Genomic DNA, 57,671 nt, shown 5'->3' on the forward strand with positions numbered 1-57,671 from the left:
AATATTCCGAAAACAAAGTCTCTTGAGAGGCTTATTTTGTCATGCGTAAATTTATAGAAGAGATACAAAAAGCTAACAGAGGTGAGCATTTCTTATCTCACCTACTGTTAGCTTGATGGCTATGGGGGAACTCCCCCTCTACAACTCCCGAATCATTTCTAATCTCTCTCTGTCTCGGTATGTTTCATATATAACTTTTCCATTTTTAGCATTCATAGATAGAACTAATACATCTTTTTGGTTGTTTTCCAATTCGATATACCAAATATCCATACCTATTTCATTCTCTGACATTGGGATAAATTTAATAGAGTTAACCATTGTATATTCTTCTGGCGCAACTTCTAGTGCATGTTCTATCGCTTCTTCCTCTTTCATTGGTTGATTAATCCATAGCCCTACAATTAGTATAATCGTTAATACGAGAACAAAAATCCAGGGTCCTCTATTGCTCGTTTCTTTTTCCATGCTTTACTCCTCAATTAATACTGTTATTTTGTATATTTTAACATAAGTAAAGGAGGTATGTCCCCAATGTGAATGTTATCACTTTGGAACACCCTCCCGCGTAAAATGTTATAATCCTCCCGCACGCTTAATCGATTCTGCAATCCCTGTTTTTCCTAATTCAAGCGCAAACATGTACGGACTTAAATTGTGATTACTAGTCAGATTTGGATTTGCACCATTTTCTAACAGTAAGTTAACCATTTCCTTATCACCAGACAGAATAGATGTATATAGCGGCGTTGTTTGATCTTCTTGAATTAAATTAGGATTGGTACCATAGGATAAAAATAACTGTACGACCTCTACATTACCTGTATAGGTCGCCAACATGAAACAAGTATTCGTTTTATCGCACATTATATTTGGGTTTAATCCATCTTGGAAAAGTGTTTCTAGCTGAGTTACATTATTGGTAAAGATATACTCTCGAAGTTTACTTACATTACTATCATCTAGGTGAGTTGTTTCGATAGTCTTAGAGGTAGAGTTACTTATGTGGTGAAATGCCGATGCTGAAGTAGAATTTGCCGCAATATGATTGGTAGTTTGTAAGATCGATTGAATACTCCAATACAAACCAATTATTAATAGGATTAAAATTGGTATGATTAATAAGTAAACTCCAATTTTGCTCGAATTTTGTTGGGATAGATTACCTTTTAAATATCCACGCTTCCTTTTTTGGTTACTAGTTTGGTAATTCCAATAAGAGGCTGGATAATCAATCTCTACAATTTGAAGTCCTGGATAATACCGTTCAAATTTTTTAATAGCCTTGACTTTAGAATCTGCATCAACAGTAATAATTCGTTTCATCCCATTTCGCTTAGCAATCATCTTAAACTGCAAAACACTCACCTCCGCTTTAATTCACTAATAAGAATATATAGTTCTTTATAAAGAACGTTAATAGTAAAAAAAGAGACAACTATATCTTGTCTCTTTTAGTATACAATAAGTAAGAAAATAAAGCACGGAGAATATTTTGTCGTAAGGTATAGGGTTAAACTTGAGAGGAAAGCTTTGTTCCAGCCTATGCCCTACTATACTAAATCAAATCGTTTCTCTAGTTCATACTGAATTTCCATTATCCAATCAACAGGCATGTCTGAAAACAGGTGATTCGTCGGAATAGTACGTTGACCATTCAACGCCTCTATGACATCACATCGTATATCAATCCCCTCATCAAGCCAAACATATTGTGTATCCGCATGAATAATATCTTCAATTCCAGCTTCTTTTAACAATGTTCGTACATGATGGAGGGTAACACGCAACGAATTTTGAGCGCTACTTGTACTTGCATTTGGCCAAAGCGCCTCATAAATTACATCCTTGGTTGTGCGTCCATAATAACCTAGATAAGCCATTAATTCTTTAGCTTTACGCTGATTCCATTTCCCTTGAATAACACGCTCATTAACTCGCATTTCAAATACAGTTAGGAAATCAATTCTAACTAGTAATTCTTTTTCCTGTAATTCTTGACGTAATAAAGATAGATAAGGAAAATCAGGCATTACTTTCTTTTCTCTTTTTTGATAACGATGATTTTGAATGAACTCTTCAATAATAATAGCTGTTTCTTTCGGTTGATCGATATGAACCATATTTGATGCACCAACTATTATTTTCGAACGTACATCTGGTAAATAATTTGCACTTAACGTATTAATCTCTACAGGATAATTCACATCAAATTCACCATTTAACAATAAGGTTGGTACTTTAATTTTCTTTAATTTCTCCAATGAAATTGCACGAGCATGAAGCATAAAAATATCCATATATAAATCCATATCAATTTTCTCAAAAGACGACTTTACTAATTCATGTTTATCCGGATTATCTGTTTCCAATATTTGTGGAATCATCCACTCCCCCAATTCTCTTCCGGTCATCCCTTTAATTTTTTCCATACGAAATTTAATACCCTCTTCTGCTACTTTCTGCGGGTAATAAAAAGGGGTAGATAATACTGTGAAAGAATGAGGATTGATGAACTCACGACTGATTAATTCTACAGCTAATTGGGAACCGATTCCATGAGTAACTAAATGAAAATTAGTAATCTTCTCTTGCTCGATTAAAGTTATAAAATCATTAATTAATGCTTGCCAATTTTCTTCATCATTAGCATAAAAGCATCCCTTTGAAAGTCCATGCCACCTAATATCATAGGATACAAGTTTAAAATTTTGAAAGTACGGTAGAACATAATTAAATTCAGAATGATCTAATCCAACACCATGCAGAAATATTATAGTCTCAGATGCAGATTGATTCTGAACTTTATAGTGAATGGATGAATCTTCAAGGTCAATTGTTGCCATAGTTCCTCCTGATGTGTAATGATTTTGTAATGCATTCTCTGGTATCATTGTATAATTCAACATTATTCTTTTCAACTAATATCAATTAGTATGAGGAAGTTTGATTTTTTGACAAATAACACCTTAATACCAGGATGGCTGTTTATTATCATATTGAGTATAGGGAGTGGAATTCTTATCCCACTTCTATTACAATTTAACTTTTGGTCTCTAATAACTGGTTTTCTAATATTTATTGGAGGAGTTATGATTTTACTATCTGTCTCTTATAAACTTTTTAAAAAGAAACGAAGGTAATGCAATCAGCAATACCTTCGTTAAGAATGATACTATATCTCCTTCAAATAATAATCCTTCATGATAAATAACCTACTAATTCTTCGATGGAATGTACGACAAGATCAGGAATACAATCTTCAGAGATGGGAACCATTTCCCCTTGTTGCTCTTTTACCCATTTTTCCTTACAAAATTGATGAAACTTTTCATTTTGGTTCCTCTTCTCGATTGGAATCTCCTTTAGGTAGCTTGGTAGATTACGGTTAATAAATATAGAGAGAACACCAGATTGTTTAGCCATAACAATATCATGATCAAGTCTATCTCCAACATGACCAACAATCCTTCCACTACTTTCTAACGAATGTAATATGTTAGGATGTGGCTTAGCAAAACCTACTTTTTCTGGTGTAATTATTTCTACAAAAACATGTTCTAACCCCAGTGCCTCCATAACTGGAAATTGATATTTATAATAGCCATTGGTGACAACTGCCAGTGAATATCCTTTTCGAATTAATTGTTGTAGGTGTTCTACTATATTTTCTTCAAGAGTATATACTTTTGGTGCAATCGCATGTTTTTGCACAAGCTTTTGTACATTAATCGTTATTGGTAACTGTAATTGAACAATAATTTCATTCAATATATCGTCCCAATCATATGCTTCCACAGTTTGATTGTTTCGCATTCGTTCATGATGTTTTTCCAAGATAAGTTGCATTATATCTTTTTTATCATGTAGGTGATCATTAATCGTTTCAACTATTTCTGGAAAAACCCAGCCAATAAAGGGATTTTGCATTAACGTTCCATCTAAATCAAAAGTTATCCATTTCTTCATTATTACATTCTCCCTCTTTTCCACCATTTCTGCTTACTATTTAAGCTTTCACTAAAAAATTACAATGTTTTTTTATTAGACAAGCTCTTGAAGCATATGATAGCTAATAACTTTATACATAAAAGATATCCACTAATAATTAGTTATATTAGTGCAATCGTTCAACGGAGGGATTTTACGTGAAAAGTCTGCAAACGGATAATATTATCCGAATACAAAGAACAGTGTATAGCGAGGAGGAGTTGCTTGAAATTGAAAAAATGCGGCTCGTGGAGGTGCTAGAATCATTGGTATGGAATCAGTCCATGGAAAAATCATGTCGGTTCAGCTTGAATTAGATACTAGCAAACGTCAATTTTAGAATAATATCGACATCATTAAACAGTTGTCTTAATAAAAACTACATAACTGGATTATTTCCCCGGAAATCTTCGACAAATATTTTAAAATGAAAAAGGTAAACTCAATCTATCTAGTATCCCATTTTTGTGGTTTCGCTAGTAATAGATATGAGTTTACCTTTCTTATTAAAACTTAGAATTGTGGTATTCCATTCGGGTTTGCAATTTCATTTTATACTCTAGATCTATACAATCTTTACTAATCGTAGAATAATAGGAGTACATAAATTTATGTAACCACTTCAACTCTATTCCCCCATTTCGAATAAATGTATCTATCGTACGGAGGTAAATTCATTTCGGTAGCTGGCTGGCATAGTATGAAACGTTAGCCCCTTTAGCTTTGCGTCTTCACTTTTCAGTGAATTTGCCCTTTCGTACGAAAAATATAGAAAAATTTACTATCATCCAATGTATCTCATGTTAGCTAATTATTGTCAAGTGTCGAAATACCTATTTATACATTTACCTAATATTTATTATGTTTAAATAATATCGTTTATAACTGGAATTTTAGCCCAATAAGTGATAAGTTTCTATTAGACTTTTACTTACAAAAGGAGTTCCTAATTTTGGCATTTAAATCTACGCTTTTATTCTTGGAATCTACTCTAATAGCAGTTAGTGGTGGTTTTCTTTTCTACTTATTACATACGCCTTTACCATGGGTGCTCGGTCCTCTAACCTTCGTTATTCTGTGGCAGGGTTTTACAAAAAGAAAATTATTTATCCCAGATTTCGTCCGTAATTTAGGTTTTATTATCCTTGGCGTATATTTTGGGCTTTACTTTACACTTGATACATTTAAAGCTGTCTTACCATTTATTATTCCTTATATCATTATCACTAGTCTATTCATTTTCGTTTGTATAATGCTTGGAGTGCTCGTTACACGATGGATAAAGATAGATAAAATCACAAGCGTACTTTCCTGTATTCCAGGCGGTTTACCGGAAATGGCGGCAACGAGTGATTCTTTACGAGGAAAAACTGCTTTAGTAGTAATCTATCAAACAATCCGATTAGTGACAGTTTTATTTACTATTCCGACACTGATGTTTTTCTTTTGGGGAAATACTAATGTGGGCGTTCTTCAACAGGAATCAATAGAAGTGGTACAAGTGCCAGCTATTCATTATTTGATATATATCATTCCAGTCTTGGCAGCCTTATACTTACGAGATAAAATTCCAGCAGGGATTATTATTGGTGCGCTTGGTGTAACTGCCTTACTAAATATTAGCCCACTGGAATTAGCATCTATCCCTCCAATCTTAATGAGTGCAGGGCAAATAGCTGTCGGTGCAAGTATCGGTAAAAATATACTCTTTCAAGATTTGAAAATTGGCGGGAAATATTCCGTTATTTATTTCCTTCTATCATTGACGATAATTGCTATTTCCATTAGCTTCGGAATTGTACTTGGTGCAAGTACTTCTTTAGATGTAAAGACCGCAATTCTTGGTATGGCTCCTGGAGGCTTTTTCGAAATGGTATTGACGGCATATAACATTGGGGCAGATCCCGCAATTGTTAGTTCCTTGCAGCTTGTACGAATATTAATTATCGTCTTAGTTGTCCCGATAACGGTAAAGAAAGTATTTGGGAAAACAGCTCTTAGTAATTCAACTGTTTTAAGGAGTTAATATAGTAATAAAGAGGTTGGATATAACTATTCCTCGCAGGTTAAAATCAACTTTAAAGTTAGTGCTTCTAACCCGCCCCGGAAATATGGTGATTGTTTTTAACTTACTACCTTTAATAAAGTTATGTTCCAACCTCTGTTGGTACTATTCCATCACTAAAGAAATAAACATTTTCCCGATCTCGATCATTGCACGTTCGTCTACATTGAACTTTGGATGATGGTGGGGATAGATTGCATTTATTTCTTCATTTCTCCCCCCTACTGTGAAATAAACCCCTGAAATTTCTTTTTGATAAAATGCAAAGTCTTCACTTCCCATCATCGGAATTCCAGTTATGACGTTTTCACTACCGACTAAATTGTTGGCTACTTCTACAACATGCTTTGTTTCTATAGGGTCATTATACATAGACGGACAATCTTTAATATATTCGAAATCTACTGTTGCACCATTGGCCGTACATGTTGCACGAGTTACATTTTCCAATGCTTCTTCAATAATCGTACGAGCTTCTTCATCAAATGTACGACGGTCCCTTTGATTACAGCACTATCCGGAATTACATTGTTAGCTTCTCCACTAACAAATGACCCTACTGTTACTGCTGCCGCTTGTAATGGATCAACTCTGCGACTAACAATTTGTTGTAGATTCACTACTAATTGACTACCTGTTACAAGGGGATCAACAGTTAGATGTGGCTGAGAACCATGACCTCCTTTTCCATGAATCACGATATTAAAGTCATCTTGTGCAGAGGAAGCATATCCTTCCTTTATACCAACTTTACCAAGTTCATCTGTAGACCATACATGAGCACCATAAATTACATCAACACCATCAAGACAACCATCTTCAATCATTGGCTTCGCTCCACCTGGTGTAGCTTCTTCAGCAAACTGATGAATAAACTTTATTGTACCGGGAATCTCTTCTCTCACTTCACTTAGTACTTTTGCAACACCTAATAGTGTAGCTGTATGAATATCATGACCACAAGCATGCATCACACCTGGTACTTGTGATTTATATGGGACATCTGTTTCTTCATGAATTGGTAATGCATCAAAGTCTGCTCGTAATGCAATCGTTCTTCCAGGCTTTCCACCAATTAATGTACCTACTACACCACGTCCTCCTACTCCAGTTTGAACCTCTATGCCTAAATTATTTAGGTATTCAGCAATTTTATTAGGAGTACGTACTTCTTCATGGGACAATTCAGGATACATATGTAAATCCCTACGAATCTCGACTAATTCCGGAAATATTTCTTGTAATCTAGTAAATAAATTTTCAATCATATAAATGCCTCCCGTTTCTTTTAGGGTGATGAGAATGGGACATAACTCAATTAGAGACTGTAAATTACGAACAATAAACACTTTAGCCCCGGAAATATACGGAGACTCCTGTGGGAGGAAAGGCATCGGTGAGACCCCGCAAGAGCGATAGCTCTGAGGAGGCTCACCAGCCGCCCACGGAAAGCGCAGTATATTTCCGGGGCGGGTTAGATGCGCTAACTTTAATGTTCGGTTTTATTCCTTTAAGAAATAGTTATGTCCCAGCCTCGTCACCAGATAATTTACCAAATAAATAAGTGTGCTATCATAATGAACACAGCACCTAATGCATATTGAATAAGAATAAGTGGCAGTGCCCATTTCACCCATTTTATCCAAGGGATTTTTGCGAGAGCAAGAGACGCCATAAGGACACCAGCTGTTGGTGTTAATATATTCGAAATTCCATCACCATATTGGAAAGCGAGAACTGCCGTTTGTCGACTAACACCAACCAAATCGCCAAGTGGTGCTAAAATCGGCATACTGATTGCTGCTTGACCACTTCCAGATGGGACAATAAAGTTTAATAGACTTTGCACACCGTACATTCCCATTGCAGAAAGGTATGTAGGAAGTTCTGCTACTAAGCTAGAAACATAGAAAAGTATTGTATCAATTGTATTCGAATCTTGTAAGATTACCAAAATACCGTAAGCAAATCCAACAATAAGTGCTCCCATAACCATTTCCTCACAACCTTTAACAAAGGCTTGAGCAATTTGGTTCATTCGCATTTTGGCAATGAATCCAACAATGATTCCCATGATAAGGAATAGAGATGCAATTTCTGTGACATACCATCCTTCTAGAATAACTCCTAATGCAAGTCCAATTACTGTAAGCGCAAGAACAATTAGAATTGCTACTTGTCTTTTTGATAATGTTTGTTGCTTTGCGATACTCGTTTCTCGTTTCAAATCTTCTTCATACATTAAGCTTAGCTTCGGATTCTTTTTCACTTTTCTCGCGTAATTCATGACATATAGAATGGTAACTCCAACAAAGATAAACCAAAAGACAAACCGTACTCCCATACCTGAGAACGTTGGCAAGCCGGCAATCCCTTGTGCAACTCCAACCGTAAATGGGTTCATAAATGCGGATCCAAACCCTGCATATACACCGGTTAAAATCATTGCTGTTCCAGTAATGGAATCAAAGCCCATTCTAATAGCCAGTGGAATTGCGATTAAAATAAATGGAATAACTTCTTCTGCCATCCCCCAAGTTCCACCAGAAACAGCTAAAAATAGCATGACGACCGGAATAAGTAAAATTTCTTTTCCAGCTAACTTTTTCGTAAGCGAACCAAAAGCAGATTCAATTGTATTTGTCGCTTGTAAAATTCCAAAAGAACCGCCAACAATAAAGATAAAGAATATAATTGGTGCTGCATCTACCATTCCAGTATGTAGTGCATTAAATAAATCTAGCAAACCAGTTGGATTGGATTCAATGGATTCGTATGTACCATCAACAACTAAAGTACGTCCATTGGCATCGGTAACTCGCTCATATTGACCAGCAGGGACAAGATATGTCACAGCAGCTGTTAAAACCATTAGAATAAATAAAATGACAAAACCATGGGGGAATTCAAATTTTTTCTGTTTTTTTACTGAAGTATTACTCATGATGCACATCCTTTTCTTTGATAATATTTAAAGGGTGTGCATGGGAAACGGAATGAATAGAGATGTAGTCATTGGGGAATTTGTAGTAAGGTCAATTTCAGCAAGCGACTTCTTATCGACCTAAACATACAAAAAAGCAATGATAGGAAAATAACCTACCATTGCTTTATACACAATTAACGTTATCCTCCATCCTGATCAGTAGTTCTCCATGCACAAAAAACATTGCATGACAGTGTGCCTCTTATTCAGCAGACACCCCAGCGGATAATAGACTTGACTTCTATTACGCTTCGGCAAATAACCCTTTCAGCAATCCTCATCGATGTCATACTCCGATTGCTTACTCTTCTTATTCGCACCTCTACCTCATCGAATGACAAGGTTCATATGAAATTATCTACTATACTAGCATAAAAAATAATGAACAGACAAGTAAAAAGAATTGGGGGGACAGTCCCCCTTTTAAATCTACAATCTTTTGAATAAGATGTTATTTTCTAAATGGATATGTTGGAATGTATCTTCTTCTAGTTCTGCAAGTCTTGCATAAGTTATACGGTATGCTCCACACGCATCAATCGGTGGGATAAAGTCTCCAGTAATCTTTCGCATTTCTTTTAACATGTTCCCAACACCATCATGGTCATCTTCTAGGCCACCATTAGCAATACGGATTCGCTCTAATAATTCTTCGCTAGGGTTAATCTCGTATTCTTTCATTAATGGAAAGACTTCATTTTCTTCTTTAATCGTATGCTCTTCCATTTCCACCTTGAAGTCATTGTATATACGGTATAATTCTTTTAATTCTGGGTGGGTCCCACCATGTCTAGAATAAACCTTTGTCACAAACTGGCCAAGTGCTGGTAGTTCTTCCATTAAAGGAGCATGATATGTGTGTCTAATATGATCAATAATGTCAGATAAAGATTTTGCATCCCAATCGACAACTTCATGATCTTCCTTGCTCCATTCTTCATAGCTAGCATTTAATTCGTCTAAAACGACTTGAGGTTCCAAGTCCTTCTCTGCAAAGCTTTCTTGTAATGGACGATTTCCCCCACAACAAAAATCAATTCGGTACTTTTTAAATAAATCACTCGATTTTGGGAAAACCTTCACAATATTTGCTGGTGTATGTTCAACAGTAAATTTCACTTAAATCCCTCCAATTGATTACTTACCTTCATTGTATTGGATATAAATGAAACTTACTGTGACAGAAATCACTATCTTACGTTATTGCCCGAGTACCTTTTTCTAGTAAATATATGTAATAGGGCGCAATAGACTCCTATACCGACCAATGCTCCTGCACTATCTAATAAGACATCGGTCACCTGAGGCCCTCGACCTGGAATAAACGCTTGGTGAACTTCATCAGAAATAGCGTACAAAACCGAAATGATGAACGCTGGGATAATACTTTTCTTAACAGTAACTTGAAAACAACGAAATGCATTCATCAGTAATATAGCAAGCATGAAATATACAGAGAAGTGAGCTAGCTTTCTAATAAATAAACCAGTGATGATATCTTCCGCCCCAGGAATGACGACATGCAACATTCCAATTAACATGGCAGTTATCCCATCACTTAATTCACCAGATTGCTCACCCGGCTGATGGGAAAAGAAAAATATTAACGCCATCCAGAAGATAACGATTATGATAGAAAATACTTTTTTCATGTAACAACTTCCTTCCTGTCAATTCTATCATTATAAATTAGTCCGACTCGATTGTTCCACTATTTCTATTTAAATAACCAATTAGCCTCATTACATAGTGACAGTACTTGGATTGCAAAGTATAATAAATTAAGATAATTATCATAATAGAGAAAGTTAGGGAACGTATGAAAGAGAAACTATTATTCCGCTTAGAAGAATTTATTGAAGCACCAATCGAAGTTGTTTTTGATTATTTAGATGATGATGAGAAAATCAAGTATTGGAATGATTATTTCATAGAGAACATCTATGAGAAGGGACAGAAAACAAACGAAGTTGGCGAGAGATTTACGTCGGTTCAACAGTTTGAAAAGAAAGTGGTTAAAGTAGACATTGAATTGCTTGAGTACGAAGCTCCTCACAAGATAGTAATGGTAGGATATTCTAAAGAAGGTCAAGCATACACTCGTTATTATTTAGGTAGTGAAGATAATGGAACACGACTAGTCATGGAATCATCAATTATCCCAAGCAATCTTTATCACTCTATAATAACTACTTTGTTTGGTAGACTTGGAAAGTTTATTTATAAAGATCAAGTGATTAAATTAAAGGACTATTTAGAAGTTAGAGATTGGAGTTAGTATAAGCAGAGAAAATCCCCACTACGATTTACGCGCATAGTGGGGATTATTCATTTACCATCGTTATCTCTAACGTATATCCCATCGTACTAAAGAACTCTTGTAGGACTTTCTTGGCATTGTTCTCAGCTGTTTCATACAAACCTACTTCTATCGCTTCTTCTGCAGCTTGTTTTTGTGCTTCTGCTACAAGGTCATATCCTTCTACCCATTTAACTTCACCTCGGAATAATCCTTCGTCAGAGAAGGTCTGTACATCATCCATATAAATAACTGGTTCTTCGATAATTGTTGCATGTGGTATTGATAATTTGATTACCTTTTGTTGTTCATCCACCTTTATATCTTCTTCGCTCAACGCTTTTAAATCAATCCCAGCAATAACAGTTGCTGGAACGATGACTAAAATTTCTCGTTTTGAGCCAGGAAAATTAAAGGAGATTTCTTTTCCAAATAATTTATTATCCTCTTGTTCAATTACGATTTTTAAATGTGCTTGAGCTGTTGCTAGTGTTGCTAAATCTTGTACTTGCTCCACGTAGCTAGTTGTCTCTTTTTTAAATGTACTTCCAGAGAATGCCCATACACTGCCAGCTACGATTACACCAAGAAGGAGAATAACTAATAATAATTTTACACCCCAAAAACGGAAAAATAATTTAAATAACTTACGAGAAGCACTAGAGCTTTTCACTTTCTTTTGCCCCAATGCTAGAGTAGCTGCACTTTCTGCTTGTCCTTTTTTCATTTCTTGCAGTAGCTGCTCTAATTCTTTTAATGTATCATCTTTTTTCCTCATAACATCACCTTTTAGTTAAGCATAATAAAACATCTAACATATCGTACTATATATCTATCATCTTGTCTCCTAATTCTTTTAAGAAGATAAATAGGGATGAAAAGGACGAACCACACTTCTCGGTTCGTCCTCTGCTTAAAGCTCTCTACTAATTTACTTCTGCCGTAACCGTTTCTGAAGTTACGACTTTTTCTACAGGAGGATTAAACAGTCCTTCCCATTTTGCTATGACAAGAGCAGCTAATGAATTTCCGACAACATTCACTGCCGTACGTCCCATATCTAGAATACGATCAATCCCAGCGATAAAAGCAAGACCTTCTGCTGGTAAGCCAATCGTACTAAATGTTGCTAATAGTACAACGAAGGACACTCCAGGTACTCCTGCCATTCCTTTCGATGTTACCATTAACACAAGCATAAGCGTAATTTGCTGTACAATCGATAATTCAATTCCATACATTTGGGCAATGAAAATAGAAGCAACTGCTTGATAAAGAACTGAACCGTCCAGATTGAACGAATATCCGGTCGGAATAACAAATGTTGCAACATGCTTTGGACTACCTGCTTTTTCCATTTTATCCATAATTCTTGGTAGAACCGTTTCGGAACTTGCCGTAGAAAATGCAAGTAATAATTCTTCTTTAATCATTTTCAATAGTTTAAAGATATTAACTCCAATAAATTTCGCCATTAATCCTAACACAACAATGACGAAGAAAATCATTGTTCCGTATACAGTGATTGTTAATTTACCTAGTGGAACAAGGGAAGCAAAACCATACTTAGAAATCGTTACGCCAATCAATGCAAAGACACCAACCGGTGCATATTTCATAAATAAGTTTGTGACGTAAAACATCGCATTGGCTACACCTTCGAAGACCCGCAGAACAGGTTTACCTTTTTCACCAATGGCAGCAACTCCTAGGCCAAATACGACGGAGAAGAATATAATGGCAAGCATATCCCCTTCTACCATTGCTTGTACTGGATTTGTCGGTACAATGTGCAAGAGCGTATCTGTTATCGACTTACCTTCCTGATCTTCAGATGTTTGTACATAGCCTGAAATATCACTCTGTTCTAGCTTGTCCATATTTAAGCCAGCACCAGGCTGGAATATATTAGCGGATATTAATCCAATTGCGATTGCTACAAGTGTCATAACAATAAAATAAGTGAGTGATTTCGCACCTAATTTACCAACAGACTTTAAATCCCCTACACCAGCAACAGCCACAATAATACTAGATAAAACGATAGGTACAACAATCATTTTAATCAGTCGAATAAATAAATCACCAAATGGTTGTAAAATACTTTGTGCCGTTTCACTTCCGTAGAATACCCCACCAATAATGATTCCTAGAATTAAACCGATAAAAATTTGGCTAGCTAAACTTAATTTAAATTTTTTCATCTATTCACCCTACCTTCTAAGTTGTAAGTTGATCCGTATGTCCATAGGCAAGGAAAAACTATTAAGATACTTCTTATGAGCTGTGTATATTTAAATATCTTCGATTCATGATAAATTAACGACGATGAGGAATTTGAAAGAAAAGTTGTTGGTTATCGTAGCAATACGTTTATCTAGTCTATATACTAGATTGCAAGTTAATATGTGAAGGATAGAACAATCACTAGTTTATTTTACACTACAATATTATTTTTTGTAAATAGTGAACTCTATCACAAGTATGTGTAGAGTAAAGGAGATTACTTTCAAAAGAGGCCCGGAACCAGAAAAAAACTAGCATTTTTTTACACTCATAAAAAAATGAAGCGTAGGTATTGTTCTACGCTTCATCGCATCAATTCCGGTAAAAACGTAACAATTTCTGGGAATATGACAATAAGTATTAAACATAGTACCATCATGGCTAACATCGGGATAACACCTTTAAATATTCGTTGTGTCGGTACATCCTTTGCTACCCCACTGATAATGTATACACTCAATCCCATTGGTGGGGTTAGTAATCCAATATTCATGACTAATATCATGACAACTCCAAACCAGACTCCATCAAAACCGAGCATGGTTATCAACGGATAGACGACAGGTAGTGTTAATACAAAGATTGCAATTCCTTCTAAAAACAATCCTAAGATTAAATATACGAATAAAATAATCACCATAATCCAAATCGCTGGTAAAGCAAGACCCGATACCAACTGAGTGATTTTCACTGGAATCGTACTAAGGGCAAGAAACTTACTAAAAATATCTGCCCCAATGATGATAAAGAAAATGGCTGCGGTTAATCTAGTTGTTTCACTTAGTGATTGTTGAAAATCTTTCCAACTTAATCGCCTCGTAATAATCGTTAATATAAAAGCGCCAAAAGCTCCTACTCCACCCGCTTCTGTCGGTGTAAAATATCCAAAATATATTCCACCAATACTAAGTGCAAATAACAATACAAACGGCCAAACATATGTTAATGATCTTAGTTTGATTGATAATGGTTTTTTTTGAGTTACGGGTGCAATGCCTGGCTTTCTTCGCACTAAAAAATAAATAGCAAGCATAAACAACACCATCTGAAGAATACCAGGAAGAATCCCTGCAATAAGCAGTTTTCCAATTGGTTCCATCGTTAAAATCCCATACAAGACTAGAATAACACTAGGTGGGATTAGGATCCCTAACGTCCCACCTGCTGCAACACTCGACGTAGAAAGGGCATCATCATAGTTATATTTTTTCATTTCCGGAAGAGAGATTCTGGCCATCGTTGCTGTCGTTGCATTGACCGATCCTGAAATAGCTGAAAATAACGCACTTGTACCAATCGTCGTCATTGCAAGACCACCTCGAATATGTCCAATCCACGCATCAACAGCAGTATATAAATCCCTTCCAAAGCCACTATAGGAGAGGAACATCCCCATTAAGATAAATAAAGGTATGACACTTAAACTGTAGGAGCTAGCAGTGGAAAACGGTGTTGTTCCTAATTGTACGAAGGCAGCGTCCCACCCACGGATCCATGCTAATCCAACAGTCCCAACGACAATAAGTGAGACAGCCACTGGAACACGAAGCATAAACAACAACAACAGGGCTATTATCCCAATAACTCCAATCATTTCTGGGCTCATTTCTCACTCACCGCCAATCGGAAATAGGTAATCGCTTTGAAAACGGATGTTAGCATGAATATAAGGAGTGTAAAGGATATAATAAATAAAAATGGATAAACAGGTAGACCTAAATCCGTTGTGGTAGAATTTCGCTCCATCATACGAAGTCCATTTTCAAAAATATGATTAGACATTAAAAGCAATACAACTGTAATGACAATCTCAATACTACCGAAAAGGAACTTTCTAACTCTTTCTGAGAAGTGATCAACTAAAAAATCTATTTTTATATGGTCACCAACTCGATGGGTAATAGCCAATGCTAAAAATACAAGTAGCGCTGAACTAAGTTCCGTCATTTCATAAGTTCCTTTTAACGGACTTTTAAAGAGATTTCTACCAATTACATCGAAAGTAATAATGGCCATCATAAACAAAAGTACTCCATTTGCTAATACTTGTTGAATATCCACTATTTTATTTAATATTTTTTCTGGTTTTGAATATTGCTCAGACATTAGCATGTCACTCCTACCTAATTACCACTTAATTCAACTGCTCGGTCATAAACCTTCTGACCTGGTAACCCTTTGCCTTCCACATTATTAATCCAATTTTCTATCGTTGGATTAATATATTCGCTCCATTCTGCCAATTCTACTTCGGATAATTCATAGATTTCGACACCTTTTTCTTTAGCCTGTTCGACCGCTTCTGCTCCAAATTGATCAAATACTTCTCCGGTCTTCTTTGCCATTCGTTCTCCGGCAAGTTCCATTAATGTCTCTTGATCTTCCTCACTTAAACTATCAAACGCATCCTCATTCATGACAACGAACATCGTCGTAGAATAGAAGTTTCCAACAGTCGCATAATTAATGACTTCATCTAGTCCCCATGTCTTCACCGCTTCCCACGGTGCAATTGTCCCATCGACAACACCTCGCTCTAATGCTTCGAAGTTTTCATTCATTGGCATTGAAACAGGTGTCGCACCTAATGCCTCTAACCACTCACTCGTTTCTGGAGAGGGTGAACGGATTTTCATTCCCTTTAAATCTTCAATACTTTTCACTGGTTTATCCACCGTATAAAGTTGCCCAGGATCCGTTGTGTAAAGCCATAGGGGGACAGTCCCCTCATATTCCGCATCAAATTCTTCAAATTCATTCATCAGTTTCCATAAATTCTCTGAACCAGAAACAGCGTTCTTTGCCATAAACGGAAGTTCCATTACCGATGTTAACGGAAACTCACCAGGTGTGTAACCATGTACACTTAAAGCAAAATCTACTGAACCCGTTGCAGCTGCATCAAACTGTTCATCCGGAGCTGCTAATGATGCACCAGGGTATGTCGTAATTTTAATTCGTCCTTCTGTCTTTTCTTCCAGTTCCGCTGCGAAGGATTTAACTTCCTCCTCCATAAAATGAGTAGGTGGAAAAAAGTGCGAGAAGTCAAATTCATGTACATTAGTATCAGAATTTTCTCCATCACTCTCACTTGAACATGCTGCTAAAAAGATACCTAGACCTACGATAAGAATGAATAACAGCATGCTTTTGTTCCAATAATTCCTTTTCAATGTAATCACTCCTTTTAAAAATTAGCTTAGTGGTAGACGCTTACATAATTATGGTAAAAAATTGCTCTTGTCTATATATAATCTTTTAATTTTTTATTTATGATATAAATGAAAGATTTAATTTATACAAATAGACCTTACTGCATAGGTACAAAGCAGTAAGGTCTATTTCTTATTTATTCCTTCTCATCGAAATCTCCTCATGAATCGTATCAAACATGACTTCAACACCAACACTTGTTGCTTCAAAACTTTTTGCATGCTCTACTTCAATTCCGAGATGACTAGCTTCTTTCGCAGCATCGATATTAGCGCCAAGAAAAATAAATTCCCAACCATGGTTCTCTTGCTGTTTCCGAATCATTTCTTGGATTTTTCCATAACGGTATTCCTTACTGGAATTTTCTAAGCCATCTGTTGTTATAACAAACAATACATTATCCGGCTTTTCATGAGGTCTAGCATTCGTTATGCGGTAGTTTACATCGACAATCGTTTTCCCAATTGCATCCAACAATGCCGTAGAACCACGAACGAAATATTCCTCTTCCGTTAATCGTACTTTTTCAGCCTGTATTCCATCCCATAATAATTCATAGTAATTATCAAACAAAACTGTAGTAACTAATGTCTCTCCCTCTAGCTGACATTGCTTCTTAATTAATGCATTAAAACCCCCTATTGTATCTTTTTCCAACCCAGCCATTGACCCACTTCGATCAAGCAAGAAGATTATTTCTGTTTTCATAACGACCATCCTCCTATTTCATTAGCATGATATAATAATAAAAGATATCTAACATCGAGTGGTCGCCTCTGAAGCGACAATTAGGGGGGAAGTATTTTGGCGAATCCAACATTGATTCAGGAGTTAGAAAATTATATCGAGATTCATTTAAATGAGATTGTCGTTTTGGAGAAAATGGTAAATGAGGCCCATTTAGAAAGTCTTCAAAGTGAAGTAGAGATAGAAGATTTTCTAGATAGCAAATTACAGCCTACTTTTCAGGAATTATTACTAACATACATCGATAAAACTGGAGAACTTGATACGACTATTTATAAAAGTGCTGGAATTGATCGAAGGCATTTTTCAAAAATCCGTTCCAATCCAAGTTACCAACCAACGAAACCAACCGTCATTACACTTGCATTAGCCATAAAACTATCACTAAAAGAAACGGATAAACTACTAAATGCTGCTGGCTTTGCTTTATCTGAAAGTAATAAATTTGATCTAGTCATTCGATTCTGTTTTGAGAAGGAAATTTTTGACCGGTTTAAAGTGAATGAACTACTTGATCATTTTGGGTTGAAGACGTTGGGGTGAGGGGAAGAGAATTGTTGAATTGCCCGTTATATTGGATAATCTGCCAAACTGGGGGTGAATCGCCCGAAATTTAGATTAATCTGCCAAACTGGGGTGGAATCGCCCGTATTTTAGATTAATCTGCCAAACTGGGGGTGAATCGACCGAAATTTAGATTAATCTGCCAAACTGGGGTGGAATCGCCCGTTATTTCGGATAATCTGCCAAACTGGGATTGAATCGACCGTTATTTTGGATAATCTGCCAAACTGGGATCGAATCGCCCGTTATTTCGGATAATCTGCCAAACTGGGATTGAATCGACCGTTATTTTGGAAAATCTGCCAAACTGGGATTGAATCGCCCGTTATTTTGGAAAATCTGCCAAACTGGGATCAAATCGCCCGTTATTTCGGATTAATCTGCCAAACTGGGGTTGAATCGTCCGTATTTTAGGATAATCTGCCAAACTGAAGTTAAATCGCCCGGTACTATAGCAAAGCATAAGTACCGGGGCAATTTACATGCGCTATCTATAATTTAAGTTTAAAAATCATCTGGATTAGATCCAGATCGATCATTTATATTCAAGTCATCAATGCGATTCATTTCTTCTTCTGTCAGTTCAAAATCAAAGATATTTGCATTTTCTTTTATTCGTTGGACATTTGTAGATTTTGGTATAGTAATCACATGATTTTGAATATCCCAGCGAAGGATTACTTGTGCTGGTGACTTGCCATATTTTTTACCAATTTCAACGAGAGTAGGTTCGTCTAATAATCTTCCTCGTTTTAATGGAGACCAAGCTTCTAATTGAATATTATTCTTTTCACAGAAAGCTTTTAATTCTACTTGAGTCAGGTGTGGATGATATTCAACCTGGTTTACAACTGGTTTTATCGTACATGATGCAAGTAATTCTTCTAGATGATGAATATGGAAATTACTAACACCAATTGCGCGGACTCTTCCATCTTGATACAATTTCTCCAGCGCACGATACGTATCAACAAACTTTCCACGGACTGGCCAATGGACAAGATAAAGATCTAAATAATCCAAACCTAGCTTTTCAAGACTCTCCTCAAATGCTTGTAATGTTTCTTCATAGCCTTGCTGCGTGTTCCATACTTTTGATGTAATAAATAATTCCTCACGGGGAATTCCAGATTTTCTTACCGCTTGACCGACACCTTGTTCATTTTGATAAAAGGAAGCTGTGTCAATACTACGATAACCATATTCGATCGCTGTTCTTACTGTTTGAAACACAGAAATACCATCATCTACTTTGTATACCCCTAAACCAAAACCAGGCATTTCAACCCCATTATTTAAGACTACTTTTCCATCCAAACTAGAAATCATTTGCTTACCTCTTTTCCAATTTTTTACAAAAGTCCTTCATATTTTATCATAGTGTATAACTGAGTAACACATCTTTACTCAGTCGGATGAGTTGCATTATAAATACATTGTTCCAATTCTTCTGTATAAGAACTTTTTTGGTCCGCTGACCAATTAAAAACGCTCGCCATATAAGTAATCACTTGTTCTTTATATTGTTGAACCCATTTCATATTAAAGAATAATGCACCAGTACGGCGAATAAAGAAATCAACTGGTTTATATGCTAGTTCATATTCAATGGCATAACGAAGCATCGCAAGAACGGTTCGATCCATCTCCATTGTTTGTTCATTTTGTACATCTTGTTGGTACAATTCAAAGATAATATCGACGTTTGACCCGTATCTTTTTACGAGTTCTGAAGCAACTTCATGATCGATGCCAAGTTTTACACCTTCGGATACTTTTTCTTCTTTAAACTTTTCAAACCCTTGTGACCCGCCCACATCACCACCAGAAATTCGTAAATTCTTTGTTTGTGTATTCGGGAATGAGCGACCATCTTCTTCTTGCAATTGGTTACAGACCAAATCGACAATACTTTCTGCCATTTTCCGATAACCTGTCAACTTGCCTCCAGCAATAGAAATGAAACCAGAATCGGAAACAAAAATTTCATCTTTCCGAGAAATTTCTGATGGGTCTTTTCCTTCTTCATGGATCAGCGGACGTAATCCTGCCCAACTTGATTCCACATCTTCTGGTTTGATATTCACGTTAGGAAACATATAATCGATCGCTCGTAACACATAATCCCTGTCTTCTACTGTCATTTTTGGATTTGCTATATCTCCAGTATACACGGTATCTGTCGTACCAACATATGTTTTACCCTCGCGAGGAATAGCAAAGACCATTCGACCATCAGGCGTATCGAAATAAATCGCTTGTTTCAATGGGAACCTTTTTCCATCAAAGACAAGATGAATTCCTTTCGTCAGATGAAGATACTTACCTTTTTTCGAGTTATCTAGTTCTCGTAAGCTATCTACCCAAGGCCCTGCTGCATTGACGATTTTCTTTGCAAAAAATTGTTCGATCGACCCATCTATTTGGTCCTCTACTTCTATTCCAATTACTTTGTTATTTTCATAAATTAAGTTAGTTACTTTCATATAATTTAATGCTAACGCACCTTTTTCCACCGCTTTTTTCATTACTTCAATCGTTAAACGAGCATCATCTGTTTTATATTCGACATAATAACCTGCACCTTTTAAGCCTTCTGCATTTAGTAACGGCTCTCGTTTGATCGCTTCATCGGGACTAAACATTGTTCTCCGTTCAGTCTTTTTCACACCTGCGAGAAAGTCATAGACACGTAAGCCAATATTAGTCATAAACGGTCCAAATGTACCTCCACTATAAAAAGGTAACATCATCCATTCTGGGGTTGTAACGTGTGGCCCGTTTTCATAGACAATGGCGCGTTCTTTTCCTGTCTCTGCGACAACTTTTATTTCGAATTGTTTTAAATAGCGGAGTCCGCCATGAACAAGTTTTGTTGATCGACTAGATGTTCCTCCAGCAAAATCTTGCATTTCGACTAGTCCAACTTTCATCCCTCTAGTTACTGCATCTAACGCAATACCTGCACCGGTTATGCCACCACCAATGACTAGTAAATCAAGAGACTCTCCCTTCAATTTCTGTTTAATATCCGCTCTTTGCACACTCGAAAACATGAATAAACCACTCCTTATCTCGTTATGTATTCACGACTAGTTCACAAATTGCAGATGAAAAAAGAGACCATAAACACTCTAAAAACATGTAGTGTACAATGGTCTCTCGTAATCTGCGTCCGATATATTTATTTATATTTATTATACTATAAATTTTATATATTTATTATTCATTTTCATTATTTTCCAATAAGCATGTTCGTTCTTTCTTCGACATAAAACAACAAATTTCGGGTGGTGCCTGACACCTGAGAGAGGGGATCTTCTCTTTTTATTTGTTTTTTCTTAATGCTTTCATGATTAGGCTTGCTACGAAGATTAGGATGATCGCTCCAATTAATGCTGGAATAAGATAGTAACCACCCATCTCTGGTCCCCACTCTCCTAATAAAGCAGAACCAATCCACGCACCAATAATACCGGCGATAATATTACCAAAGATACCTCCAGGGATATCCTTACCAACAATTAAGCTCCCAATCCAACCAAGTATTCCACCAACAATTAAACTCCAAATTAAACTCATATGATTTCACTCCTATAAAAGATATTTATAGCTAGTATAGTATTCCACTTTATAGCATTTCTAAACATAAAAACTACCTTATCCTATATAATGACCTGGATAAGGTAGCGCTTTCAAAATAAAACTCTATTGAGTAACTACTACAACGTTACGAGAACGACCATAATAAAAATAATAAAAATATAATTTACAGAGTACAGGAAGTTTTTTCGTGCCCATTGGATATCATCTTTTGTTTTAAATCCACTAATACTTAATAGAAGCCAACCAATATGTAAAAGCGTTGCAATGATGACAAAAAGGATACCAAGTTCATCACGTACAAAGAAAGGTAAAGGAATTAAACAAAGAATGTAAAATAGGAAATGGATTTTCGTTACGGCAAATCCTCGAACAACTGGGAGCATTGCAACCCCAGCAGCTTTATATTCATCATGCTTTCTGATGGCAATCGCATACGTATGAGGCATTTGTACAATAAAAAGGATAAGAAATAAAATAATTGGAACAGGATGAAATACAGAATCAATTGCTGCCCAACCAATGAGAGGTGTAACAGCACCAGAAATGCTTCCAATAATTGTATTAAACGTGTACCTCCGCTTGGACCACATCGTATATAAAATAACGTATGTGAACCAGCCTACAAATGAATACAGTACCGCTTCAAGCGTTGTAAGGAATAACAGTAAAAAACCAGCTATCGTGCTGCAAATTCCAATGATTAAAACCGTTTGTAAAGAAAAGTTCCCCGTCACGGTTGGCCGTTTTTTCGTCCGGTCCATTACCGTATCAATGTCCACATCATACCAATTATTCATCACTAACGCACCAGCCATGACGAACGTACTTCCTAACAATGTGAGTAGAAATAATCCAATGTTAACTACGAACGACTGATTTGTAAAATAAAGTGCTAACCAAAATCCAGAAAAGACAGGTAATACATTAGCAATTAGAACACCAGACTTCACCAATGATTTAAGATCTGCGATAAAAGATTTGCTCTGTTGCCGCGTTACGTTCATCCTGTTGCCTCTTTCCTTCCTGTTAATAGCGGAATTTGTATACTACTACTATAGCAAAAATACTCCAAACACTAAAATGAATATCTTTACGCAAAAAAAACACTAATTACATAGTAGTAATTAGCGCTTTTTATAAATAAAAAATAGGGGGTATTAACTAAGATCTTGAGCAAGTTATATCTTTATTATAAAGTGCGTTTATTAGCTGAACATGAATAGGATGTAAACTTACTGTTAAGTATTTCGTTCTAATTGATTCGTTTTGTTTTTTCTAAATATTAAATAAACAAAATGATATACTTTAATGGAGTAGGAAAATAATATGTGGAGGAATTGCCAATGAAAAAACTAGCAAGGATTGCGGAGTGTCTATTAGGACTAATTTTTCTCGGAGCTGGTTTGAATGGTTACTTTGTTCTTTTTGGATTAGAGCCATTTGCGCCAACAAGTCCTCAAGCAACAGAATTTCTTGGTGATGGGTATTTATTAGTTATGGAAAAAGGCATAGAAATATTAGCTGGCATTCTATTAATTATTCGAAAGTTTGTACCACTAGTTTTAATTGTTCTTGCTAGCTTAATAGTAAATATTGTTGCATTTCATCTCTTTGTTGATTCCGAACTGCTGATACTTGCCCTTTTGCTTCTAGTTTTAGAAGGTTTTTTAGTTTGGTATTACCGGAGCATTTATGTAGGCTTACTTCAAAGTAAACCACAAGGACTGTAAAAGAAAGCCACGTATTGCACCATATTAGAGGCAAGACGTGGCTTTATCTTTAATATAGTCCACCAACAAGAATTGGTGTTAGTATGGACACAATAATGGCACTTAATACCATGGCAACCGTACTTACAGCCCCAGCTTGTTGACTATGTTCCATTGCAGTTGATGTACCAATTGCGTGAGAAGCACTACCTAACCCTACACCTTTGGCAACACTTTTATGAATACGAAATATCCGAAATACGATTGGCCCAAGAACCGCTCCCCCTATCCCAGCTATCATTACAAATACAGCAGCCAGTGGTGGAACACCTCCTAATGATTCGGCAATATTCATTGCAACTGGCGTTGTGACAGACTTTGGTACAAGGGAATAAACAATAAACTCATCGACATTCATCCATTTTGCTAACAAAAGTCCACTTACTACTCCGATTAGTGCGCCAATGAATACACCAGAAAATATGGGAAGGAAGTATTTTTTCAATAGCTTCCTTTGTAAGTAAAGTGGATAGGCTAAGGCTACGACAGAAGGACCGAGCAATTCATTCACCCATTTACCTCCAATCATAAATGTTTCATACGTAATACCAAAAAGTAATAAAATGCTAACTAATACAACCGTAGCGATCAATATTGGAATCGTGAAAGGAGAAGGGAATTTATTATTTAACCATCTTCCTATGAGATAAGCGATAACAATTCCCAAAATACCGATCACACCGATGACGATATTATTCATGTTCCCTCTCCCTCCCTTTCATTAAATACTGGCTCGTAAATCCGGAACTTAATTTTACAAGTATTGTACTTAGTAAAACGATGATAACAAGCAAAATTCCTTTACCATGAAATAAGCTGAAATAATCCATTATCCCAACCGTTACCGGTATAAAAACTAGTGGTAAATGTTTAATTAATTGTTCTGTCCCTTCTTTGATCCAATTTACTTTAACGATACCTGTAAGGAGTAGTAGGAACAGTAACAATAGACCAATTACACTACCAGGGACAAATAAATGGAGCGCTTCCTGAATCCACGTTCCTATTCGAAAGATGATGTATAAAAAAGCAATGTGAATGATTACGACTAATATTCTTATCATGTAATTTCTTCTCCAAGTCATTACGTGGGTATATACAAAACTTAGGCCCACTTTCTATCAGAAAACAAGCTTCCTAATTTGACCATTAAAAAAATTGCAGATCTATAGATTCATAGAACTACAATTGTTTGCACGTCATTTTATAGGAAATCTCCATGAATGCATGTTCTCTAAGGTTGTTTTCACTAACTAATAGTATCAAAATAGTAGGTTTAAAACAATAGGTTCTGAGTTTAGTAATTTCAATTAGGAATAGAAGTGCAAAGGTATGTGGGGTATTGACTCATATACTTTTTATGCTAGTTTCTTTTTGGAATGTTAATGAGGAGCTCCCTCATATACTTTTTAACCTATTTTCTTTTTGAACTGTTGATGAGAGGCACGCTCATATACTTTTAAACAAATTTTATTCGATAATATTAATGAAGGTCCTCGTTAAGGTAGTCAGTAATATGAATTTTTGAAAAGTTTTATTTTTCAGTCTAAGAAACTTTGTTATAATTGTTTTGTAAGAAAAAATTACTACGACAAAAGGAGGAAAGTAAAGCCAGCCTAATAAGTCATAATAGGTGACTTATTATGGAGTGATACATATTTTTTTACAGAAGCACTACTAGATAATTTAGGGTTAAAAGAGAGGAGAACCATTATGCAAACTTGTACAAACTGTGGCCACAATCAAAACACAGGAAAGTTTTGTGAAGAATGTGGTGGATTACTACAAGATCAGCAAACAGCAGCTTCCGCAACATCTGAAGTTCATTCTATGGATGCAAATCATGTAAATACACCAGAAACACAAACGGCTGCGACTACTGTTAATCAAACTCAAACAAATGATACGGTGGAAAAAGTAAAAACAGGATTATCTCAATATTGGAATTATATCGTTCATCATATTAAAAATCCGTCTAATTCATTTCAATCTACCGAGAACAATTTGCTTAATAGTATTGTAACTTTAGTTCTCTATGCTGTTACGTTTTCATTAAGTATTTATCTATTAGCAAATTCTGTTTACAAATCGATTACTAGTTTCTTTTCTGTCAGTGAATCGCTTCCATTCTTTGGAATGAATTTCCGATTTATACTGGGTGCATTTATTATTATTGCGATTACGTTCGGAAGTGCGCTGGCTGTAACGAAACTAGCTAAACATCAAGATAATTTCAAAACACTACTTTCCCAATATGGTGGACTAGTTGTTCCATTTTTAGCATTAAATATTATTGCTTTATTTGGTGGATTAATTGGTTCTGCCACATTAACATTAGTGCCTTTAGTTGCTTCGAATACATTTATGGTTTCCATTGTGCCAGCAATATTTGTTTATGAGAAGTCGAGTCAAGTAGATACAAAAGGGTTGAAAGTGTACCATAGTTTCTTAACCGTACTAATCATTGCAATTATTAGTTATATTATTAGTGATTTTGCATTATCTAATCTATTTGAAGAAATTAGCGAAATAATGTATTACTTATAAAATGAACGAAGGTAGGGTAACTGCGATCGTGATATCGCTCCCCTACCTTTTCATTTATCATTTATTCGACATTCTTCGAGCTTTTTCGGGAGGTGTCAGACACCCATTTTTATCTTACCAAACTGGTGTTAGTGCGCCTTTGTTATCTAATACATTGATGACGTTTTTGGCAGCGAGTGTTGCCATTGCATCTCTTGTTTCGATCGTAGCATTTCCGATATGTGGAGTAAGGACAACATTTTGTAATTGTTTTAAGTCACCAGTAATTTCTGGTTCAAATTCATAAACATCTAATGCTGCTCCTGCTATATCTCCTTCTTTTAGTGCTTCCACAAGATCTGCTTCTTTCACTACTGGTCCTCTTGCTAAATTTAAGAAGAATGCTTCTTTTTTCATCTTAGCAAATACGTCTTTAGTAAATAAGTGATGAGTGTCTTTATTGTAGGCTGTATGTACACTAATAACATCACATGTTTCTACTAGCTCTTCAAACGTTACATATGTAGCATTATATTTTTCTTCAATTGCAGCATCTTTTTGGGAACGTCCAGTATAATATATGTCCATATCAAAAGCTTTTGCTCGTTTTGCTACAGATTGTCCAATATTCCCGAAACCAACAATTCCTAATTTCTTATTCGTTAATTCTCTTCCTAAGAAGAACAATGGTGCCCATCCATTAAATCCTGTTGTACGACATAATGTGTCTCCTTCTGGAATACGTCGTGCAAGGGCTAACATTAAACCAAGGGTAAGTTCTGCAGTAGCTTCTGTTGAAACTCCTGGTGTGTTCGAAACGGGGATGTTTCTTTCTTTTGCGGCTTGAATATCAATATTGTCAAATCCAGCCCCAAAGTTAGCAATCACTTTTAAGTTAGGAGCTGATTCAATCACTTTTCTCGTTACTTTCGTGGAAAGTGGACAGATTAGTGCATCTGCATGACGAACTCCTTCAATAAGCTCATCCTCTGTAATTAACTTCTCACCAGGAAACACATGCACTTCATGCCCAGAAAGAATATCATTACCAATCTTCGGTATTTCCCCAGAAATAAAAATAGTTGCCACATCAATCAAATCCTTTCCTGATAATGGTGTCTGACACCACCCGAATTTTGTCGAATGCATAGCTAAATTATATCATATGTTTACATTAGTTTAATGATTAGGAACACAAACAAAAAGATCGCTTTAGTATTCGAACTAAAGCGATCTCTTTATTTAGTAATTTATTTTCTTCCCGTGCATTTCGTGGTACGTAGGAAGGTCATCCAAAGTACACTCTGACACTCCCCTCCTTTTCAGCAGTTTCTAAGCAATTTTTTATAAACCGAAAGATTTGTTTTTCATCCCAATGTTTAAATTCATCCTCTGATTCACAAGCATTATTTTTATTACTTTGCTTGAACTCTCGCCAACTTTTTCTTATTTCCTCTAATGTATATGTCGTCTCGGTTCCATTTCCACTAACCCCTGCATAATAATCATAAGCATCCAATAAGCCATATAAAATAAGAGCATTATAGTTTCCCATACTAAATCTAGCATAGGCTATTTCTTCCCCACCTCTATTAAATCCTAAAATATCATGTCCCATTTTAGCTCCTCCTCTACTAACTCGGGTTCTTAATACGTCAATTTATACATATAAATGTTTTCTACCTCTATTAACTATTTAGATTTTACGAACTTTTACTTTCCTTTCTCTCTTGTTCTAACTGAATATACTCACCGTATTTTTTCCGTTTATTGTGGTCACTTCCAGGGAAGTAAGCTAATACTTCGTCAAGTACTAGCAACTCATGTCTTATTGGATTTACATAATATTGATAACTACTCCAAGGATAATGTTCAGGCTTATTCACTAGATTCGCTCTTACTGGATTTAAATGAATATAACTACTTACTTGCAGCATGCCACTACCAGGTTCAATTATCTCTCCATAAAATCTATTTTCAAATACATGTCCAGTTAGATCATATTTTTTGTTATAGTAGTCAGCATAGCGCTTGTTAATTAATGCCATAATCTTAGAAATAGAATGGTTCTTAGAACGCAATTGGAGGTGGTAGTGGTTATTCATGAGGCAGTATGAGGCAAGTTCAAACGGGGTTTTCTCATTTACTTTTTCAAGTAAATATAAAAATGCTTGAAAATCTCCTTTTTCTAGAAAAAGTGCTCCACGGCGATTTCCTCTCGAAACAATATGGTAGAATGCGTGGGACGACCACATTCTATTCTTTCTAGCAATTCTATACTCCTCCTTTCCCTATAATTATCAATAAAATAGAATATCTACTCTTGAAAGTCAAAAGTGTAAAATCGAATTGTCGGATATAAAGGGAACGATGAAATCTACCTATCTATTAGTAAAATATCGTTTCACATACACTTCTTCTATTTAAAAATAAAAAGTAATAAAAAAACTACTTAATGGATTAATTAAGTAGTTTCATTCGACAAAATCCGAGCTTTTTCGGGAGGTGTCAGACACCTTATCTTTTATTTTGCGGTTGGTTTCATCCATTCGATTAGATAGTTTTCTTTGTATAGGTCGTCTGGGTAGTGAATGAATCCGGTGTCTCCTTCTTCATATAGGAATTGTAGGAACTCATTGAGTGCCCCCATGTACTGAGCATACAAAAATTCAAAGCTAATGGTTTCTTTTGGCATAAGGTTCGTTTCACAAATAGTGGGGTTTGTAAAATTCATGTATGTCCGACAAGGTATCGGTCGAATCTCATATGCCATACATTTATTTGTTTTCGTATCTAGTAGTGGACATGGTGTGAGTGTTTTACGATATTTCATTTTGAAATCTGGATCATTTTTAAAGTCTAGGGTGAGAACTTCTTCTATTTGTTGTTTATATGTTTCATAGTATTGTCTCAAATGTTCTTGAATGCTACTTCTTCTTTCATCCGGTAAATTCTGAATAGCTTGGTTCATTAGTTTTGCTTCCATTTCATTAACAATGATCGGAAAGTAACAACAAAACGAACATCCCATTCGGCATGTTGAGGTTAGACCAACATGGTCTTCCATATTTGAAATTTCGGTACTAACAACTTTTAATAATTCTTGAAAACTAGCAACTAGTTTATCATCAACAGACACTTCTTCCTCTGCCCATCGTTCAACAATAGTATAAAACTTCTCTTCATCTATTTCATATTCATTCATTAATTGATTACATTTTGCTTGAATCTCTTCAACAGTTAAATATTGATTGCTCATTCCAATTCTCCTAGTACAATATTGTTCTATTGTTAACTATTTTCCCCCAATTGTAAAGGGTGTCTGACACCTCCCGGAATTTGTCGAATGGTGTATTTTCTTCTATATCCAGTTGACAGCTAATCTCTGTATTGATAATATTAAAATATTAAAAATATTATAATAATAATCAAATTACTAACACTGTCAAATCTAACTGACTTTACTGATGAGGTAAAGCATTCCTTAGATATGAGCCAGTTTACCACCTACGAGATAAAATTCTTATCCTTAGTGTGATAGCTGGCTTTTTTTGTTTTCTATTTGTGAATCAACCTTCAAGTAGCTACATTTCTTAATTAAATCTACTTGAAGTTCTAATGATATAGCTTCTTGTGGCCATTGGGTTCACTTCGTTAACAGCGGCTACAAAGCTATTTCTTCATAGAGGAGGTGAAATTCAAATCATATCAACATGTTAACCTAGTTTTTCATACACAAAAAGGAGGAATTTTAATGAGAATTTTTGTCCTAGGTGCTGGACTAATGGGAAAAGAAGTAACCCGTGATTTAATTAGAAATCCAAATGTGGAACAAGTCGTAGTAGGTGACCTCGATATATCTAGGGCCGAACAAGTTTGTATGCAGCTACAGGACAATCGACTACAAGCTGTCTACATGGACACTGCTGATGAAAGCAATTTTATTAATTTTATTAAAGATTTTGATGTTGTTATTAATGCTACTGTTTATACGTTAAACAAAGCTGTGGCAAAAATGGCCATACAAGCAGGAGTTCATGGTGTTGATTTAGGCGGGAATGTAAACGATCTTGCTAAAGAAATTCTTGCCCTTGATCAGGAAGCGAAGCAAAATGGCACAACCTACATTACCGAACTTGGTGTTGCACCTGGTTTAACCAATATTCTCGTTGGACATGGTGCAAAAACTTTTGATGAATTACAATCCATTCACCTCCGTGTTGGTGGAATCCCTAAGGAGCCAGAACCTCCTTTAGAGTACAATCAAGTGTATTCGATGGACGGAATTATCTATCAATACGAAGGAAAATCTACCATCTACCGGAATGGACAGCAGCAAGAAATCCCTACATTATCCGAAGTGGAAGATATTTACTTTGAACGATTTGGTCCATTAGAAGCTTTTCATACAGCAGGTGGTACTTCTACATTGCCTTATACGTTTCCTACTATTAAAAATTTAGATTATAAAACGATTCGCTATCCAGGCCATGCGAAGAAAATAAAATTACTCTCTGAATTACATTTGCTACGTGATGATTATTATGTAGAACTAGATGGACAAATGATTCGACCACGAGATGTGCTGGCAAAAGTACTAGAACCAATTTTAGATCTAGGGGATAAAGAAGATGTCGTTTTAGTCCGCGTTATTCTAGAGGGAATAGTTGCTGGAGAAACTGTATCTCGAGAATATGAATTACTAGCAGAATTTGATCGTGAACATAAAGTTACTGCGATGGCTCGTGCGACTGCTTACAGTATATCCGTCGTTGCCCAAATGATTGGCAGTGGCCTCATCCATCAAAAAGGCGTATTTGCACCAGAACAAATTGTTCCAGGTGACGTGCATATAGATGAAATGGCTAAACGAGGAGTTCATATTAAAGAGAAAAGTTTAATAAATAATTAATACGAATCTCCACTACGCATATTTGTAAGCGATTACAAAATAAATAAAAATAGGAGGAATTGATATGGAAGCAACTTGGTGGTCCATTATTCCACCACTCCTTGCCATTGGATTTGCGATTGCTACACGTGAAGTATTGCTTTCTCTTTTCATTGGGATTGTCAGTGGTTGTCTTATTCTAGCTGGTTTTTCTTTAACATCTGGATTACCTGATACATTTCAAACGATTTTTGCTTCAGCAGCAGATCCTGAATGGAATACACCTATTTTAGCCTTTGCTCTTCTCTTAGGTGGATTAACTGCTCTTTTGCAAAAGTCAGGAGCTACAGAACGGTTTGGATTATGGGCACTTTCCAAAGTAAAATCTCGTCGCGGTGCCCAGTTAGTTACGATGTTCACTGGATATGCTATTTTTGTAGATGACTATTTTAATAGTTTAGCAGTTGGTCAAATTGCTCGCCCAATTACAGATAAGTATGGAGTGTCACGGGCGAAACTTGCCTATATTATAGACTCCACTGCGGCACCAATCTGTGTGCTTATCCCGCTTTCAAGTTGGGGAGCATATATACTTTCGTTAATTGCCGAACCGATTCAAACATATGGAGTTGGGACAGATGCATTTTCTGCATTTTTAGCAACGATTCCTGCCAATTATTATGCGATTACGGCTTTATTACTCGTTATTACGATTATTTGGTTTAAAATGGATTTCTCGGTTATGAAAAAACATGAAGTAAAGGCTCAAGAATCCATGCAAGCAGAAGCTGCGGCAACTACGATGGAAGAACGACCAAAAATTCCATTTAGTAGTGCATTAGACTTATTACTTCCAATTTTAACGATGATTCTTGCTACTTTGCTATTCTTCTTAAACTCAGGCGGGTTATTTGAAGGTGGAGTTGGACTAATGGATGCTGCTGGTAATGGAAATATTACCACTTCCCTCGTATACGGGGTTGTCTTATCCATTGTCGTTGCTGGTTTACTATACTTACCACGTAAAAAAATGAAGGCAAAGGAATTTATCTCCACGATTACAAAAGGGATGGAAAGTATGCTAGGTGGAGTGCTGATTTTAATTTTTGCATGGTCACTTGGTGATATTATTGGTCGACTGGAAACAGGAGAGTTCCTAGCTTCTTTTGTTCAAGATAGTATCCCGTTTTGGATTATTCCAGCAATTATCTTTGTTCTATCTGGATTAATGGCCTTTGCGACAGGGACATCTTGGGGAACATTTGCCATAATGATACCTATTAGTGCAGCTATCATTGGTTCTACCCAACCAGAATGGTTATTGGCTGCAATCGGTGCTGTTTTAGCTGGTGCAGTATTTGGAGACCATAGTTCACCGATTTCAGATACGACGATTCTTTCTTCTTTAGGGGCCGATTGTGATTTAATGGATCATGTAACGACACAAATCCCATATGCCATCGTTGCTGCGGTTGCTTCCATTGTAGGATACATCGCATTTGGTATTACATCTTCTGTATGGCTAGGTCTTGGTGTATCCATCCTTGCCCTTATCGGTATCCTATTCTTTATAAATAAACGAACAGCGAGTAGTTGACGTAAGATTACTTTCGAATAATTAGAAAAGGCGATTCCAAAAAACGGAGTCGCCTTTTTCTTGTTTCGACAAAATTCGGGTGGTGTCAGACACCTATTAGAAGAGTCATCCAGTAGAAGAAAAATCCCTTTCAAATAAAGTAATATTTACCCATTTATTGGAATACCCATCTTAATAGAGGCTCATCCAGATTCTTCATCATCAATCTTTAGGAGGGGGAATGAGAAATGAAGTATGCAAATCCAAATACGGAAGGAGCTCTTGTTCATTTTAAAGAGCGCTATGATAACTTTATCGGAGGTGAATATCGACCACCGGTAAATGGTGAGTATTTCAAAAATGTAAGCCCTGTCACAGGTCAACCATTCTGTGAAGTAGCCCGTTCTACAAAGGAGGATGTGGAAGCAGCAATTGATGCTGCTCACGAAGCGAAAGAAGCTTGGGGAAAAACCTCTGTTGCTGAACGAGCAAACATCCTGAACAAAATCGCTGATCGAATAGAAGAAAATTTAGAAATGCTTGCTGTTGCAGAAACTTGGGATAATGGAAAAGCGGTACGTGAGACCCTTGCAGCTGACTTACCACTAGCAATTGACCATTTCCGCTATTTTGCAGGAGCTATTCGGGCACAAGAAGGTGGCATTAGTCAAATTGACAACGATACGGTAGCTTACCATTTTCGTGAGCCACTAGGTGTTGTAGGACAAATTATTCCGTGGAACTTTCCACTATTAATGGCGACATGGAAACTAGCGCCAGCATTAGCAGCTGGAAACTGTGTCGTTCTTAAGCCTGCAGAGCAAACACCTGCCTCTATCCATGTATTGATGGAATTAATTCATGATCTATTACCACCTGGTGTTGTAAATATCGTAAATGGATTTGGGTTAGAAGCTGGTAAGCCACTAGCTCAAAACAGCCGTATTGCAAAAATTGCGTTCACTGGTGAAACAACGACTGGCCGATTAATTATGCAATATGCATCTGAAAACTTAATCCCAGTTACATTAGAATTAGGTGGAAAATCACCAAATATTTTCTTTGAAGATGTAATGGATCAAGATGATGCTTTCTTGGATAAAGCAGTAGAAGGACTTGTTATGTTTGCATTAAACCAAGGGGAAGTATGTACATGTCCATCTCGAGCATTAATTCATGAGTCAATTTATGATCGCTTTATGGAACGTGCGATTGAACGAGTAAATCAAATTAAAATCGGTCATCCGCTTGATACGGAAACAATGATGGGTGCCCAAGCATCAACCGAACAAATGGAAAAAATCATCTCCTACCTTGATATCGGAAAACAAGAAGGTGCCGAGGTACTTGTTGGTGGTACTGTGAATAAGCTAGAAGGTGAACTTGCAGAAGGCTATTATGTAAAACCAACGATTTTTAAGGGAAATAATAAAATGCGCATTTTCCAAGAGGAAATTTTCGGACCTGTTCTTTCTGTAACTACATTTAAGGATAAAGATGAAGCACTAAACATTGCCAATGATACACTTTACGGATTAGGTGCTGGTGTATGGACTCGTGATATTACGACAGCATATCGTTTTGGCCGCAACATTGAAGCTGGTCGCGTATGGACGAACTGCTATCACCAATATCCTGCACATGCTGCATTTGGTGGTTACAAGAAGTCTGGTATCGGACGAGAGAACCATCAAATGATGCTAGATCATTACCAAAACACGAAGAACTTATTAGTGAGCTATAGTGAAGGCCCAGCGGGATTATTCTAATCTTGTGAGTGTATTTTGGATATAGATAACGCCCTCTTTGCATAGTTATAGGATAAAAAAGTGAAAGAGGTGTGTAACATGGTTGAGCGTGTAATTGCTACCGAGGAAACGTTGAAGTTACTAGAACAATTAAAAAAGGTTCATGGAGACTTAATGTTTCATCAATCTGGTGGCTGCTGTGACGGGAGTTCTCCTATGTGCTACCCGCGAGGAGAGTTTCGTGTAGGGGAATCGGATATTTTGTTAGGAGAAATTGGCGATACACCATTTTATATGGCAAAAGACCAATATGAATATTGGAAACATACCCAGCTCATCATCGATGTTGTTGAAGGTAGAGGCGGCATGTTTTCTGTAGAAGGTCCCACTGGCAAACGATTCCTAACAAGATCCAGAGTATTCACCGAAGATAATGCTGATGGTGTCTGACACCCGTCGATTTTTGTCGAACGGAAGAATAGGAAAAAACCCGTACTCATGAACGTGAATACGGGTTTTTGCTTTTTCGTAGCAATTCTTTCTCTATAAATCTACTTTTAGCTTATTTGCTTTATTTTTCTTCGCATGTTTAAAGAAGAATATAGTAAGGATGATTGTTAAGATAATTCCTACTACGAAGGAAATATTTAAATCTAAGTTAAAGCCAATTTTAGCATTTAATATATAGACAAATACCATATATGTCATAAATAATGCTGGTGCTAATGAGACTAGATAATTTTTTCCTTTAACGAATAAATACATCGTCGCAATCCAAAGCGCAATGACGGCTGTCGCTTGGTTTGCCCATGAGAAATATCTCCACAATATATTAAAGTCAATTTTAGTTAACGCATAGGCAATAACAAATAGCGGAATTGCAATTGCTAGTCGATTAAATACTTTAGCTTGTCCAATATTTAAATAATCCGCAATAATTGACCTTGCTGCACGAAATGCTGTATCTCCAGACGTAATCGGTAAGATTATTGCACCCATAACCGCGATTGTACCTGCTACAGCACCAAGTAGTGTAATGGCAATTTCATTTACTGCTGCAGATGCTGTCCCTGTTGCAATTACTTCACTTAACGTTTTTCCATCAAATAAACTCATTGCCGCCGCTGCCCAAATCATCGCAATAATCGCTTCAGCAATCATCATGCCGTAAAAAATATAACGGCCTTGTGATTCTTTTTGTGTTGTTCTAGAGATGATTGGTGATTGTGTCGCATGGAATCCAGATAAAGCACCACAAGTAATCGTAAAGAATAAGATTGGGAAAATAGGTAAGTTATCTGGATGAATATTTTGTAATGATAATTCCGGAATCTTATAATCAGAAAATAGTAATGCTACACCAATTGCTGCTGTTCCAAATAAAAGCACAGCACCAAATATCGGATAAACTCTACCAATTATTTTATCAATTGGTAGAATTGTAGATAAGAAGAAATAAAGAAAAATCGCGCTTAAAATGATACCAAAGGCTACTTTACCATCTAATAAGATATCAATTAATGATGCTGGCGTCGTAATAAATACTGTCCCTACTAAAACTAGTAATAATAACGCAAACACATTCACGATATGTCGTGAAAATTTCCCTAAAAATCGCCCAGCAAGTTCTGGAATATGTGCCCCTTTATTTCGAATCGAAATCATTCCTGTTAAATAATCATGAACTGCCCCTGCAAAAATCGATCCAACTACAATCCAAATAAACGCGACTGGCCCAAATAATGCCCCCATAATTGGTCCGAATATTGGTCCAGTACCAGCAATATTCAAGAGTTGAATCATTGCATTCTTTTGTTTGTTCATTGGAAGATAGTCCACCCCGTCATTGTTTGCATATGCTGGAGTTTCCCTATCATCTGTTGGTCCAAATATCCTTTCAATAAATTTACCATACGTGAAGTAGGCAATTACTAATAGAATAATAGATATTAGAAATGTTATCACAGTAGTCTCCCCCTTGTTGCAATGAAATCGCTTACATCCCTATTATAACGGAACTGATATTTTCAGCAAGTAGAATAACTTTCCCAGTTTTACATTAATTGGTGAAAGGGATGGGGTCTGTTGCTGGTGGAGTTATGTTTGGTTGAATAATGTGGGATTTTAGTTGATTACTTTATAATATGGTTGATTGACTTGGATTTTGGTTGATTAACCTTGCAATTTGGGTGATTTGAACCGAATATGGTTGATTAGCCTGCAGTTTGGGTGATTCGAACCGAATACGGTTGATTAACATTGCCGTTTGGTTGATTCATAGTAGATTCTGGTTGATTAGCCTTGCAATTTGGGTGATTCGAACCGAATACGGTTTATTAGCCTGCTGTTTGGTTGATTCGGGCGTAATATGGTTGATTAGCCAACATTTCGGTTGATTACCTATCCCCCTCCTCTTATTCAAAATAATTTAAGGTACCACAACTGGAACTTCCTTATCTATAACAAGCCCATCTTCTGTTACAATCGAATCATACGCCATAATCACCACTCCTTCTCGAAAAGCAGTTTGTAACGCACGAGAGAATTTCTCATCCATCTTCAAATGAGGTGTAAACGAGTGGCATCCTTTCATTTGAATGACAAATAATATCATTGCACGATACCCCTCTTCCCTTGCACGAATTAATTTAAGTACATGTTTCGTACCTCTAGAAGTTGGAGCATCGGGAAACATCGCCACACCATCTTGCTCTAGGGTGACACCCTTCACTTCAATGAACCCTTTCTCGTCTCCTTTTTCATAATAAAGATCAAATCGAGAATCACCATAAGTTACTTCTCGCTTCAACACGTCTACTTGGCTAATTTCCTTAATTTTTCCAGCCAGAATAGCTTCATAGGCAACCTTATTCGGTGCTTGGGAGTCAATATTCACTAGCCGCTCCTTCTTCCAGACGGAAATAAGAGAAAATCTAGTTTTTCGATTTGGATTTGTACTCCATTCTAATAATACATCAACTCCTGAGATCAATAATTCCTGTAATCTTCCAGTGTTTTTAATATGGACTTGTTCCAATACACCATCAATGAAAACTTCAGCGATAAAACGATTCACTTTTCTATGTAAAATACCATGTACTATTTTTCCGTATTTCATTACTTTTCCTCCGCTTGTCTCCGTCGGTTAGAGCTTAGTAAACTTACACTTCACGTAATAAACTTAATATTGTTTTTGCTAACTCATCCGCTTCTTCATCAGAATTGGTGTTTTTCATTTCCTCAATCATTTGTCTCACTTGCTCTTCCTTAGAGAAATGAGTTTGCCGGCATATACTGTCTACATAAACTTGATATATTAATGCTTCGTAATAATAAGGACGATCTGATTCAGTAATTATCCCCCGGAGCAAATCAATTTGATGTAGTTCTTCTTCGTTTAACCACTCACCTAGCGTTTTTTTCTTTTGCTTATTCCGCTCAATTGCTTGTAAATAAAGCGTTAGAATCTCTTTTTCTACTGCTAGTTTATCCAGAGATGTGGGAGCCTCTCTATAATTTTTCTCCAAATTACTCATACGTTTTTTCTCGATTTCCGATAACAAATCTAATTTTTCATCATCTAAATTTATTATTTCTTTCCAATTCATAGACGTCACCTGCTTCTGTGCAATTTTCCTCTTCTTTTATGTATTCGGTTAAAATTGGTTGCTTTCCTGCTTTTTTATACAAACTCTTGTAAATTAGTGCTATTTCACAAGTTCTATTTAAGTTTCTCTTAAGGTGTCTGACACCTCCCGAATAAGCGCGATTTTTGTCGATTAAGTTCGCTTTCCTTTAGGACGACGTAAGAGATTCTACGATAGAAAAAACAGGTGACCCTTATTATAAGGACACCTGCTAAAAGAATTTTATCATTCGACATTTTTCGAGTTATTTCGGGTGGTGTCAGACACCTTCATAGACACCTTCATAAATGTTGTTAATTCTGTTCGGGTTGGCATTCCGTCTTGTGCGCCGAATTTTTGTATAGATAATGCTGAGGCTGCATTTGCAAAAGTAATGGCATCTTCCAGGTCCATATTTTCTGAGATTGCAACGGCTAATGCACCATTAAATGTGTCCCCTGCACCAGTTGTGTCTACTGGGTTCACTGTATGGGCAGGTACTGTCACTTTTTGATGATCCCTATGATAAGAAACGCCTTTCTCCCCTTGAGTAATTATTAATTTACCATCCAGGTTTTCCTCCCCATGGAACAATTGCTTTGCTTCACTTTCATTTGGTGTTATGTATGTTGCTTTTGGCCAATAAGCAGCAGGCAATTGTTTTGCAGGTGCAGGATTGACGATAATCGGAATGTTATGTTCATGACAAAAATCTAAACAATACAGAATAGTTTCATCAGGAATTTCAAATTGGACTAATACTAGGTCGCTCGACTTCATTTCCTGTTCAAATTGTTTTACATATTCTGGTGTCACTTCATAATTCGCACCAGGGACAATAATAATTCGATTATCACGATCAGAGATTAAAATATTAGCCGTACCTGTATTAATATTTGGGACTTTTCCAATCATCTTCGTGGAAACACGTTCCTTTTCTAACGATTGAATCATATCTTGTCCATGTTGATCATCTCCGACTCTCCCGATCATTTGGACATTTGCCCCTAGACGCGCAGCAGCAACCGCCTGATTCGCACCTTTTCCACCAGGGTTCGTTTGAAACCTTTCTCCCATCACGGTTTCTCCTTGTTCAGGCATCTGACAAAATACTGTTACTAAGTCAATGTTAATACTACCGATGACGGTTATGGTTGGAGTATTCATCTCGCATCTCTCCATTTCTTTCAATAAATCTATCGTATTTCTTTAATTAAGAGTACGATTCTAATGCTTTTTTCATTAAATCCCAAAACTTGTTTCCATCTAAATTAGTTGCAAATTGAACATTCGGCTCTTTCCCAGTTACACCAAGTACATCGACACATGTCATCCCGTATGTATGCTCACCCTTTGTTTCAATATCGACATGAACATGCTTCATTTCAAAAATAGTTGGATCAATTAAATAGGCAACCGTGCAAACGTCATGAACTGGTCCAGCTTCAAATCCAAAATGTTCTTTATACGTCTTATTGAAAAACTGTAACAGTTCCACAACAAAATGAGCCACTTTATTATCAATAGTTGAAAGTTCATTAACGACTGTTTCTGTCGCAAGTGCTTGATGGGTTACATCTAAGCCGAACATCGTGATCGGTGCCCCACTTTCAAACACGACTTTTGCTGCTTCTGCATCTACGTATATATTGAACTCTGCAGCTGGTGTCCAATTACCAAATGTACCGCCACCCATTAAAACAATTTCCTTTATTTTTGGAATGATTTTAGGTTCGCGGATCATTGCCATAGCAATATTAGTCAATGGACCAGTTGGAACTAACGTAATATCTCCTTCTGATTCTAATACCTTTTCGATAATGAGATCGACGGCATGTTGTTCGATTATTATCTTTGTCGGATTTTCTGGAAGCTTTGGTCCATCAAGGCCACTCTCACCGTGAATTTCCTCGGCAATTTCTTTTTCCTTAATTATCGGTCTATCTGCCCCTTGTGCAACCGGAACATCTTCTAACCCAATTATATCGCATACTTTTAACGCATTTAATGTATTTTTTTCAACTTCTACATTTCCTGCAACTGTTGTAATTGCCTCGATTTGTAATGTACTTACTTTGGATGCTGCTAAAATAATAGAAATTGCATCATCATGTCCTGGATCACAATCTAAAATAACTTTCACATTGCTCATTGCATAGTCCTCCTTTAAAAATACCCCTGTTGTTGATCACTTAAAGAATTCTATCAATATTTCTTCACCATGAACTGGTGCATTCCGATAATTATAGCAAATGATGTACCATGATGTAACTCATACCAATATCCTCCCACTAATTTCCAATCCCATTCCAGTGTATGTTGTAGAGGTGCCTGACACCTCCCGGATTATGTCGAAACAAGTCGAATGAACAGATTTTGCATAAAAAAAACAGCTCCAATATATATGGAGCTGGTCAGCAATTCTCTTACCCTTGTGGATTTGTAATCCTTCCCACGAACAGAATGCTTCCTGATTTGTCGTCGGTAATAACGAAGAAAAATGGGCGGTCTACTTTCATATAAAATGGTTGTTCACTAGCAGTAGATTCTGTAACAACTACTACCGATGTAACTGCTGCCGCTTCTGTTCCTTCTTCATGTACTTCGATAAACGTCTTTTGTTTTATTTCACTAATCCAGATTGGAACTTTTTCATCAACCATCTTTGTAAAATTCGCTTCATTTGTAAATGCACCATTCATTCCTAAGTTCTTTAGGACATCATTTAAATGCACGTCATATTCTACTTGAAATGAAGGCAAAACAACGGTCCCCTGTTTCTGTTTAAATGCAGCATTCCACTTTTTCCAGTTTTCTTCTGTAAGCAGATTGATGAATTCAACTAATTCGATTTCCTTATTTGGTAAGAATACTTTCATGCTCATCTCCTCTTCCCCATATGGAAGCGAAACTGCCTGAAAATACTCATTTTCTTGGTAAGATATTTTTTCATGGAGTGTCATAAATGCAATTTCTTTTTCGATATTGTCACTTAAATGGAACGTACCGACTTCAGTCTGCTTTTTATCAAATGCATACTTCCAATCTCCCTTAAAATAGATGGCATTTAATAGTATCGATACTAAATCAGGATCCAGTGGCGGCTCTACAATTCCATCTATTTTTTTATTTGTTGCCTCTTTCACCCAATTATTCATTCGTTTTGTCGAATCACTATCCCCTATTGCAATTTCTTCGATAGTTGCATGAAAGTAATCTTCTGTATGATTAGCAAATTCCTCTTGAAAGTGAAACCGTTCATTTAACCAGATTGAATTCGCAATTTGAAGTTGAATTTCATCTGAATTCTTATGCAATATGTTCATCCATGAAGCATTGGCCTTATTTAAATCCTGAGCATCTACCCCATCTACATGTAATATATCGGCAATTTCTTTCTTTGTTTCTCCATCTGCCCCGTTATAAATCATCGATAAAGCCATATATAAACTAGTTGGAGAAAGTAAAATATTTCCGTCCGAGTCCGCATCTACCAAAGGTAACAGATCAAATCCTAATTGATTATTGGCTCGAACTATTTTCTTATAGTCTGTCTTCCCAAATTCTACATCACTATGTATGATTGGCGCATTAACATTCTTCTCCCCACAACTAACTATAAGTGTACAAATACTCGTTAAAAGCAATACACGTAAAAATTTAACCAACAATGTCCTCACCTCACTAGATAAGACGAACAAAGGCGACAAAACGTTTCATTTCACTAACTAATCCACTTTACAAAATACGACAAACTTCGACGGGTGTCAGACACCTGTATAAAAATGTTAAATTGTGGAAGGATAGCTTTTAATAAGTAAATGCGCGGTTTGCATTAGAAAGGAGGTAACTTCATGGCCAAGCGAAAGAAGAATCGTAACTCAGCTCCAGCAGAAGTAACCAACAACGCTAATGACACCGAATTTGCGGTAGAATTTACACAGAGTAAAAAAGCAAGAAAACGCGCTGCACGAGAGAAGAAAAAGAAATAACTAGCATCTTGTTAGTTAGATGCTAGTAGCAAATTAGTTCAAGTACCGTATGTATTGTCTAGGTACTATACAATTCTCTTGCGCAAGAAAAGGTTGCAATCTTCCCAAATGATTGCAACCTTTTCTCCCCCGTACACCATAACCCCACTTACAAAAACCCCTCCAAATACTAATACCAAATATAAATATAAAAATTGATTATCGTAAACAATAAGCATGTTTCTTATATAGATTAAGGGAGTGAGCGTCATGGATAATAAGAATGAAGACAAAAGAAAGAAGAAAAATGATGAAAAAATGGATGGTGCCAATGTAGGTGTCGTTCCAGGGGACACAATGGCAACTGCACTTGACCCATTTGGTTCTGCAGCAGGTCCTATTTCGGTGGAGAACTCTGTTACTGATGAAGATGAAAAGAAAGAGCTATAGGGACTCCTTACTAACTGTCAAAGGAACGAGATTATTAGTCCTCGTTCCTTTTTAGCATCTAGAGAAGTTATTTAATATCCATTGGTCTTGTTTTATTTTCTTGTGAATTCCATTTAAATTCAATTTCAAACTCATGCTTATTCCCTTTTACTTCATACTCATATTCAACTTTTAACTGATTGGAAGGAGAGACTTCTACATACTCTTCCCCTTGGGCAAATGTAAACTTCCCATCTTCTTTCAGTTTCTTTGCCATCTTTTCCAGCATAGTAGCAAATTCGATTACACTCTGTTTTTCCTCATGATCAATGAGAACTTTTTTCGTTGGTTTTTCCTGTTCCATACTATTTCCTCCTCTACCTATTCTTAAAACTATTATACCTTAGAACATTGGAAACATATGCCATTCGTCAATATTCGAGCTTTTTCGGGAGGTGTCAGACACCTTTGGAGAAAAAATGAGTAGTTTTACCTAGCATATTTTTATTTTTGTCTTTTTTGTTAAAAATAGTGCAGTTGGACTCCTCCTTAACTCCTGTATGTGACAAATTCCTCTTACTTTTTCAGCGATAAAAATAGGTCATATTCACTATAAAGAACACTTCCCTAGTTTAAATACATTGAATTTTCCATCAACATTAAAAAAGAAAGAAAACTAAAGATAATTAAAGAAAAACAAAGCAATAACATGATTTATTACTAATTTCAACCGTTTTTAATACTTTGCAAACGCTATAATTTCTCATAATGTAAGGACAAGTTAATTCTTTATAACGAACAACTAACAACTTTGTAAAGAACATAATCTCCATTCTCTGTTACTAGCAAAAGGAGGGATATAGAGGTAGCTTGCCATTGACGGAAAATCATTCTGTGATAAATTTGCAAGCTATAGAAATTTAATAAGAAGGCAGGTAGTTTATGGTGAAGAAAGTTAGCATATTTGGCCTTATTTTTCTACTTCTACTTACATGTACAACCGTATTTGCACAAGAAAATCCAAGAGACAAGCTACAAAATTGGAGTACGAATCTACTCTCTTCCTATCCTTCTAAGCTTTTAGAACTGCTAGCAGAAACGAATCTATTATCAGAAATAGATTTGGAACAGATAAACGAATTAGCATCTAATGAGATGGATCAATTTCATTCATCGATTATTTCTAGTAGAAAACAAGATGTGGAAAATTACCAGAGAAATTATTATCAGCGGTTAATAGAAACAAAAGCAAACTTATTAGAAGTAGATTTCGAGGAATATTCAAAGTTGAAACAGGAAGAGTTAGAAAATGAGATTACCACGGAAATCGAGGATTTTCTTCACGATTTGTTAGTTGAACAAAAATAATATATAAAGGGAGCAATGAAAATGAAATTAAAAACAGTTAAAGGAAAATTAATCGCAGGTGCTGTAACAGTCGGACTAGTATCAGGAATTGGATTTACGTTTGCGAACACAGATGCAGGTGGAAAGTTAAGTGATTGGTATGACGCTGCATTCAACAATACGGCAGCATCCATTGAAAGCCAAGTATCAGAATATGCAGAAGGAAAGATTCCTGAAATTGAGGAGAGAATGGCACAGAACGAAGAATATGTTACAGAAAACCTTACTGTAAAGAAGAATTCTGAAGCTAGAATTCATAAAAATGAAATTAATAAGGCAAAAGAAAGTCATTTAGCAGCGTTAGAAAGCGAAAAACAAGAGATTCTAGATGATATGGGTAGAAAATTTTATCAAGAAGTTTTCCTTCCTGGATTAAATCAAATTCAAACAGCTGCTGCAGAAGGACTTGAACAAGCAACTACAAGCTTAACAGGATTTACAAATGAAAAAAGTGAAGAAGTAATTGGTGACTTGACTAATCAACTTAACACCGCTCGTGATAATGCTGTTGCAGAGTTAGAAGCAGCTATCGAAGAAGCACAAGCAGAAATTAGAGCTGCGTTAGAAAGTCAAGAAGAGAGTTCCGTTTACAGTTTAACCCAACGCGTTAATCTTGCAGTAAGTGATTTGAAACAATCAATGAATGACATATCTAAAGCCCTTGTTCAAGAACAATTTGCTTTAATTGAAGCAACTGCAGAACAATTAACAAATGATGCGAAAGATGCACTTGATAACGTTGTTGCTGGCGCAGACGAATAAAAGTTTTTCAGGGTCCCAAATCTTGGGACCCTACTTATACATTGAGGAGGTTTACCCGTGAAAAAGAAACTAACGAAATTACGATTACTAGTTGGAGCTATTCTTTTAACAATCATTATTGGTAGTAGTTTAAATGTCGCTTTTGCCAATCAAGATATTTCTTCTATGTTAATTAGTTGGTTTGAGAAAAATAGAGTCGAATCTATTGAAAGAATTGAATCAGCTATTTATAGTGAAAAAGAAAAACAAATAGAGCGGTTAAAAGAAGAGCTGCGATTAGAAATTGAACAGGCTAAAGAACAATTGGAATTATTTACGGAAGCTGAAAAACAAAAACGGGTACAGGAACTACAAAATTATGCTGATTCGTTAATAAGCAACTTAGATGTCGATATGTCTAATGATAAAGACGCTATTCTCGAGCAATATGAATTGATTATGCAAGAGGCAATTGAAAAAATGAATATGGTTGAAATGGATACGAGTCAATCAACGATTTCGAGTGGAACGGGAGACGAATCTGGGGATTCACAAGAATAGATGAGTAATTGGTAAAAACTTTAGAAGATTACATGGTTCGTACACCAAATGAAAATAGAGAGGATAGATGATAGATTGGATGCTCAAGCAATTGATCTAGTTACTAAAAACAAAGAAAAAGAAACTGAAAAAACAAGCTGGGTAAGTTGGGGCCTATACATTGTAATCATCGCTGCAGTATTCCTCATATTTCGGTATGTCATTGGAATCACTATCATAAGTGGGAACTCGATGGCTAACACGATGGAGCATAATGATGTCATCTTATCTAGTAATCTATTTTATCAACCAGAACGAAACGACATTATTATTTTCCGAGATGAACATGGTTTTGATGTGATTAAACGAATCATCGCCTTGCCGAACGAAACAGTGGAAATAACGAATGGAGTTGTCTTAGTGAATGGTAAAGCCATTGAAGAAGAATATTCGATTGGCGTACCAAATGATATGGAAAAAGTCGTTGTTAGTGAAAACTCCTATTTCGTTATGGGAGATAATCGAACTCCCGGAGAAAGCCTAGACAGTAGAAGTGAAGAAATTGGCACCATTCCCGAAAACCGAATTCAAGGCGAAGCAATCCTATCCCTCTGGCCATTTCACATCCTGAAATAATGGCAGTGTTGCAATAACGGTGTCTGACACCTCCCGAAGTTTGTCGAATGTCCCCCTTTATTTATTTTCGACAAACTTCGCGCTTTTTCGGGAGGTGTCAGGCACGCCCAAGAAGGCACCCCTATAATACAAAACAACGAGGGAGGCGTATTGTGCGCCTCCCTCGCTTCATTTTTATTATTTCATTCCTGTTAACGTTATTCCTTTAATAATATGTCTTTGTAGGAAGATGAATACGATAATTAGTGGGATTACGGAAATTGTTGCTCCAGTCATAATTAAATGCCATTGGGACTCTGCTTCTCCAGATGAGAAGAAAGATAATCCTACCGGTAAAGTCCGTAAGTCTGGACTTTCTATAACAATCAACGGCCATAGGAATGCATTCCAGTTACTTAAGAATGTAAAGATTCCTAACGCTGACATCGCTGGCCAAACTTGGGGCATGGCGACTTTAAAGAAAATCGCGAATTCATTCATCCCATCAATTCGAGCAGCATTTAATAGATCATCTGGAATTTGTTCCATATATTGCTTCATTAAAAATACTCCAAACCCTGTCATTAGCCCTGGGAATAGGATCCCCCAATAACTATCAGTCCACCCTAAGTCCGAACTCATCATATACCAAGGAATAATTAGCATTTCGGTCGGAACCATTAATGTACTTAAAATTAATAAGAATAAAGCTCCACGACCAATAAAGTTGAACTTTGCAATGATATAGCCGACTAACGTATCAAAAAACAACACACTGATGGTCGTTATAATAGCAACAATAATACTATTTATAAACCACTTTAGGAATAAGCTTTCCTCAAATACTTTTTTATAGTTATCCAATGTTAAATTCTCTGGAATAATGTCCAGTGTAAAAATCTCCATCGGTGGTTTTAAGGAGGTGGAGATCATCCATATAAATGGGAATAACATAACCCCAGAACCTAGAATTAATAATACGTAAGTGATAATTTTTCTAAGTTTCATCGTGCCCCCTCCTTAGTAATCGAACTTTCTCGTTAGTACTTTCATTTGGAACAAGGTTAGCCCTAATATAAATAGGAACAATATCACTGTCGCTGCCGAAGCTAATCCTAAATCAAATTGACGGAATGCGAGCTGGTAAATATACACAACGACGGTTATGGTCGAATGAAGTGGTCCCCCACTCCCATCCATACTCATATTGATAACTTGTGTAAAGGATACTTGAATAAAGTTAATCGTTCCAATAACCGCTGAGAATACGATCGTAGGATTTAATAAAGGAACGGTTACTTTCCAAAACTTTTGCCATGGTGTTGCCCCGTCAATATCTGCCGCTTCATAAAGCATTTGCGGAATATTCTCTAGCCCAGCTAAAAATAATACCATTTGGAACCCAATTGCTTGCCATATCATTGCGCCAATTATTACGTAAATAGCTTGGTCTGGTGAGTTCAAAAATGGTTGTGGTGGTAGCCCAAGATTGATCAATATATCATTGATAATTCCATTCTTCATTAAAATCCATTGGAATACCCAGCTTATCGCTACAATACTAGTTACATATGGGATAAAATAAATTACTCGGAAAAAGCCAACAAATTTATTAATTCTATGTAATAACAGTGCAACAATCATTCCAAAGGCTAGCTGACCGATTACTCCAACAACAATATAGATTAATGTGTTTACGATGGATTTAATAAAAACTTCATCTTTAAATAACGCAATGTAGTTATCCAAACCAACTAGTGGATGTGGTCCAGAGGATAATAAATTCCAATCTCGAAATCCAACATTAAATGTGAATAATGTCGGTAAAATACGTATTCCTAAATAGAATAAAATCGGTAAAATTAAGCAGATATATACGAATAATAACTGCTGATACCGATAATTCGTTCTTACTTTTTGAAAGAAAGAAGCTTTTTTCTTTTTTTCTACCGACTGACTCATGTTGCACCTCCTTTAGATGTTAGGGACCAAAGGTTTAACCCTTTGATCCCTTTGAAACTTACTTATCGCCCCAATACTCATCATATAGAGCTTGTGTTTTTTCTACTAGTTCGTTAAATGCTTCTTCTACGTCCATTCCTTCTAATAACACTTTGTTGGCTGCATCAATAACTAGCTCACGTTCTTTTGTCTCGTCAACGAAGAAGTGGGCATTAGCAAAAGGTAATGAGTTGATGAATGGACCATAAAGTTCATCATTTACATATTTATCTTGCATTGCAACTTCTTCTTTCGCTGGTAGTTCACCTGTTGCATCTAGCCATCTTTCCATAACATCTTGACTTGTTAGGAATTTCAAGAACTTAATGGATGCTTCTAGTTTTTCACCTTCAACATCTTTTGTAATTCCATTTGTCCAGAAGGATGCGTTTGTTGATTGTATACCATCTTTTCCTGGCATTGGCGCAACCGCATAGTTTAGATTTTCTGCATCACGTTGTAATGTTCCTAAACGGAAAGATCCGTCTACGTTCATCGCTGCTTTCCCAGTCATAAATGCAGTTACGTCGTCTGTATAGAATCCTACTTCAGAGGTACCTAATTCAGTTGGGAAGCTTAACCAATATTTAAATGCTTCTAGTCCAGCATCTGAGTCGCCCCATACTACTGTCTTACGATCTTCACTTAGAACTTCTCCACCAGCTTGGTATGTTAAACCATCACGTAACCAGTGGTGACCTTGCTGTGCTGGCTCCCAAGCCATACCAGATTGCTCAAGACGGTCGCCATCTTTCTTCGTTAATTTAACTGCGTAATCTGCTAGCTCTTCCCAAGTTTCTGGAGGACTGTTCGGATCAAGTCCAGCTTCTTCAAAAAGGTCTTTGTTATAGAATAAAGCAGCCGTTCTTACTGCAGTTGGAATTGTCCAATATTCTCCATCCATTTTCGTTGCCTGTACTAATGGGAAGAATTCTGCTTCAATTTCATCATGTGGGAAATCCTCCTGTGGAAGTGGTTGTAAATATCCTGCATCTACATAAGAAGGAACCCAACCATAGAATAAGTTAATGACATCAGGACCTTTCCCTGCTGGCACTTGAGCAGCAACTTGTTCATTGTAGTTATCATATGGGAAAGTTGTTTGTTCTACTTTAATACCTGGGTTTGCTTCCTCAAATTCCTTAATTAACTCATCCATTAGATCTACTTTAGAAGCAAATTCATACTGCCAATACTTGATGGTAACGACATCGGAATCCCCATTACTTGAATTTCCATTATCGTTATCACCTGAACATGCTGCTAAAACAGTGATGAAAAGTACACTTAATAACAATACATGCCATCTTTTAAACATAAAGTTTCCCCCTATTATTAATAATTTTATTTAAAGATTAGTAGTCTATGTAACTATTAATCTTTTAAAATGGATTCATATTCCTTTAAAAATAAATAGCCAGCACCGATCATCGATACATTTTCTACAGATGTTACAACGATATCGGCATGAATTGGTACATGCTTCTTAATTGTTGAACGAAGCTTTGGTAGAAAATAGTGAATGGACTTGGAAATTCCGCCACCAAGGATGATGCGCTCCGGGTTTAAGATGGAAATGACATTAATTAATGAAAACGCTAGATGGGATAACGATTCTTCGACAATCTCAAGTGCGATCGGATTTCCTTCAATTGCTTGTTCAAATACTTCTTTTGCAGAATGGCCAGTTGCTAGCGTTTGTTTTTCCATTTTCCGTGCAATGGCAGGACCACCTACATGACTATCTAAAAATCCATAGCCTTTAAATGTATGTTCATAATTGCTCTCCGCGATTCGTCTATCTGTTACCATATAACCGATCTCACCTGCAGAAAAAGAAGCACCCCGATATAGTTTGCCATCAAGAATTATTCCACACCCGACACCAGTCCCCAATGTAATCATTAAGAACGTATCACAAGACGTCCCTTCCCCCTTCCACTGTTCACCGAGTACTGCAACATTGACATCATTATCAATATAGACTGGGAACGGAAGAAGTTTTTCTAATTGAGTTTTTAGCGGGATATTTTCAAAACCAATACTTGGAGCATCGATAACGATACCTTTATCTACATTGGTAATTCCAGGTACACCTATTCCCATGCCAAGAATCATCGTATGCTCTAGATTGCTCTCTTCTATTAAACGCTTTGTATTGGAAGCTAGTGTTTCAATAAAGGAATCGCCAACATTAGGTTGGGTTGGAAATTGAGTATGGTATTTAATATCACCAACGAGATTCATAATCGCTAGTTCTACAGTTGTTCCTCCAATGTCCATGCCGATGACGTAGTAAGCATCCTCATTAAAATAAATATGGAATGGCTTCCTACCTCCACTAGAGCTAGCATTTTCACTTTCCTCTTCACGAATCCATTGTTCTGTTAAAAGTTCATCGACGATGTTTGATACAGTAGGCTTACTAATGACAAGTGCTTTCGCAATTTCTGTTCGGGAGTGACCCTGGTTTTGCTGTATGTATTTTAAGATCCGCTTCTTGTTCAAATATCGTATCGAACGAGAGTCAGATTGATGGTCATAATTCGTTGTAATATCTGTCCACTCCCTTCTTTACTTCTTTAGTTAGTAAATTTTACTAATTAACTGAAAATAATAATACTATGAATATTCTATTATGTCAACGCTTGCAATATACGTATTAATTACTAATTAGTATAACATTTATAACAACTTTATCACTATTTGTATATCATATTGGTGTTTACAATAGAAATACTTTCACATAGAATAAGAAGTAATATGAAGATTAGTAAGTTACTTTTACTAACCTATAACGAATGAATGAGGTGTTTTTATGACTACCGAATTAGAGAAGTTCCAAGCGCAAGACGGAAAAAAATTCCCCGGAAAAACATATGTGGAAGAATTATTAAAGCCTGTTTTCAATGATCAAAAAGAACATTTATTTGATGCGATGTTTCTCATTCATCGAGCCCATACGACGATGCTTATGGAGCAAGGAATTTTAACTGTAAATGAAGGAAACACCATACTTTCCGGTGTAAATGAAGTAGAAAAAATGGATCGAAATCTACTTCAGTACAGTGAACAATTTGAGGATCTATTTTTTCTAGTAGAGTCAGAGATTGGTAAAGTGATTGGGGATGAATTAGCTGGAAAAATGCATATTGCTAAAAGTAGAAATGATATGGGAGAAGCAATGTACCGGATTGTACTACGAGACTACTTGAAGCAATTGATCGCGGATACTCAAGGATTAGCGGAAGCGATTCTTCGTCAAGCAGAGGCACATGTTGAAACGGTTATGCCTGCCCACACCCATACCCAACCAGCACAAGCAACTACATTTGGACATTATCTTGTTGCCATCTATGACAATGTAACGAGAGACATTACACGATTAAAGCAGGCCTATCAAACTGTCAATCAATCACCAATGGGAGCTGCTGCTATAACTACTTCTGGATTCCCTATTAATCGAGAAAGAATGGTTGAATTACTAGATTTTGATGGATTAATCGAAAACTCGTATGATGCGATTGGGACTGGGGATTACTTAATTGAATCGGCGCAAGCGCTTATTAGTGTCATGACGAATATGGGGCGTTGGATTCAAGAGTTATTGCGGATGGCTTCTAAAGAAGTTGATTTATTAAAAGTGTCCGATGCGTATGTGCAGATTAGTAGTATTATGCCACAGAAACGAAATCCAGTGTCGATGGAACATTCCCGTGCGTTAGCAAGTAGTGCAGCTGCAGAAGGGTTAGCAGTCATCCATATGTTACACAACACGCCATATGGTGATATAAATGATTCCGAAGATGACCTGCAACCACATTTATATGCTGGATTCAAAAAAGCCTTACGGGTTACACGAATAATGCGTGCCGTTATCATCACCCTAGAATTCAATAAAGAACGAGCGTATCAACAAGCACGAGAAAATATGATTACGATCACGGAGCTTGCTGATGTACTTGCCCGGGACTATGGTGTCTCCTTCCGTAAAGCCCATCATAAAGCTAGTATAATTGCCAAGAAAGCAACAGCAAATAAGTTGGAATTATATGAAATCCCAGTAGAAACGATCAATGCATGGATGGAAGATGTAGAACTGTCCCTCGACGATTGGAATGCCATCATCGACCCAAGACAATTCGTAGAAAGAAGAAAAGTAACCGGCGGCACTAACCCAGACATCGTCCGCCAAATGATCCAAAAACGTAAAAATGGTGTCTGACACCTCCCGAAATTTGTCATTTATTGTCGAACATAAAAAGCAAGAGAACTTTTCTAACGGGTTCGGTTTAGGGAGAGAACATTACAAATAACATTACGTTTAGAGAAGCTATTAGCAAATGATTAGCTTCTCTATTTTTGTTGTTATTTAAGCGTAATAAAAGATATATGTTTTACTATATTCCTTGCATTAATCATTCATATGATGGGATCCGCAAATATTTAGAAGATTAAACTCCAAAACAAAAGGTACCACTTCTTTTATAGATGTGATACCTTTTACCTTTTTCAACTTTTGCTACTTCTTTTTCAGAATAAGCCTTAGATATTACCTAAATTCTCTTTCGTTCCTTTTACCTTTTAACAACATAGTAAGGTATTTTAATAGGAAGTAGCCTAGTATACCACCAATAGTATTTAAAATTAGATCGTCAAAATCAAAACTACCGAATTGAAAAATAAGTTGTAATAATTCAAATGTAAGGCTCAAGCTAAAAGTGGCAATAATAACAGTCTTTAGTTTTTGGAACCTTTCAGATAATAATGGAAATAGAAAACCAAAAGGTACAAAACCAATTATGTTACCAATTAGGTTGTTTAATCTTATGCCAATACTAATATGTCCCCAATCTAAAAGTAAATAGTAAATGATCGTTTTAAATGGGATGAAATTGTGGTGTTGTAAAAATATCCTTGAATTATCAAAGTTAAATGTAAAATGATTTACGATGTCCGATGGGTGCATATATTTAAATAATATATATGAAGAAAGAATAGATAGATATATACATAACGATATAGATACTAAGAGTTTTATAGTGACTCTCAAAGATGATCACTTCCATTTCAATTTCTAATAATTTCAATTAATATTTTTTCAATAAAACTAATGTGGCCGACTATTAAACTTTCAAATAACAAAATACATTTGTTGTACTAAAGCACCTTTAGTTGAAGAAGGTGCAAGGTGTATTAACCCTGGAATGTATATGGAGATGAAGCTTTAAGTAGGCTATCTACACCATTACGATGATAAGGCATTAATTCATTAGCCTCTTGTATGTCTACCCATTCTATTTCTGAGATTTCATCTTTATCTATAATGGAGATTTCTCCTTCGATGACTTTTGCTTTAAATGTTATAAATAAAGCATGATGGCCCTTTTCTTTAAACATTGCTTCATTGACGGCTATAATTTCACCAGCTTCAATTGTTAAATTTGTTTCTTCCTTAACCTCTCGAATAACTGCTTGTTCTAAAGTTTCCCCTTGTTCCACTGCACCACCAGGTAGAGACCAACCTCCATCCCTGTTATTAACCATAAGGATTTTTTTCTCATCCTCTTTATAAATAAATGCATATGCTACATCCACTCTAATCATTTCTTTCTCACTCCTAACTATTTCAAGGTTAAATAAACAAGATTAAATCAGAATGTACTTCATAACCCCTGCCACTTTAATAAAAAATGACCTACCTATTTGCAATCTACTTTATGCGTTAGAGCACCCCGTTCAACATGGAAGAATATCAGACAAATCGATAAATTCCAGTTCCATTTCTGCTTCTGCCTTCGAACGATAAACGGTAATTTTATCATAGGGTTTCAAGTTGTCTTGCCACGTTCCTATATTACTCAGAAAATATTCTATGTTTTCATAAATAATAAAGCACTCTAAATCTCTATTGATATAACAAATTGGTGCGTCACTTTCCGAATCATACTGTTGATAAACAGTTCCGATAAATCCACCTTTACTATCTTTCGCCATAATATCTACATGTGGAACCGTAAAAAACTCTAAACTTGGAATATCATCGTCAAAAATAAATTGAATATCATAATCGCTAGCAAATTTTTGATACTCTTCATTTTTATAGTGAGCACTCATAGGAAAAATTGTTGTCCCTGCTGGAATAACTTCCGTATCTTCTATATCTACAACCACGGCTTTAGGTAATGCTGTTCTATCCAGATAAACTTTTCGCATATAAACCCCCGTTTAATCTTATTTTAAAGTAAATGCTCATTACTTTTGTAATTACTTATTTAACTATTCTGCTCCGTTAGCATAATAACTTCTAGCTAAACATTATCATAATATTACAAAAATAAAAACAAGATTTTAGCCATAAAAAAAAGGTAACCCAATTGGATCACCGTATTTAACTCTTGCACACGTTAGCGAAAAAGAATGACATATATTTTAAGATACCGTATTTAGTAAGTCAAATTGAATAATTATAATTAAGGCGATAACTAATATAAACATTTCGCTAATAGTTAAGATAGATTGTTTAGGATTTTGGGTATATCTCCACTCAAAGAATGCTCTTACCGCATAATCAATTCCAGTGAAGATGACCAATACAATCAGGAATAAGTTTAACGAATAATCCTGATAGATTATCAAGTAAAAGGTAATGATTAACGTAATTATTGAAGTAATTCTTATAGCCCAATCGATTTTCTTATGAAAATCGTTTATATAGTTATAAGAAAAAAATGTCTTTTCCTCTTTCTCGATATTGAATGTTTTTCTCAAAAATAGCCTTACTACAATAATTAGAGCAAAAATAATCAGTACAATAGATGCAAAATTTAACCAAAACACATAATCCCCCCTTTTTAAAACATTACTGCCCTGTTACAACAATAAGCCGTAGTTGTAACCTAAACTCTTCTTTCGTTAAAGCACCCGTTAGCGCAAGAGTGTTTACTGTTTCGAATTTCTACTTATAAAATGAATTCCAAGTGCGCCAATTACTAATGTGCATGCAATTAAAGTGATGATAAATATAACTCTACCAACAATAACAACACTTGATGTAACAGCATATAACCAAACTAACTCAACAATAACAAAAAAATCCATAATGTATAAAAGCCTTTAAATTGTTCTTTAGACATCCTTTCTCCTCCTTATTTAGTTTCTTCTTCCACTAACCCCCCAATAGTTGAAGTAGCGACAGCTTTGTTAAGCTATTGCCCCCCTTAGTTAAAAAACTAAACAATATCATCTATTTTATTTCCCTCTTCATCTACTTGGGAACTACCTCCACCGAAACTCCATCCTTTTCTATCAATAAATTCAATAAATGCATCCAAAAACTCGTCGTGCTTCAAATCTTTACCATCATTTGAATAAATACTACCCTTTATTTGAACTCCAATTGGTCGCTTCATTTTAAATCCCCCAACAGGTTTAATTAATATTATTATAACAATCCTTCTTCAAGTAACCTTTCCCGCTAGTTTAAGAACAATCCTTCACAAACTCTATAAGGGCATATAAAGTTTATGAAATATTCCGAAATAAACAGAAAGAGAAAGGTATAAGTTTAACCCTTTCTTATACCAACTCTTCATTAATTTTACGGTTATTTCATAATTTAGTTTCCGTTACCTCGCATGCGAACCCATTAGACTATATTTCAACTGTTCTTATCCATTCACTACTTACCAAACCTACCTCAAACACTCCAACCTAAATCTTCCCTCTTATTTATTATACAATTCCTTATACGCGATCACTTTAAGTGCTGTTATTTCCTCTTCTGTAAAATTCTGTTCAATTTCGTTCAGCAGTTCTTCTTTTGTCATTTGTCCATTTTCAACCTCTGATTGGATTTCTCTTAATCCAGATATTCCTAACTTCTTAACTACGACTCTTGTCGCCTCTTCTTTTGTAGTAAATGGTAACGAATCTTCATCAACAGCTTTAGCATCTTCAATAAATGCCTTTAATTCAGGATCATTTTCGATCGTTTGCTTAATGTTTTCTAGTTCCCCACTCTTCTCTAATTCAGCTGAAATGACATCCATTAGTTTGTCTGAAGCTATATTAGTTCCGACGTAATAAATACCAAACCCTAGGCCAATGAATAATAAAATAATAAAGAATAGAACTTTAATAAACTTCATTTAAAAAGCCTCCCTTTGCTCCTACCAATATACACTACTATCCATTCCATGAGAAACCAAAAACATTCGACATTATTCGAGCTTTTTCGGGAGGTGTCAGACACCTTCTTTACATACCACTTTATTTGGCCCTCCTTAACTTTATCTGTTTGGCTATGATAATATTAATGTAATAAAAGCGTTTTATGACATTAATTTTTGAGGTACATAGTGAGTAATAAATTAATTGTACATGATGAAATATTTATTGAAGCTGCATCTGAAAGAGTTTGGGAAGTTTTAGTGACACCAAAATATGTGGCACAGTGGGATGCATTAAGAAGATTACCCTACTGATGAGATGACAGTAGGTAGTAAAGTTGTCTGGGAAAACCCTAACGGTGGAGAAACCGTAACAACTATTATTAAAGCAGAAAAAAACGAGGAGTTAGTTATTTCCCTATACTTATCGAGATGGGAAGTACAACTGAATGAGGGAGACGTTGCCTACCGATATAAGTTAAAGGAACAAGATGGTGGCACAATATAAACTTTCGAAATTGGTGATTTCTCTCTGATAGAAAATGGCCAAGATTACTATGACGCTTCAGTCGAATTTGCTGAGGAATCGAAAAAGATAATAAAAGAATTGGCCGAAACAAACGCTTAGTTAGAGATTGGCACATTTCTAAGGAGGGAGAAGATTTGGGGAAATGGAAATGGATAATCGGAATTGGCAGTGCAATGTTGCTCGTTGTCATTTTTTTCTTCGGTTGGAGCGTTATACAAAGCAAACAAATGGAAGAAAAAAGCATTACAAATTATTTGGAATGGTTTCATCAAATTGACGAACAAATGATGGATAATGAATATGAATACAATGAAATCATTGCAACCGTTGGGTCCGAATCTATTACGAAAAGAGAACTGTATACGGTCGCAGCAGCACTAAGTTCACAGAAATTAGAATTTGAAACAGATCCGACATTTACACCACACCAAATTGATCAACCCTTCTTAGACAGTGCTTACGATCGACTGATTTTGGACTCATTGTTTATTTGTTATGCAAAAAGCCAACAGATTCCGATTGACAAAAAAGACGCCCTCGACTTCCAACAAAAATTTGCAGAAGGTGAAATGGAATCGAATACAGTTAACATACGGGCAGAAGCAATCGTAAAAGTAAATTACCCTACTATGTTTGAAAAAGAGGCATTCGGTTATCAAGCACTTCAGGAACTTGTGGCAAAAGAACTAAACAATGTAAATAATCGAACACCAGAAATAATTAATAAAGCCCATGAAGAAGTATTAAGACTAGCCCAAGCTACCTGTCCGATTGAGAAGAATTCGTATTAATCAAGATAAATATAAAAGCATAGAGAAATCACCATCTCTATGCTTCAATCTATTCTACTTAAAATTAACCAAACCCCTAATAAATCTTACTCACTACAGCTTGTGCTGTTTTATTTTTCATTTCTAATGAACGTTCCTTATGAGTAAGCGCAATCCCTGTACATAACAGATCAATGACAAACAGTTGAGAGATTTTTGCTGCTAACGAACCACCTTCAAGTGGCGACTCCTTTGTGCCACCTGTTAAAACAACATCCGCAAATTGGGTAATTGGTGAACGAGAATAATATGTAATCGCAATAACCTTGGCACCTTTTTCTTTAGCGATTTTTACTGTTTCAATCGTATCTCTTGTACTACCAGAAATGCTCAGCGCAATGACAACATCCCCTTGCGACAAAGTAGCTGCAGTCATCGCTTGTAGATGTGAATCAATGATTGCACTAGATTGCACACCGATTCTTAAAAACCTACTTTGTGCATCCATTGCACTAATTCCGGAAGTCCCAACACCGAATAAGTGAATAAATTTAGCATTACTTAGTAACTCAATGGCCGCATTTAAATCTTCCTCACTAATCATC

Annotated in this window: 61 protein-coding genes, 1 pseudogene and 2 riboswitches (1 of these 64 running past the window's edge); of the genes and pseudogenes, 19 read left to right on the forward strand and 43 right to left on the reverse strand. The window is 36.1% G+C overall.

The features are described 5' to 3' along the window. Positions 1-138: 138 nt before the first annotated feature. From IEV35_RS11535 to IEV35_RS11550, 4 genes are all read right to left on the reverse strand, one after another. Entirely contained in the window at positions 139-468 is a 330-nt protein-coding gene (locus IEV35_RS11535; protein ID WP_188384806.1) for a hypothetical protein, read from the reverse strand. Between the two features lie 108 nt (positions 469-576). Continuing rightward, positions 577-1,359 carry an ankyrin repeat domain-containing protein gene (locus tag IEV35_RS11540; protein WP_188384807.1) on the reverse strand — a complete coding sequence of 261 codons (783 nt, stop codon included), beginning with the start codon at positions 1,357-1,359 and terminating at the stop codon, positions 577-579. A 194-nt stretch (positions 1,360-1,553) separates the two neighbouring features. Then, complete coding sequence (locus IEV35_RS11545; protein ID WP_188384808.1) at positions 1,554-2,846, reverse strand: alpha/beta hydrolase; 1,293 nt, start codon at positions 2,844-2,846, stop codon at positions 1,554-1,556. 355 nt (positions 2,847-3,201) lie between these two features. Further along, complete coding sequence (locus tag IEV35_RS11550) at positions 3,202-3,969, reverse strand: HAD family hydrolase (protein ID WP_188384809.1); 768 nt, start codon at positions 3,967-3,969, stop codon at positions 3,202-3,204. Between the two features lie 699 nt (positions 3,970-4,668). After that, positions 4,669-4,752, reverse strand: a riboswitch (cyclic di-GMP riboswitch). Between the two features lie 190 nt (positions 4,753-4,942). Here IEV35_RS11550 and IEV35_RS11555 point away from each other — a divergent pair. Continuing rightward, entirely contained in the window at positions 4,943-6,016 is a 1,074-nt protein-coding gene (locus tag IEV35_RS11555; protein ID WP_188384810.1) for an AbrB family transcriptional regulator, read from the forward strand. 144 nt (positions 6,017-6,160) lie between these two features. On the opposite strand, the pseudogene IEV35_RS11560 reads toward IEV35_RS11555, so the two are convergent. The 4 genes and pseudogenes from IEV35_RS11560 to IEV35_RS11575 all read right to left on the reverse strand — a co-directional run bounded on the left by IEV35_RS11560 (position 6,161) and on the right by IEV35_RS11575 (position 10,693). Then, positions 6,161-7,323, reverse strand: a pseudogene (locus tag IEV35_RS11560) (M20 metallopeptidase family protein). 281 nt (positions 7,324-7,604) lie between these two features. Continuing rightward, entirely contained in the window at positions 7,605-8,999 is a 1,395-nt protein-coding gene (locus IEV35_RS11565) for a YfcC family protein (RefSeq protein WP_188384811.1), read from the reverse strand. Between the two features lie 194 nt (positions 9,000-9,193). After that, positions 9,194-9,374, reverse strand: a riboswitch (Lysine riboswitch). Positions 9,375-9,470: 96 nt separating this feature from the next. Next, on the reverse strand, positions 9,471-10,160 hold the full coding sequence (ric, locus tag IEV35_RS11570; protein WP_188384812.1) for an iron-sulfur cluster repair di-iron protein: 690 nt from the start codon (positions 10,158-10,160) through the stop codon (positions 9,471-9,473). Between the two features lie 71 nt (positions 10,161-10,231). After that, the gene (locus IEV35_RS11575) at positions 10,232-10,693 is read right to left on the reverse strand and encodes a VanZ family protein (protein WP_188384813.1); all 462 of its coding nucleotides are present in this window, start codon (positions 10,691-10,693) and stop codon (positions 10,232-10,234) included. A gap of 167 nt (positions 10,694-10,860) precedes the next feature. On the opposite strand from IEV35_RS11575, the gene IEV35_RS11580 reads away from it, so the two are divergent. Beyond that, a complete protein-coding gene (locus IEV35_RS11580; protein WP_188384814.1) occupies positions 10,861-11,319 on the forward strand; it encodes an SRPBCC family protein in 459 nt (152 codons plus the stop codon). A 46-nt stretch (positions 11,320-11,365) separates the two neighbouring features. Here IEV35_RS11580 and IEV35_RS11585 read toward each other — a convergent pair whose 3' ends face one another. The 6 genes from IEV35_RS11585 to IEV35_RS11610 all read right to left on the reverse strand — a co-directional run bounded on the left by IEV35_RS11585 (position 11,366) and on the right by IEV35_RS11610 (position 17,547). Beyond that, the gene (locus IEV35_RS11585) at positions 11,366-12,118 is read right to left on the reverse strand and encodes a DUF4230 domain-containing protein (protein WP_188384815.1); all 753 of its coding nucleotides are present in this window, start codon (positions 12,116-12,118) and stop codon (positions 11,366-11,368) included. Positions 12,119-12,266: 148 nt separating this feature from the next. After that, on the reverse strand, positions 12,267-13,544 hold the full coding sequence (locus tag IEV35_RS11590; protein WP_188384816.1) for a cation:dicarboxylate symporter family transporter: 1,278 nt from the start codon (positions 13,542-13,544) through the stop codon (positions 12,267-12,269). Positions 13,545-13,930: 386 nt separating this feature from the next. Further along, positions 13,931-15,232, reverse strand: coding sequence for a TRAP transporter large permease (locus IEV35_RS11595; protein ID WP_188384817.1), 1,302 nt, complete (start codon positions 15,230-15,232; stop codon positions 13,931-13,933). After that, positions 15,229-15,732, reverse strand: coding sequence for a TRAP transporter small permease (locus IEV35_RS11600; RefSeq protein ID WP_188384818.1), 504 nt, complete (start codon positions 15,730-15,732; stop codon positions 15,229-15,231). Before IEV35_RS11600 ends, IEV35_RS11595 begins: the two co-directional genes overlap by 4 nt. A gap of 17 nt (positions 15,733-15,749) precedes the next feature. Further along, positions 15,750-16,772 carry a TRAP transporter substrate-binding protein gene (locus IEV35_RS11605; RefSeq protein ID WP_229740730.1) on the reverse strand — a complete coding sequence of 341 codons (1,023 nt, stop codon included), beginning with the start codon at positions 16,770-16,772 and terminating at the stop codon, positions 15,750-15,752. Between the two features lie 199 nt (positions 16,773-16,971). Further along, entirely contained in the window at positions 16,972-17,547 is a 576-nt protein-coding gene (locus IEV35_RS11610; RefSeq protein WP_229740731.1) for a vWA domain-containing protein, read from the reverse strand. 96 nt (positions 17,548-17,643) lie between these two features. On the opposite strand from IEV35_RS11610, the gene IEV35_RS11615 reads away from it, so the two are divergent. Continuing rightward, the gene (locus IEV35_RS11615; protein ID WP_188384821.1) at positions 17,644-18,129 is read left to right on the forward strand and encodes a hypothetical protein; all 486 of its coding nucleotides are present in this window, start codon (positions 17,644-17,646) and stop codon (positions 18,127-18,129) included. Positions 18,130-18,654: 525 nt separating this feature from the next. On the opposite strand, the gene IEV35_RS11620 is transcribed toward IEV35_RS11615, so the two are convergent. The 4 genes from IEV35_RS11620 to cyoE form a co-directional block, all read right to left on the reverse strand. After that, a complete protein-coding gene (locus IEV35_RS11620; protein ID WP_188384822.1) occupies positions 18,655-19,479 on the reverse strand; it encodes an aldo/keto reductase in 825 nt (274 codons plus the stop codon). A gap of 74 nt (positions 19,480-19,553) precedes the next feature. Further along, complete coding sequence (locus IEV35_RS11625) at positions 19,554-21,206, reverse strand: glycerol-3-phosphate dehydrogenase/oxidase (protein ID WP_188384823.1); 1,653 nt, start codon at positions 21,204-21,206, stop codon at positions 19,554-19,556. A 271-nt stretch (positions 21,207-21,477) separates the two neighbouring features. After that, positions 21,478-21,732, reverse strand: a complete 255-nt coding sequence (locus IEV35_RS11630) for a GlsB/YeaQ/YmgE family stress response membrane protein (protein ID WP_188384824.1) — start codon at positions 21,730-21,732, stop codon at positions 21,478-21,480. 140 nt (positions 21,733-21,872) lie between these two features. Next, positions 21,873-22,760, reverse strand: a complete 888-nt coding sequence (cyoE, locus tag IEV35_RS11635) for a heme o synthase (protein WP_188384825.1) — start codon at positions 22,758-22,760, stop codon at positions 21,873-21,875. A 339-nt stretch (positions 22,761-23,099) separates the two neighbouring features. Between cyoE and IEV35_RS11640 the strand changes: the two genes are divergently transcribed. Next, positions 23,100-23,486: a hypothetical protein gene (locus tag IEV35_RS11640; protein WP_188384826.1), complete on the forward strand. Its 387-nt coding sequence runs from the start codon at positions 23,100-23,102 to the stop codon at positions 23,484-23,486. A gap of 49 nt (positions 23,487-23,535) precedes the next feature. On the opposite strand, the gene IEV35_RS11645 is transcribed toward IEV35_RS11640, so the two are convergent. Further along, a complete protein-coding gene (locus IEV35_RS11645) occupies positions 23,536-24,225 on the reverse strand; it encodes an LrgB family protein (RefSeq protein ID WP_188384827.1) in 690 nt (229 codons plus the stop codon). Beyond that, on the reverse strand, positions 24,218-24,589 hold the full coding sequence (locus IEV35_RS11650) for a CidA/LrgA family protein (protein ID WP_188384828.1): 372 nt from the start codon (positions 24,587-24,589) through the stop codon (positions 24,218-24,220). Before IEV35_RS11650 ends, IEV35_RS11645 begins: the two co-directional genes overlap by 8 nt. A 649-nt stretch (positions 24,590-25,238) precedes the next feature. Between IEV35_RS11650 and IEV35_RS11655 the strand changes: the two genes are divergently transcribed. After that, positions 25,239-26,072: a DUF6574 domain-containing protein gene (locus IEV35_RS11655; protein WP_188384829.1), complete on the forward strand. Its 834-nt coding sequence runs from the start codon at positions 25,239-25,241 to the stop codon at positions 26,070-26,072. Positions 26,073-26,186: 114 nt separating this feature from the next. Here IEV35_RS11655 and IEV35_RS11660 read toward each other — a convergent pair whose 3' ends face one another. The 4 genes from IEV35_RS11660 to IEV35_RS11675 form a co-directional block, all read right to left on the reverse strand. Beyond that, positions 26,187-27,140, reverse strand: coding sequence for a 2-hydroxyacid dehydrogenase family protein (locus IEV35_RS11660; RefSeq protein WP_188384830.1), 954 nt, complete (start codon positions 27,138-27,140; stop codon positions 26,187-26,189). 199 nt (positions 27,141-27,339) lie between these two features. Then, positions 27,340-27,669: a hypothetical protein gene (locus IEV35_RS11665; protein ID WP_188384831.1), complete on the reverse strand. Its 330-nt coding sequence runs from the start codon at positions 27,667-27,669 to the stop codon at positions 27,340-27,342. Between the two features lie 85 nt (positions 27,670-27,754). Continuing rightward, positions 27,755-28,306, reverse strand: a complete 552-nt coding sequence (locus IEV35_RS11670; protein WP_308419785.1) for a transposase — start codon at positions 28,304-28,306, stop codon at positions 27,755-27,757. A gap of 269 nt (positions 28,307-28,575) precedes the next feature. Then, positions 28,576-29,310 carry a YkgJ family cysteine cluster protein gene (locus IEV35_RS11675; RefSeq protein ID WP_188384832.1) on the reverse strand — a complete coding sequence of 245 codons (735 nt, stop codon included), beginning with the start codon at positions 29,308-29,310 and terminating at the stop codon, positions 28,576-28,578. Between the two features lie 495 nt (positions 29,311-29,805). On the opposite strand from IEV35_RS11675, the gene IEV35_RS11680 reads away from it, so the two are divergent. The 4 genes from IEV35_RS11680 to IEV35_RS11695 all read left to right on the forward strand — a co-directional run bounded on the left by IEV35_RS11680 (position 29,806) and on the right by IEV35_RS11695 (position 34,716). Next, complete coding sequence (locus IEV35_RS11680; RefSeq protein WP_188384833.1) at positions 29,806-30,963, forward strand: saccharopine dehydrogenase family protein; 1,158 nt, start codon at positions 29,806-29,808, stop codon at positions 30,961-30,963. 64 nt (positions 30,964-31,027) lie between these two features. Then, on the forward strand, positions 31,028-32,539 hold the full coding sequence (locus IEV35_RS11685; protein ID WP_188384834.1) for a Na+/H+ antiporter NhaC family protein: 1,512 nt from the start codon (positions 31,028-31,030) through the stop codon (positions 32,537-32,539). A 227-nt stretch (positions 32,540-32,766) separates the two neighbouring features. Continuing rightward, complete coding sequence (gene adh / locus IEV35_RS11690; protein ID WP_188384835.1) at positions 32,767-34,287, forward strand: aldehyde dehydrogenase; 1,521 nt, start codon at positions 32,767-32,769, stop codon at positions 34,285-34,287. A gap of 78 nt (positions 34,288-34,365) precedes the next feature. Then, complete coding sequence (locus tag IEV35_RS11695) at positions 34,366-34,716, forward strand: DUF779 domain-containing protein (RefSeq protein WP_188384836.1); 351 nt, start codon at positions 34,366-34,368, stop codon at positions 34,714-34,716. Positions 34,717-34,809: 93 nt separating this feature from the next. On the opposite strand, the gene IEV35_RS11700 is transcribed toward IEV35_RS11695, so the two are convergent. The 6 genes from IEV35_RS11700 to IEV35_RS11725 form a co-directional block, all read right to left on the reverse strand. Continuing rightward, a complete protein-coding gene (locus tag IEV35_RS11700; RefSeq protein WP_188384837.1) occupies positions 34,810-36,231 on the reverse strand; it encodes a carbon starvation CstA family protein in 1,422 nt (473 codons plus the stop codon). A gap of 463 nt (positions 36,232-36,694) precedes the next feature. Next, positions 36,695-37,384, reverse strand: coding sequence for a DNA/RNA nuclease SfsA (gene sfsA, locus IEV35_RS11705; protein ID WP_188384838.1), 690 nt, complete (start codon positions 37,382-37,384; stop codon positions 36,695-36,697). 43 nt (positions 37,385-37,427) lie between these two features. Beyond that, positions 37,428-37,874: a hypothetical protein gene (locus IEV35_RS11710; protein WP_188384839.1), complete on the reverse strand. Its 447-nt coding sequence runs from the start codon at positions 37,872-37,874 to the stop codon at positions 37,428-37,430. Between the two features lie 264 nt (positions 37,875-38,138). Next, positions 38,139-39,059, reverse strand: coding sequence for a ribokinase (rbsK, locus tag IEV35_RS11715; RefSeq protein WP_188384840.1), 921 nt, complete (start codon positions 39,057-39,059; stop codon positions 38,139-38,141). 46 nt (positions 39,060-39,105) lie between these two features. Then, positions 39,106-40,044, reverse strand: coding sequence for a nucleoside hydrolase (locus IEV35_RS11720; protein WP_188384841.1), 939 nt, complete (start codon positions 40,042-40,044; stop codon positions 39,106-39,108). A 274-nt stretch (positions 40,045-40,318) separates the two neighbouring features. After that, entirely contained in the window at positions 40,319-41,560 is a 1,242-nt protein-coding gene (locus tag IEV35_RS11725; RefSeq protein ID WP_188384842.1) for a serpin family protein, read from the reverse strand. 186 nt (positions 41,561-41,746) lie between these two features. Between IEV35_RS11725 and IEV35_RS11730 the strand changes: the two genes are divergently transcribed. Both IEV35_RS11730 and IEV35_RS11735 read left to right on the forward strand, forming a co-directional pair. Beyond that, the gene (locus tag IEV35_RS11730) at positions 41,747-41,884 is read left to right on the forward strand and encodes a hypothetical protein (protein WP_188384843.1); all 138 of its coding nucleotides are present in this window, start codon (positions 41,747-41,749) and stop codon (positions 41,882-41,884) included. Between the two features lie 249 nt (positions 41,885-42,133). Further along, positions 42,134-42,313, forward strand: a complete 180-nt coding sequence (locus IEV35_RS11735) for a hypothetical protein (RefSeq protein ID WP_188384844.1) — start codon at positions 42,134-42,136, stop codon at positions 42,311-42,313. Between the two features lie 67 nt (positions 42,314-42,380). Here IEV35_RS11735 and IEV35_RS11740 read toward each other — a convergent pair whose 3' ends face one another. Next, the gene (locus IEV35_RS11740; protein ID WP_188384845.1) at positions 42,381-42,656 is read right to left on the reverse strand and encodes an amphi-Trp domain-containing protein; all 276 of its coding nucleotides are present in this window, start codon (positions 42,654-42,656) and stop codon (positions 42,381-42,383) included. Between the two features lie 578 nt (positions 42,657-43,234). Between IEV35_RS11740 and IEV35_RS11745 the strand changes: the two genes are divergently transcribed. From IEV35_RS11745 to lepB, 4 genes are read left to right on the forward strand one after another with little or no spacing between them, the layout of a single operon-like run. After that, a complete protein-coding gene (locus IEV35_RS11745; RefSeq protein WP_188384846.1) occupies positions 43,235-43,660 on the forward strand; it encodes a hypothetical protein in 426 nt (141 codons plus the stop codon). 21 nt (positions 43,661-43,681) lie between these two features. Next, entirely contained in the window at positions 43,682-44,461 is a 780-nt protein-coding gene (locus IEV35_RS11750) for a hypothetical protein (RefSeq protein ID WP_188384847.1), read from the forward strand. 57 nt (positions 44,462-44,518) lie between these two features. Next, on the forward strand, positions 44,519-45,001 hold the full coding sequence (locus IEV35_RS11755; RefSeq protein WP_188384848.1) for a hypothetical protein: 483 nt from the start codon (positions 44,519-44,521) through the stop codon (positions 44,999-45,001). Between the two features lie 48 nt (positions 45,002-45,049). Continuing rightward, the gene (gene lepB / locus IEV35_RS11760; protein ID WP_188384849.1) at positions 45,050-45,616 is read left to right on the forward strand and encodes a signal peptidase I; all 567 of its coding nucleotides are present in this window, start codon (positions 45,050-45,052) and stop codon (positions 45,614-45,616) included. 177 nt (positions 45,617-45,793) lie between these two features. Here lepB and IEV35_RS11765 read toward each other — a convergent pair whose 3' ends face one another. Genes IEV35_RS11765 through IEV35_RS11780 form a run of 4 tightly spaced genes read right to left on the reverse strand, consistent with a single transcriptional unit; the run spans position 45,794 to position 50,104 of the window. Further along, on the reverse strand, positions 45,794-46,603 hold the full coding sequence (locus tag IEV35_RS11765; protein WP_188384850.1) for a carbohydrate ABC transporter permease: 810 nt from the start codon (positions 46,601-46,603) through the stop codon (positions 45,794-45,796). 12 nt (positions 46,604-46,615) lie between these two features. Next, entirely contained in the window at positions 46,616-47,557 is a 942-nt protein-coding gene (locus tag IEV35_RS11770; protein WP_188384851.1) for a carbohydrate ABC transporter permease, read from the reverse strand. A gap of 58 nt (positions 47,558-47,615) precedes the next feature. Beyond that, the gene (locus tag IEV35_RS11775) at positions 47,616-48,914 is read right to left on the reverse strand and encodes a sugar ABC transporter substrate-binding protein (protein ID WP_188384852.1); all 1,299 of its coding nucleotides are present in this window, start codon (positions 48,912-48,914) and stop codon (positions 47,616-47,618) included. A gap of 56 nt (positions 48,915-48,970) precedes the next feature. After that, entirely contained in the window at positions 48,971-50,104 is a 1,134-nt protein-coding gene (locus IEV35_RS11780; protein ID WP_188384853.1) for an ROK family transcriptional regulator, read from the reverse strand. A 310-nt stretch (positions 50,105-50,414) separates the two neighbouring features. Between IEV35_RS11780 and argH the strand changes: the two genes are divergently transcribed. Next, the gene (gene argH, locus IEV35_RS11785; protein ID WP_188384854.1) at positions 50,415-51,821 is read left to right on the forward strand and encodes an argininosuccinate lyase; all 1,407 of its coding nucleotides are present in this window, start codon (positions 50,415-50,417) and stop codon (positions 51,819-51,821) included. 327 nt (positions 51,822-52,148) lie between these two features. Here argH and IEV35_RS11790 read toward each other — a convergent pair whose 3' ends face one another. From IEV35_RS11790 to IEV35_RS11820, 7 genes are all read right to left on the reverse strand, one after another. Next, positions 52,149-52,649: a VanZ family protein gene (locus IEV35_RS11790; RefSeq protein WP_188384855.1), complete on the reverse strand. Its 501-nt coding sequence runs from the start codon at positions 52,647-52,649 to the stop codon at positions 52,149-52,151. 143 nt (positions 52,650-52,792) lie between these two features. Beyond that, positions 52,793-53,203, reverse strand: a complete 411-nt coding sequence (locus tag IEV35_RS11795) for an NUDIX hydrolase (protein WP_188384856.1) — start codon at positions 53,201-53,203, stop codon at positions 52,793-52,795. A gap of 132 nt (positions 53,204-53,335) precedes the next feature. Next, positions 53,336-53,812 (reverse strand): hypothetical protein, encoded by a 477-nt coding sequence (locus IEV35_RS11800; RefSeq protein WP_188384857.1) that lies wholly within the window; start codon positions 53,810-53,812, stop codon positions 53,336-53,338. A gap of 216 nt (positions 53,813-54,028) precedes the next feature. Continuing rightward, on the reverse strand, positions 54,029-54,436 hold the full coding sequence (locus IEV35_RS11805) for a DUF4181 domain-containing protein (RefSeq protein WP_188384858.1): 408 nt from the start codon (positions 54,434-54,436) through the stop codon (positions 54,029-54,031). Positions 54,437-54,538: 102 nt separating this feature from the next. Then, complete coding sequence (locus IEV35_RS11810; protein ID WP_188384859.1) at positions 54,539-54,697, reverse strand: hypothetical protein; 159 nt, start codon at positions 54,695-54,697, stop codon at positions 54,539-54,541. A gap of 131 nt (positions 54,698-54,828) precedes the next feature. Continuing rightward, positions 54,829-55,008 (reverse strand): hypothetical protein, encoded by a 180-nt coding sequence (locus IEV35_RS11815; protein ID WP_188384860.1) that lies wholly within the window; start codon positions 55,006-55,008, stop codon positions 54,829-54,831. A 315-nt stretch (positions 55,009-55,323) separates the two neighbouring features. Next, positions 55,324-55,746, reverse strand: coding sequence for a hypothetical protein (locus tag IEV35_RS11820; protein WP_188384861.1), 423 nt, complete (start codon positions 55,744-55,746; stop codon positions 55,324-55,326). Positions 55,747-55,956: 210 nt separating this feature from the next. On the opposite strand from IEV35_RS11820, the gene IEV35_RS20330 reads away from it, so the two are divergent. The 3 genes from IEV35_RS20330 (at position 55,957) to IEV35_RS11830 (ending at position 57,087) form a co-directional block, all read left to right on the forward strand. Then, positions 55,957-56,082: an SRPBCC family protein gene (locus tag IEV35_RS20330; protein ID WP_268237923.1), complete on the forward strand. Its 126-nt coding sequence runs from the start codon at positions 55,957-55,959 to the stop codon at positions 56,080-56,082. A 4-nt stretch (positions 56,083-56,086) separates the two neighbouring features. Beyond that, positions 56,087-56,275, forward strand: coding sequence for a hypothetical protein (locus IEV35_RS20175; protein ID WP_229740732.1), 189 nt, complete (start codon positions 56,087-56,089; stop codon positions 56,273-56,275). Positions 56,276-56,430: 155 nt separating this feature from the next. After that, positions 56,431-57,087, forward strand: coding sequence for a hypothetical protein (locus tag IEV35_RS11830; protein WP_188384862.1), 657 nt, complete (start codon positions 56,431-56,433; stop codon positions 57,085-57,087). 76 nt (positions 57,088-57,163) lie between these two features. Here IEV35_RS11830 and IEV35_RS11835 read toward each other — a convergent pair whose 3' ends face one another. Then, on the reverse strand, positions 57,164-57,671 hold the 3' portion of the coding sequence (locus IEV35_RS11835; protein WP_188384863.1) for a MurR/RpiR family transcriptional regulator. Its footprint extends 323 nt past the window's final position; the window shows 508 of its 831 coding nt (coding positions 324-831); its start codon lies off the right edge, out of view; its stop codon occupies positions 57,164-57,166.

Origin of the sequence: Ornithinibacillus halotolerans (genome assembly GCF_014637405.1) — a bacterium.
In the GTDB taxonomy this organism is placed as follows: Bacteria; Bacillota; Bacilli; order Bacillales; family Amphibacillaceae; genus Ornithinibacillus; species Ornithinibacillus halotolerans.

Bases quoted from the DNA above. Each gene is read 5' to 3' on its own strand.
- IEV35_RS11535 (WP_188384806.1), bottom strand. From the start codon at position 468: ATGGAAAAAGAAACGAGCAATAGAGGACCCTGGATTTTTGTTCTCGTA.
- IEV35_RS11545 (WP_188384808.1), bottom strand. From the start codon at position 2,846: ATGGCAACAATTGACCTTGAAGATTCATCCATTCACTATAAAGTTCAG.
- IEV35_RS11550 (WP_188384809.1), bottom strand. From the start codon at position 3,969: ATGAAGAAATGGATAACTTTTGATTTAGATGGAACGTTAATGCAAAAT.
- IEV35_RS11565 (WP_188384811.1), bottom strand. From the start codon at position 8,999: ATGAGTAATACTTCAGTAAAAAAACAGAAAAAATTTGAATTCCCCCAT.
- IEV35_RS11575 (WP_188384813.1), bottom strand. From the start codon at position 10,693: ATGAAAAAAGTATTTTCTATCATAATCGTTATCTTCTGGATGGCGTTA.
- IEV35_RS11580 (WP_188384814.1), top strand. From the start codon at position 10,861: ATGAAAGAGAAACTATTATTCCGCTTAGAAGAATTTATTGAAGCACCA.
- IEV35_RS11585 (WP_188384815.1), bottom strand. From the start codon at position 12,118: ATGAGGAAAAAAGATGATACATTAAAAGAATTAGAGCAGCTACTGCAA.
- IEV35_RS11590 (WP_188384816.1), bottom strand. From the start codon at position 13,544: ATGAAAAAATTTAAATTAAGTTTAGCTAGCCAAATTTTTATCGGTTTA.
- IEV35_RS11595 (WP_188384817.1), bottom strand. From the start codon at position 15,232: ATGAGCCCAGAAATGATTGGAGTTATTGGGATAATAGCCCTGTTGTTG.
- IEV35_RS11600 (WP_188384818.1), bottom strand. From the start codon at position 15,732: ATGTCTGAGCAATATTCAAAACCAGAAAAAATATTAAATAAAATAGTG.
- IEV35_RS11605 (WP_229740730.1), bottom strand. From the start codon at position 16,772: ATGCTGTTATTCATTCTTATCGTAGGTCTAGGTATCTTTTTAGCAGCA.
- IEV35_RS11610 (WP_229740731.1), bottom strand. From the start codon at position 17,547: ATGAAAACAGAAATAATCTTCTTGCTTGATCGAAGTGGGTCAATGGCT.
- IEV35_RS11620 (WP_188384822.1), bottom strand. From the start codon at position 19,479: ATGATTTCTAGTTTGGATGGAAAAGTAGTCTTAAATAATGGGGTTGAA.
- IEV35_RS11625 (WP_188384823.1), bottom strand. From the start codon at position 21,206: ATGTTTTCGAGTGTGCAAAGAGCGGATATTAAACAGAAATTGAAGGGA.
- IEV35_RS11630 (WP_188384824.1), bottom strand. From the start codon at position 21,732: ATGAGTTTAATTTGGAGTTTAATTGTTGGTGGAATACTTGGTTGGATT.
- cyoE (WP_188384825.1), bottom strand. From the start codon at position 22,760: ATGAACGTAACGCGGCAACAGAGCAAATCTTTTATCGCAGATCTTAAA.
- IEV35_RS11640 (WP_188384826.1), top strand. From the start codon at position 23,100: ATGAAAAAACTAGCAAGGATTGCGGAGTGTCTATTAGGACTAATTTTT.
- IEV35_RS11645 (WP_188384827.1), bottom strand. From the start codon at position 24,225: ATGAATAATATCGTCATCGGTGTGATCGGTATTTTGGGAATTGTTATC.
- IEV35_RS11650 (WP_188384828.1), bottom strand. From the start codon at position 24,589: ATGATAAGAATATTAGTCGTAATCATTCACATTGCTTTTTTATACATC.
- IEV35_RS11655 (WP_188384829.1), top strand. From the start codon at position 25,239: ATGCAAACTTGTACAAACTGTGGCCACAATCAAAACACAGGAAAGTTT.
- IEV35_RS11665 (WP_188384831.1), bottom strand. From the start codon at position 27,669: ATGGGACATGATATTTTAGGATTTAATAGAGGTGGGGAAGAAATAGCC.
- IEV35_RS11670 (WP_308419785.1), bottom strand. From the start codon at position 28,306: ATGTGGTCGTCCCACGCATTCTACCATATTGTTTCGAGAGGAAATCGC.
- IEV35_RS11675 (WP_188384832.1), bottom strand. From the start codon at position 29,310: ATGAGCAATCAATATTTAACTGTTGAAGAGATTCAAGCAAAATGTAAT.
- IEV35_RS11680 (WP_188384833.1), top strand. From the start codon at position 29,806: ATGAGAATTTTTGTCCTAGGTGCTGGACTAATGGGAAAAGAAGTAACC.
- IEV35_RS11685 (WP_188384834.1), top strand. From the start codon at position 31,028: ATGGAAGCAACTTGGTGGTCCATTATTCCACCACTCCTTGCCATTGGA.
- adh (WP_188384835.1), top strand. From the start codon at position 32,767: ATGAAGTATGCAAATCCAAATACGGAAGGAGCTCTTGTTCATTTTAAA.
- IEV35_RS11695 (WP_188384836.1), top strand. From the start codon at position 34,366: ATGGTTGAGCGTGTAATTGCTACCGAGGAAACGTTGAAGTTACTAGAA.
- sfsA (WP_188384838.1), bottom strand. From the start codon at position 37,384: ATGAAATACGGAAAAATAGTACATGGTATTTTACATAGAAAAGTGAAT.
- IEV35_RS11710 (WP_188384839.1), bottom strand. From the start codon at position 37,874: ATGAATTGGAAAGAAATAATAAATTTAGATGATGAAAAATTAGATTTG.
- rbsK (WP_188384840.1), bottom strand. From the start codon at position 39,059: ATGAATACTCCAACCATAACCGTCATCGGTAGTATTAACATTGACTTA.
- IEV35_RS11720 (WP_188384841.1), bottom strand. From the start codon at position 40,044: ATGAGCAATGTGAAAGTTATTTTAGATTGTGATCCAGGACATGATGAT.
- IEV35_RS11730 (WP_188384843.1), top strand. From the start codon at position 41,747: ATGGCCAAGCGAAAGAAGAATCGTAACTCAGCTCCAGCAGAAGTAACC.
- IEV35_RS11735 (WP_188384844.1), top strand. From the start codon at position 42,134: ATGGATAATAAGAATGAAGACAAAAGAAAGAAGAAAAATGATGAAAAA.
- IEV35_RS11740 (WP_188384845.1), bottom strand. From the start codon at position 42,656: ATGGAACAGGAAAAACCAACGAAAAAAGTTCTCATTGATCATGAGGAA.
- IEV35_RS11745 (WP_188384846.1), top strand. From the start codon at position 43,235: ATGGTGAAGAAAGTTAGCATATTTGGCCTTATTTTTCTACTTCTACTT.
- IEV35_RS11750 (WP_188384847.1), top strand. From the start codon at position 43,682: ATGAAATTAAAAACAGTTAAAGGAAAATTAATCGCAGGTGCTGTAACA.
- lepB (WP_188384849.1), top strand. From the start codon at position 45,050: ATGAAAATAGAGAGGATAGATGATAGATTGGATGCTCAAGCAATTGAT.
- IEV35_RS11765 (WP_188384850.1), bottom strand. From the start codon at position 46,603: ATGAAACTTAGAAAAATTATCACTTACGTATTATTAATTCTAGGTTCT.
- IEV35_RS11770 (WP_188384851.1), bottom strand. From the start codon at position 47,557: ATGAGTCAGTCGGTAGAAAAAAAGAAAAAAGCTTCTTTCTTTCAAAAA.
- IEV35_RS11775 (WP_188384852.1), bottom strand. From the start codon at position 48,914: ATGTTTAAAAGATGGCATGTATTGTTATTAAGTGTACTTTTCATCACT.
- argH (WP_188384854.1), top strand. From the start codon at position 50,415: ATGACTACCGAATTAGAGAAGTTCCAAGCGCAAGACGGAAAAAAATTC.
- IEV35_RS11795 (WP_188384856.1), bottom strand. From the start codon at position 53,203: ATGATTAGAGTGGATGTAGCATATGCATTTATTTATAAAGAGGATGAG.
- IEV35_RS11800 (WP_188384857.1), bottom strand. From the start codon at position 53,812: ATGCGAAAAGTTTATCTGGATAGAACAGCATTACCTAAAGCCGTGGTT.
- IEV35_RS11810 (WP_188384859.1), bottom strand. From the start codon at position 54,697: ATGGATTTTTTTGTTATTGTTGAGTTAGTTTGGTTATATGCTGTTACA.
- IEV35_RS11815 (WP_188384860.1), bottom strand. From the start codon at position 55,008: ATGAAGCGACCAATTGGAGTTCAAATAAAGGGTAGTATTTATTCAAAT.
- IEV35_RS11820 (WP_188384861.1), bottom strand. From the start codon at position 55,746: ATGAAGTTTATTAAAGTTCTATTCTTTATTATTTTATTATTCATTGGC.
- IEV35_RS20175 (WP_229740732.1), top strand. From the start codon at position 56,087: ATGACAGTAGGTAGTAAAGTTGTCTGGGAAAACCCTAACGGTGGAGAA.